We start from the raw sequence: 57,671 nt of genomic DNA, 5'->3' as shown, positions 1-57,671 counted from the left end.
GGTAGGCAATACTGCCTTTATCGGCCTCTTGGCCAGTCATTTGGCCAAACAATTGGTCGGCAAACAGCATCAGTATAGTCTGCCTCTTTCCTTTCTAATCGGTAGCATCTTGCTCATCATAGCCGACATTATCGCACGGTCCCTACTGGTTGGCACCGGTATTCCAACTGGCTTGGTCGTTACTCTTGTTGGCGCTCCTTATTTTCTCTTATTGCTTAAAAAAGAAGGCTAGATTGTTTCCAGCCTTCTTATTCTTTTGCCAAATAATGTTCAATATCCGCTTTCAATCGTAGCGGGCTAGTCGTTGGTAAATAGCGTTTGACCACGCGTCCCTGTCTATCCACCAAAAACTTAGTAAAATTCCATTCTATGCGACCACCTAATAAGGTCCTTTTCTCTTTTTTCAGATAACGATAGAGCGGACTAGCATCGGGACCGTTTACAGCAATCTTTGCAAAACGTGGAAAATTTGTCCCATAATTCAACCTGCAGGTCTGATTGATTTCCTCCGCAGAGCCTGGTGCCTGCTCTAAAAATTGATTACAGGGAAAATCCAATACGACAAACCCCTGGTCTTTATAGGTGTCATATAGGTCCTGTAATTCCTTATATTGAGGAGCCAGACCACAACCTGTTGCCGTATTGACAATCAATAAAACCTGTCCCTGAAAGTCACTCATGGCCTGGTCTGTCCCATCTTGTTTTTCCACCCTAAACTTGTAGATACTCATGATAAGCACCTCCTTAATCAAAATAGGTTAATACATGCTGGATCTCATCTGAAGTAAGCTCACGGTAAGCTCCACATTCCAAATCCCCCAATTCAAATCCGCCAAAGGCCATGCGTTTGAGATAGGTGACCTTGACACCATAGGCTAAAAACATCTTCTTGACCTGATGAAACTTGCCTTCTGCCAACTGGATGGTCGCTCTGCTATGTCCCAAAGAAACCTCTAAAATGGTCAGCTCCGCTGGCTGACACCGAGTACCATCCAAGAAGGTGACGCCCGAGGCAAAAAAGGTTTGTGCGTCTGACCCCAAGGGTCCATTGACTTCCACATAGTAGACCTTATCGACATGGTGGCTGGGGTGGAGCATACGATAACCCAATGGACCGTTGTTGGTCACGAGAACCAGTCCCTCCGTATCTCTGTCCAAGCGCCCAACTGGATAAAGACCTTCCCTTCGGTCCTGAGGAGCAATTAGATCAATGACAGTTTCATGCTCCTTGTCGGTCACAGCCGATACCACTCCTCTTGGCTTATGGAGTAGATAATAGACCGAGCCTTCTAGCTCAACCATTTTTCCCGATACCTGTATATCTTGTAAGTCAGGATCAACGATCTGACTAAGACTACGAGCCGACTGTCCATCTATCCTGATTTGCTGGGCCTTAAATAATTTCTTGACTTGCTTGCGCGAACCAATTTGGGCCTTTTCTAAACACTTATCCAATCTCATACAACTATTCTAGCATAAATCATTTGGCTTGACTTTATTGGGAAATGTTTTATAATACTAATTAGTGATATATACAAAAATCTGTTTAATGGATTTTCTATTTTTGATAAAGGAGAATAGTATGGGACTTTTACAAGATGGCAAATGGGTAGATCAATGGTATGATACCAAATCAACAGGTGGCAAGTTTGTCCGGACTGTCACGCAATTTCGCAACTGGATTACGCCAGATGGACAGGCTGGTCCAACAGGAAAAGGCGGTTTCAAGGCCGAGTCTGGTCGCTACCACCTCTATATTTCTCTAGCTTGTCCATGGGCTAGTCGGACCTTGATTATGCGAAAATTGAAGGGCTTGGAAGACCATATTTCCTTGTCTGTCGTTCATCCCCTTATGTTAGAAAATGGCTGGACATTCGAAGATGGTCCAGGTGTTATCAAGGATCCCCTCTTTAACAGCGACTATCTCTATCAGGTCTATTTGAAGGCTGACCCAACTTACTCTGGTCGGGTGACGGTGCCTGTACTTTGGGACAAAGAAACCAATACCATTGTCAGCAACGAATCCGCAGAAATTATGCGCATGTTCAATACCGCTTTCAATGACATTACAGGTAATCATGACGACTACTATCCAGAACACCTGCAAGCTGAGATTGATGCCATGAATGATTTTGTTTATCCCAACATCAACAATGGAGTCTACAAGGCTGGATTTTCAACCAATCAGAAAGTCTATGAAAAAGAAGTCAAAAACCTCTTTGCTGCCTTGGACAAACTAGAAGAGCATTTGGCTGATAAGGACTATCTGGTGGGCAACCAGCTGACAGAGGCTGACCTGCGTCTCTTTACCACCTTGGTACGTTTTGACCCTGTTTACTTTGGACATTTCAAATGCAATATCAAGGCTTTGGTTGACTATCCAAACTTGTGGAATTACACCAAGCGGATTTACAACCATGCTGGCATTGCAGAAACGGTTGACTTTGACCATATCAAGCAGCACTACTACGGCAGTCACAAGACCATCAATCCTACTGGCATCGTTCCTGTAGGACCCGACTTGGACTGGACGCTTGAAAACTAAGAACAAATGTGTTCACTAACCGAGCTTAAAAATTCAGAAAACTAAGCATAAGAAAAATACCCACGGTGGTCGCCATGGGTATTTTTTGTGCTTGCTCAAGGCACTCAGGCTAAGTGACGGTCATTTAGTTTACTTTTAGTACGAGGCAACGAGCTGAAGGTTGCTTGTACTGTCGATTGATAGTACAAGGTTGTAGATATTACTTGCGAAGCAAGTTACTTATGCAAGGTACGGCCAAGCGAGTTAACAAAGTAATAAAAGGAAAAATAAATGATTGATTGTCGCATTTGTTTTGCCACTTACAAATTAGCCACTCCGCAATTCGTTCTGCTGCTTGGCTGACTATCAAGGGTAGCAAAACAAGTTTCAGAAAACTATCTGCATAAGTTTTCACCTCCCAACTTGCGCTGTTTAGTGAATGTGACTTAGACAGTAGGCCATAGCTATTCGATCAGACTACAAAAATAGACCCACCGAAAAGGCATTAACATGAAGTTTTCAGCGGGTTCATTCATATAAAGTGGTTTTGTCTATTATGCTAATTTACTTGCTGCCGCTTCATCGATAATAAGGACAACATCTTCATGGTTTTGAAGGACGCTTGCTGGAACTTGCTCCGTCACTGGTCCTTCCACTGTCGCCTTAATGGCGTCAGCTTTTTCAGGACCATAGGCCATGAGAACAATGGTTTTGGCAGATAGGATGTTAGCAATACCCATCGAGATAGCTTGTTTTGGAACATCTTCTGGATTTTCAAAGAAGCGGGCGTTGGCTTCGATGGTTGATGGCGCCAAATCGACAACGCGGGCAATTCCGTCAAAAGAAGCACCTGGTTCGTTAAAGCCGATGTGACCATTCCGACCAATTCCAAGGATTTGGAAATCAACTGGATGGTTTTCCAAGATGGCATTGTAACGCTCCAACTCCGCATCAAGATCAGCAGCCAGACCATTTGGTAAATAGTTTTCCTTGAATGGTTTGGCATTAAAGAGATGTTCTTTCATAAAATAAACATAGGATTGGTCACTGTCTTCACCTAAGCCGACATACTCATCTAAGTTAACTGATGTCACCTCAGAAAAGTCCAAGTCACTCTCACGAATCTGTTTATAAAATTCGATTGGGCTAGAACCTGTTGCCAAGCCAAGAACTTGCGCACCAGCTGCTAATTTCTGTTTGAGAATATCAAAGGCAATAGCTGCCCCTTCCACTTGGTTCTTAACGATATGAACTTTCATTCTTATTTCTCCTTTTTTGGTATAGACCGATTTTATAATTCTATTATATGGTATAGACCGATTTTATAATTCTATTATATGGTATAGACCAATTTTTGTCAAGCCTTTCACATTATATTTTTTACCAATATTAGTATAATAAATTAGAAAATTATTGCTAACTCTTTCTCGTCCACCAAGACTTAGGAATACAACTATGGTATAATGAAAGTATGACAAATGTACTTATATACCTATTCTTTCTCGGTATTCTGAATTGCCTGGCAGGCTATCTCATCACCAATTCGAGAACACTAAAAATAATCTTTTTCTCAATTGGTCTGCCCTTGTTATTGCTTCCATTTGGCCTGCTCGTCTATTTTTTAATACTAATTTAAACAGGAGAACACATGAATACCGCAGATTTTGATTTTGAATTACCTGAAGAACTGATTGCCCAAGTCCCACTTGAGAAGCGTGACAGCTCTCGCCTACTCATCCTCGACCACCAAAAGAAAACCATGGTCGACAGCCACTTCGACCACATCATTGACCAGCTAAACCCTGGTGATGCTCTGGTCATGAACAACACGCGCGTGCTCCCTGCTCGCCTCTACGGATACAAGCCAGAAACCAATGGCCATGTGGAGCTATTACTGTTGAAAAATACCCAAGGTGACCAGTGGGAAGTCCTTGCTAAGCCAGCCAAACGCCTGAAAGTCGGTACCACGGTTGCCTTTGGTGATGGAAGATTGACAGCCACTATCATTGAAGAATTGGAACACGGTGGACGAATTGTTGAGTTCACCTATGATGGTATTTTCCTTGAAGTTTTGGAAAGCTTAGGCGAAATGCCCCTTCCGCCTTACATTCACGAGAAATTGGAAGACCGCGAGCGCTATCAAACTGTCTATGCCAAAGAAAACGGCTCTGCCGCAGCCCCAACTGCTGGACTGCATTTCACCCAAGAATTACTTGAGAAGATTGAGGCAAAGGGAGTGAAATTAGTTTATCTAACCCTTCATGTCGGTCTTGGCACCTTCCGACCTGTTTCGGTCGACAATCTTGATGAACATGAAATGCATTCGGAATTTTACACCCTATCTGCTGAAGCAGCCCAGACCCTCAATCAAGTCAAGGCTGCAGGCGGTCGGATTGTAGCAGTGGGGACAACATCTATTCGAACCTTAGAAACGATTGGGAATAAGTTTGATGGTCGCTTAGAAGCTGATGCTGGCTGGACAAATATTTTCATCAAGCCAGGCTATGAATTCCGCATCGTTGATGCCTTTTCAACCAATTTCCACCTACCCAAATCAACTCTGGTCATGCTGGTATCTGCCTTTGCTGGCCGAGAATTTGTCTTAGAAGCCTATAAACACGCTGTTGAAGAAGGCTACCGCTTCTTCAGTTTTGGAGATGCTATGTTTCTTCAATAGCGACACTTTCCTTGTCCATGGCCAATCCAGTCAAGACTTTCTGCTGAATTTTCCGTGTACAACCATATTTGTAGGAGGTTCCTATGAACAAGATTGAAAGTCGTCACCAATTGATTTTGTCCTTGGTTATGGAGAAAAAAATCCATACCCAACAAGAACTACAAGAACTCCTCAATTTGAACGGTGTAACTGTCACCCAGTCAACCCTATCCCGCGACATCAAGATGCTCAATTTGGTCAAGGTCAATGAAGACGATTCTTCTCATTATGTCATCAACCCCATTGCTCCAAGTCGCTGGGAAAAACGCCTTCGGCTCTATATGGAAGATGCCTTGGTCATGCTCAAGCCTGTTCAGCATCAGGTCATCTTGAAAGCCCTGCCTGGTCTGGCCAATTCCTTTGGCTCTATTTTGGATGCAATGGAAATCCCTGAAATCATCGCGACAGTTTGTGGCGATGATGTCTGCTTGATTATCTGTGAGGATAATGAAAGTGCCCAGTCTTGTTTTGAGTACCTCAAACAGTATGCCCCTCCTTTCTTCTTTAGCAAGGCTTGATTAAAAAGCTGTCAGATAGAAAAAGTTCTCAGACCAAACAATCTGAGAACTTTTCTTTTATTCAGCAGCCAAACGATAAATAGCTTCCGCGTAAATGTCCATTGTTTTGTACAAATCTTCCAATGGCATGCGTTCATTTTCCTGGTGTTCCGTCTGTTCTGTGTCAGGGAAACAAGCTCCAAAGGCCACACAGTTTGGCATAGTTCGAGCAAAAGTCGCTCCCCCTGATGAAATTGGCTGACTGACTATATCACCAGTCTTATCCTGATAAACCGACATCAGTGTCGATACCAACTGGCTATCCAGTGGGACATACAGTGCTGCCAAGTAGTCATATTCTTCATAGGTCAGACCACATTCCTGAGCCTTGGCTTGTAAGGTTTCCACTAATTTTTCCTTGTCAGCTGTGACTGGTATGCGAATGTCCAAACGAATTTCTGATTTCTTGGCATTGATGGTCAGACCTGCAATATTGAAACTCAAGGTACCTGACGGTTCATCAGTTACATCGCCAAACAGCTTGAAGCCTGTGGCATCTTCTCCAATAGCATTGACAATAAAGTTTAAAGTCGGATGGTCTTCAAATTTGTCCAAGGCCTTAGCCAAACGTACGATGGCATTGACACCCTCTGCCGCATCCTTGGCGTGCCGAGAAATACCCAGAACGGTCACCTGATCATCATTGCTTTCATAATCAAAGCCCAGCTGGTCCAACTCTGCCATGACCCCAGCTAATAAGTGGCCTGAATAGCTAGCCTTAGCAGGTACAACATTATAGGCAGTTCCCGCTTCGATACTCAGACAAGGGTGGCCTGGTCCATGCAATTTGGCTTGTAACAAGCCTTTTTCCGCATATGTCAAGGGGAAGGAGGAATCTGGTGCAAAGCCCATGGTCGCTACTTCTTCTAGTTGATTGTAGCGGTTCATGCAGCGCCAAAGTGTTTCTTCATCGGTACCAAAAATAAAGCGAATGCGTTTGGTAAAAGTGACACCTGCATCCATCAAAGCCTTGACCGCAAAGAGAGCTGCCATAGATGGTCCCTTATCGTCTTGGACACCGCGACCAATCAGGAAGCCATCTTTTACGACTGCTTCAAAAGGCGGTGTGTTCCATTGCTTGAGATCACCAGCTGGTACGACATCCAAATGACAGAGAACAGCCAGCAAGTCTTTCCCTTGACCAATTTCTGCATAGCCATAATAGCCTTCTGGATCCAGATAGGTAGTAAAGCCCATCTTCTCCGTCATGGCTAAGGTGTGTTCCAAGACATCCTGAATAGCCTGACCAAATGGTGTTTGGTTTTGACCTTCATGCAGGACAGATGGAAAAGCAACCAAATCTTTAATAGCCTGGACACACTCTTCCTGATGAGTAGTTTGAATAAAACTTGTTTCCATTGTTACTCCTTTCAACAGATTAAAATATAGTTCTTTCTGTTTTCATTCTATCACAAATGGAAAAACTGAGCCAGATTTCATCTGTATTTGGACAAAATCCGACCCAGAATTTCAATTAGAAGAATGTCGCAATGACAAGTATAGCAATTGATGCAAGAACGATAGCCGCAATCAATTTACCTACAAATTTATACCAAGTTCCGATTTCAACACGACCAAGTGCCAAAGCACCCATTACAATACCTGAGGTTGGTGCAACTAAGTTCAGTACACCAGAAGCAGCTTGGAAGGCTGTGATAATCAAGTGAGCTGGCACATTGACAAATTCTCCAAGAGGTGCCATGATACCCATGGATGCCCCTGCAAGACCAGATGTGGATGGAATCAAGAAGGACATTGGCAGGTAGAAGAGATAGGTCAAGATGATGAAGACTTGTGAAGACAAACCTTGCAAGCCAACTTCACCCCAGTGTAGAATAGTCGCCGTAATCATACCGTCATTCATGATGACTTGAATACCACGCGCCACCGCACAGATAAGGGCAACACTGAGCAAGTCCGCCGCACCATTCATAAAGGCCTTGACCAGACGCGCTTCGTCCATGCCATAAACAATACCGACCAAGACACCTGCTACTGCAAAGAGCATAGCTCCTTCAGGGAAATACCACCAGCCAAATGGATAGGCTGAACTACCAATCACTTGACCGATTCCTGGCAGACCAAGCAACCAGGTATTAAAATCTGCAAAGACAGAAACACCCAAGTCTTCCCAAGGAATAAAGCTACAAATCATGACAACAAAAGTCAAGACGAAGACCCAAAGAACACGTTTTTGAGCAGGCGTTAAGACAGCATTGACTTCTTCAGATGTGTTGACATTGAAGTGAGCCATATCTGCTTCACGTTGTTTGTAAACCAGGGATTTAGTTGGGTCGTTTTTCACTTTTTCAGCATAGTTGGCAACGAACCACACACCCAGGCCCAAAATAACGATAAAGAAGATAATCCGCCATATCATACCATCTGCCAAGGAAACCCCTGCTGCATCCGAAGCCACACCTGTCGCAAATGGGTTGACAGTCGAAGCCAAACAGCCGATTTGAGAACCCAGCAAGATAATGGCAACACCTGTAATACTATCAAAACCAACTGCCATCATAACAGGAACTAAGAGTGGGAAGAAGGCCATGGTTTCCTCACCCATACCATAGGTAGAACCACCCAAGGCAAACAAAGGCATGAGGATGTAAATCAACATTTTCTCGCGGCCCTTGAAGCGTTTCACAATGGAGGCAATCCCCACATCAAGCGCACCGGTTTCATTGACCACGCCTAAGAAAGAGCCAACCATCAGAATAAAGAAGGCAACGTCGATAGCCTTGCTAGTATCACCATGCCCCAACATAGCCCGAACTGGCGCCATCACAATATCCCAAATTCCCTGCGGATTTTGAGCCACTGCTTGGTAAGTGCCTGTAATATATTTTCCAGCTTCATCTTTTTCATACTGACCAGCTGGAATAACCCATGTCATAACTGCCATAAAGGCAATAATGAGCATCAAAATAGAATATGATGAAGGCATCTTAAAGCCTTTTTTCACTTTTTCGCTCATCGCAAAAACCTCCTATAATATTTTTTTAGTGAAATTATATCCACAATGACCTTATCAAATATCCACCTATCTTCAAGAGATTGCCATCTCTTTCAGAGTATCGTCTGAAAACATTGCTTATAGATAGATACTTGATAGAATGAATGGAAGGGGGAGGACCTTGAAAATCTAAAGGGATATACTTATTGGTCAGCCATTTTCTCTAACCATCCATTTCTTCCCTACTCCCCAAATCCATCAATAAAAGAACTCTTACTCTTTCACAATAATCGTACCGCTATCAGATTCAATCAAGGCTCCTAAGTTTTCAAGCGAAGTAATGACTGCTTTTGATTGCGGTTTATGGTTTACAAATGCAATGGCTGCTTCTACTTTCGGAAGCATTGAACCAGGTGCGAATTGGTTTTGTTTGATGTATTCTTCCAATTCAGCTACGGTAACAGTTTCTAATTTTTCTTGGTCCGGTTTGTTGTAGTTAACAAAGACATAGTCTACGCCTGTCAAGACAATAAATAGGTCTGCATCAACCAATTCTGCCAAACATTGGGAAGCAAAGTCCTTATCGATAACTGCTTCCACGCCGGTAAGAGTACCGTCTGCTTCTTGGACTACTGGAATACCTCCACCACCAGCAGCTACGACAACTTCACCTGCATTGAGAAGGGTACGAATGGTACCTATTTCCTTAATACCTACTGGTTTTGGCGAAGCCACGACTTTACGCCAGCCACGACCAGCATCTTCTTTAAAGGTTGCGCCAGTCTTTTCAGCTTCTGCTTTGGCTTCTTCCTCTGTGTAGAATGGTCCGATAGGTTTGGTCAAATTCTCAAAGGCTGGGTCATTTTTATCAACAATAACCTGGGTAACGACGGAAGCTACATCCTTTTCAATGCCTTCCTTGATCAATTCATTTTCCAAGGCATTTTGTAACCAGAAACCAATAGATCCTTCTGTCATAGCGACCAAGCTATCCAGTGGAAAAGCTGGGTTCTTTTCTGAATCAGCTGCCAGGTTTTGGAGCAAGAGGTTTCCGACTTGAGGACCATTACCATGCGTGATGATCAAGTCGTCACCATTTTTGATTAGTTTAACAAGGTGCTTGGCAGTTTGTACCAAGGCTTCCTTTTGGGCTTTAGCCGATGGGTCGGAAGATAAAATAGCATTGCCACCCAAGGCTACTACAATTTTACGATTGGTCATATCTTATGTTTTCGCCTCTCTTTCAGTTAGAAATCGCTTACATTTTCAACTCCATAAAAGGGGGCCGGGTACAAGCCCCCAGGAGGTGCGATGACTAGATTTTACACACGTGGAACAAATGGATCCCCCAAAGTCGCTGCCATAACCGCTTTAATTGTGTGCATACGGTTTTCAGCCTGGTCGAAGTGACGAGCATACTTGCTGCGAAATACTTCGTCTGTTACTTCCATTTCTTCTACGCCGAATTTTTCAGCAACATCTTTACCATAAACAGTATTTGTATCATGGAAGGCAGGTAAGCAGTGTAGGAAGATAAGATTGTCGTTTTCTGCTTTTTTCACCAATTCCATATTCACTTGGTATGGTTTCAAGAGGGCAACGCGTTCTGCGAATTTGTCTTCCTCACCCATGGATACCCAAACGTCTGTATAGAGAACATCTGCTCCTTTGACTGCTTCATCAGCATTGTCAGTAATGAGAACACGTGCTCCGCTTTCTTTGGCAAAGCCTTCTGCCAATGCCACTACTGTTTCATCAGGGAAGAGTTCTTTTGGTGAGAAGATATGAACATTGACACCCAGGATGGCACCTGTTACCAACAGTGAGTTGGCAACGTTGTTACGGCCATCACCACAATAAACCAAGGTCAAACCTTCCAATTTGCCAAAGTTTTCTTTGACAGTCAAGTAGTCAGCCAACATTTGAGTTGGGTGCCATGCATCTGTCAACCCATTCCATACTGGCACACCAGAGAATTCTGCCAATTCTTCTACCATTTTTTGACTGAAACCACGGAATTCAATGCCATCGAACATACGTCCCAAAACCTTAGCTGTATCTTCAGTCGATTCTTTCTTGCCAAGCTGGATGTCATTGGCACCAAGATATTCTGGATGGGCACCAAGGTCAATGGAGGCTACTGTGAAGGCGGCACGGGTACGAGTGGATGTTTTTTCAAACAAGAGAGCAATGTTTTTACCTTCCAAGTAGCGATGAGGAATGTTGCGTTTTTTCAAATCTTTCAAATGTGCTGAAAAATCAATCAACCATTCTAACTCTGCACGAGTAAAATCTTTTTCTGCAAGGAAGTGTCTGCCTTTAAAAATGTTTGTCATTGTTTTTCTCCTATGTTTCTGTTTAACTCATTCCTCTTCTTAGAGGTCTTCCCGTTCAAATGGCATAGACATACAACGTGGTCCACCACGACCGCGTACCAATTCGCTTCCGCTGACCTTAATCAAACGAAGACCCTTAGATTCCAAAATAGCATTGGTAATGGTATTGCGTTTGTATACCACAACCACACCTGGTGCAATGGTCAGGGTATTGGAGCCATCATTCCACTGCTCACGACCTGCTGCAACGATATTATCACCACCACAACGGATGAGCTCAACTTTTTCTAAACCTAAATTGCTAGCCAGAACTTCTGCCAAATCCCCATGTTCTTCTTCGATATGGAGGGTTTCATTTTCATAGGTCACAGAGAAGACACGGAGGGTTCCTTCTATTTCAGGGTGAATAGTAAACTTGTCATAATCCACCATGGTAAAGACAGTATCCAAGTGCATAAACTTGCGACTGTTTGCAAACTCAAAGGCTAAAACTTTCTTGAAGCCAACGCCCCGTTCAAAAATATTAACTAATAGTTTTTCGATAGAGGCAGCATCTGTCCGTTGGGAAATACCCACTGCCAACAAATCTTTGGAAAGAATTAACTCATCTCCACCTTCTATACGAGTCGTCTCATCACGGTTATAAACCAAAGGAACCTTTCCAGCATAGTCTGGGTGATAGGTGAAGATATACTTACCGTAGAGGGTTTCACGGTTGCGGGTTTCAGCATACATATGGTTGAGTGATACCGCATTACCAACGGTTGCAAATGGATCCCTTGTGAAGTAAAGGTTCGGCATTGGATCAATGGCAAATGGGTAGGATGATTCGACCAAATCTGTCAACCCTTTTTCATCAGCTGGAACCGGTGGCAGTTCTGCCTTTTGAACACCAGCCATGGTTTTTTCTACTAACTCCTTGTTATCCTCAATAGCTAGCAAGAGCTTACGAATAGCTTTCTTAGTAGCTCGCCCACGGATATTTGCTTCATCAAGATACTCATCGATAAATTGCTCACGAATTTCAGGTGTTACCAGTGATTCAGCGACCAATTGCTCCAGATAGAGCACCTCAACTCCTTCGTCACGAAGGGCTTGCGCAAAGGCATCGTGTTCCCTCTGAGCATCTTCTAGGAAGGGAATATCATCAAATAATAAACGCTCCAAGTGGTCAGGCATCAAGTTCTCGATTTCCTTACCTGGCCTATGTAGCATAACTTTTTTCAGTTTACCAATTTCTGAAAACACATGGATTGGATGATGTGACATGATCTGTCCTCCTAATATTTTTTTCTTTGATTGGAAATGTTAGTGGACCGTACGCTTTCCACCCTTTCCTTGACACCCACAGTCTATCAAAGAAACAAAGCCAAAACTTGAAAAGGTTCACATTTTTTTGAGAAATTCATCACATTTTTTAAAGGATTTTTAGATAAATATTTATAATATTGCCTATCTTATGCATATTATCTCTCTACATATCATTATGTGAATTTTTATTTTTTGTAAAAAAAGAACGAAAACTTCAATAAGTTTCCGTTAAATTGGCTAGAAAATATTCAATATCTAGATAGGTCAGAATTTTTCGCCTATAGATAATCTTTTTATCCTGCTTTAATTGCTTGAGAACATGGCTAACTGTTTCCCTTGTCGTTGCGGCCAGGCGGGCAATTTCTTGAATATGTATATCAAAGGGCAGACTTACCAACTGTTCCCGTTGACACATATCCCAATAAAGAAGGGCCAGAGCCTGCACAACTCGCTCCGAAGCCTTGGACCGCATACTATTACGCAGGCGCAGTTCCTGAAAGGCTAGAATTTTCGATAATTTTTGACAAATATAGACCAGCTGACAAGGATTTGTCTTGGACATACTCTCAAATAAAGCCATAGGGATGATCAAACACTCCAAGTCTGTCATGGCAATAGCCGTATAGTGATAGGGCTTATCTTGAAACATATCCCCAAAAGGAAATGCTCCACCCTGTCGGATATAGTCCAGATAGGTAAAACTATCTGTTTCATCATACTGCTCAATTCTGGCATAGCCCTTCTGCAAGACAAATAAATAATCCCTGGGATCTTGGGCATAGAAAAATATCTGCCCTTTGGGAACCTTTCGAAAGCGGATATGCTTGGCCAGCTGGTCAAAGCTATCTCGGGTAAGGTTTTCAAAGGTTGGATGCTTCCTAAGATAGCTATACTGCTCACGGCTGATCATTTTCAAGCTCCTTTATCAATCATTCTCCTATGATTATAACATATATTAACTTATAAGACGAATGATTATAAGCAAATCTACAACAGAAAAACCAGCTCAAAAGAACTGGTTCGAAAAAACTATAAATCATCCGCAATCTTATTGATTTTCCGCAGTCGATGATTAACCCCACTCTTGGTAATGGGAACTGTCAAACTATCTGCTAACTGCTGTATCGAATAATCGGGATGTTGGATACGGAGTTGGGCAATCTCTTGCAGGTCACCAGTTAGCTGATCCAAACCAATGCTATCCATAATCTTGATGATATTGTTGATAGTCTTCATGCTAGCGTTTACAGTTTTAGCAATGTTAGCCGTTTCTGCGTTGTTGGCACGGTTGAGGTCATTTCTGGCTTCTCGTAAAAGCTTGATATCCTCAAATTCTGTCTTGGCTTCCTCAGCACCAATCACCAAGAGAAAGTCCATAATATCTTCTGCCCGTTGCAGATAGGTAATGGTTCCCTTGCTTCGTTCAATAACCTTAGCATCCAAGAGAAATTTTTGTAACAAATTAGCCAAGTCATGGGCATGATCGCTATAAACAGAGGCAATTTCTAGTTGATACCGACCTTTTTCAGGATCCTTAACAGAACCTGCCGCCAAGAATGCACCGCGAAGATAAGCCTGACTCCAAGAATCATTTTCAAGAACAAGAGGCGAAATCCCAGTTTCGAGTCCAAAGAAACTATCTGCCAAATACAAATCATTCAAAATGTCGTTGACTCCATCCTCAATGACTACCGCATAAACACGGTTCTTTTTGAGATTGGGCTTCTGGTGGTGACGAATTTCAGCTTTGACTTGGTAAAAATGCAGGAGCAATTCGTAAATATGTCTGGCAATTTTGGCATTTTCCGTAGAGATAGATAAGGTCAAGCCTGTTGAAGCCAGCCCCAGACTTCCTGATAATTTGATAATGGCTGAAAGCTCACTCTTATTTTGACTGGACTGTATCAAGAGTTCTTCTTTAACTTTTATGGTAAAACTCATGACCGCACCTGCAAAATCTTAAGCAACTCTTCTACCACTAAATCACCATCGTGGAAAGCTCCGCCATTTTCCAAACGAAGAAAGTTTGAGGAAATCACACGGCGAGCTTGTTCTTGCAAACCAGCAAAATCATGCTTGACCTGAACCAAGTATTCGTCAAACTGGTGGGTGTTCATGTAGTCTTGCGGAACGGGTTCGCTGTTAACCAAAACAGTATCAATGAACTTTTCGCCCAGATGACCATTCAAGACGGTCACATGGTCAGCATCTGAGAAAAACTCGGTTTCACCACGCTGGGTCATAATATTGCAGACATAGGTCACCTCAGCCTTGGTTTCCTTCAGAGCTTTCCCAAGATCTGAAATCATGAGATTGGGCAGAATGGAAGTAAAGAGTGAACCAGGTCCCAAGACCACCATGTCACTCTCCATAATAGCCTCGACCACCTGACGACTGGCCTTAGGCTCATCATTATTGTAGGAATTGGTCACATAGACATGGCCAATCATGCCCTTATGTTTGGCAATCTTGCTCTCACCCGACACCTCAGTACCATCTGTAAATACAGCATGGAGGGTCAAGGCATGTTCACTAGAAGGGTAAATCCGACCAGTCGTATGGAAAAATCGAGTTAGCAGCCGCATAGCATTATAGGTCGAGCCCTGCATCTCCGAAATTCCAGCGATAATCAGATTACCTAAAGGATGCCCGGCCAAGGCACCATCCGTTTCTGCAAAGCGATACTGGAAGATCTGCTCATACAACTTGGGCATATCTGACATGGCTAAGAGGACATTACGCAAATCTCCTGGGGGCGTCACCTGCAGAGCTTGACGAATTTCACCTGAGGAACCCCCATCATCTGCTACCGTCACAATCGCCGTAATATCAACATCCTTGTCCCGCAAACTCTTCAAAATGACTGGAATTCCCGTTCCGCCACCAATCACTGTAATCTTTGGTTTTCTCATGAGCGGTTGACCGTTTCCTTCCTTCTGTCCTTGTCGCGATGGCTACGATTGACAATCCAGTTTTTCTCCAAATCATCTGCCAAGCGTTTGGCAAAAGCAACGCTTCTATGTTGACCGCCCGTGCAACCAACAGCAATGGTCAGTACAGACTTGCCTTCCTTCTGATAACCTGGCAGAATTGGCTCAATCAAGCCGATAAGGTGGCTGTAAAATTCTTCAGATTCCTGGTGGGCCATGACATAGTCAAAGACAGGAGCATCCAGACCAGTCAGATTGCGTAATTCTTTCTGATAATAAGGATTTGGCAAGAAACGCACATCAAAAACCAAGTCCGCATCCAGAGGCAGACCATATTTGAAACCAAAGGACATGACTTCCACACGGAAGGATGGTTGATTGTCCTGACTAGCAAATTGCTCAGAAATGGCCATCCGCAGATTACGCGGTGTCAATTCTGTCGTATCAATGACATTCTGGCTCATATTTTTCAGAGGTGCCAAGAGCTCACGCTCAAGCTGTATCCCGTCCAAAACCCGACCATCTGCTGCAAGCGGATGCGAACGTCGAGTTTCCTTATAGCGAGCAACCAATTCGCTATCTGTCGCATCCAAAAACAAGACCTTGAAATCCAAATCTTCTGCAGATTCAATCTCATCTAAGACTTCTCGAATTTCCGAAAAGAAAGACCTGCTCCGCATATCCACCACCAAGGCAATCTTATTGTTGTCTTGGCTGTAGCGAATCAATTCTAAAAATTTTGGCAAGAGGGTCGGTGGCATATTGTCAATGGTAAAATAGCCCAAATCCTCAAAGGACTGGATAGCTACTGTCTTACCAGCTCCCGACATCCCTGTCACAATAACTAAGTGGAGTTTATCTGCCATGACATTCCCTCCTTTTCTCTTTAATCAATAACTGCGATCACTTCAATCTCAACCTTAACATCACGTGGCAAGCGCGCCACTTCTACCGCTGAGCGAGCTGGGAAATCTGATGAAAAGGCTGTTTTATAAACTTCGTTAAAAGCCACGAAGTCATTCATATCCTTGAGGAAACAAGTTGTTTTCACCACATGGTCAAAATCTGTACCAGCCGCTTCCAAAATCGCAGCAATATTTTTCAAGACCTGTTCTGTCTGTTCTTGAATAGTTTCTCCCACAACTTCACCCGTTTCTGGTGACAAGGGAACCTGACCAGAAGCAAAGAGGAAATTTCCTACAACCTTACCTTGTACGTATGGGCCGATAGCTGCGGGTGCCTTATCTGTATGAATGGTTTTCATCTGTTCATCTCCTTTATTCTTTCTAAGTCTATTATAGCATACTAGAGAGCGAAAATGAGCTTGTCATCACCTCCTAGCAAAGCAAAATCTACACAACTTATCAAACAAGCACATTGACACAAGAAAACAGACCACATGTGTAGTCTGCTTATGTATCTCTATCCTAGTTTCCTAGGACCTTACTTTTTATAAATTTCTTTACGATGCCCAACTTCAAGAGCTAAAATGACCATTTTATTGTCAATGATATCACAAATCACACGGTAATTTCCTACTCGATACCGCCACAGACCCTTGTACTCTCCGACCAAGGCTTTTCCAAACTGTCTAGGATTTTCCAAACCATCCAAACGTTTTTTCAAATCCTTAGCAAGCATCAGTCCCACATGCCTGTCCATTTTTTTCAACTGCTTCAAAGCATCATCGCTGAGAACAAGTTTATAGGCCATCTTCTAACTCCACAAGCACATCATCTATCGAATGAGTTACTGGATTTTCTTGGAATTTCTTCAAAGCCTTGATGCCAATCTCATAATCCAGCTGGTCTTCAATCTGTTCCGCCAGTGCAGATTTGAATAACTCAGACAAACTTTTTCCCGTATGAATAGCATAGCTTCTAAAAAGTTCCTCTTCTGCTTCATTTAATCGCAGGGATACAATACCCATTATTCCACCTACTTTCTTAGTGTAATACATTGTAAAACAATTATTCGGAAATGTCAACTAAAAGAAAACAGACCACATCTGTAGTCTGTTTGTATATCTATTGATTTGCTTACGGATGCAAGCGGTGCAACATACGTGGGAACGGGATGGCTTCACGGATGTGTTTTGTACCAGCAACGAAGGTCACCATACGCTCAATACCGATACCGAAACCACCGTGCGGTACGGAACCGTACTTACGAAGGTCAAGGTAGAATTCATATTCTGACTTGTCCATGCCAAGCTCGTCCATCTTGGCTACCAAGGCATCGTAGTTGTCTTCACGCATAGAACCACCGATGATTTCACCGTAGCCTTCTGGCGCCAAAAGGTCCGCACAAAGCACACGCTCTGGATTGCCAGGAACTGGCTTCATGTAGAAGGCCTTGAAGCTTGCTGGATAGTTGACAACGAAAGTCGGTACACCAAAGAAGTTTGAAATCCAAGTTTCATGTGGTGAGCCAAAATCATCTCCATGCTCGATGTGTTCGTAGTCTGTATCCTCATCAGCCTCATGCTCTTGCAGAAGGGTAATGGCATCATCATAAGCCACACGTTTGAATGGTTCTGCAATGTAGCGTTTGAGAGCATCCACATCACGCTCAAGAGTTTCCAAGGCTTGTGGAGCACGGTCAATCACACCTTGGATCAAGGCTTTGACATAGGCTTCTTGCAAGTCAAGTGACTCTTCATGGCAGAGGAAGGAATACTCGGCATCCATCATCCAGAACTCCGTCAAGTGACGGCGAGTTTTTGATTTTTCCGCACGGAAAACAGGGCCGAAGTCGAAAACACGACCAAGAGCCATAGCACCAGCTTCCAGGTAAAGCTGACCTGATTGGCTAAGGTAGGCAGGTTGACCAAAGTAGTCCGTTTCGAACAATTCTGTCGAATCTTCTGCCGCATTTCCTGACAAGATTGGGCTATCAAACTTGATAAAGCCGTTCTTTTCAAAGAATTCATAAGTCGCATAGATGATGGCGTTACGGATTTGCTGGATAGCGACCTGCTTACGTGAACGCAACCAGAGGTGACGGTTGTCCATAAGGAAGTCTGTTCCGTGTTCTTTCGGTGTGATTGGATAATCTTGTGACTCACCAATCACTTCAAGGTCTGTCACATCCAACTCATAACCAAACTTAGAACGCTCATCTTCCTTGACAATCCCTGTCACATAGACAGACGTTTCTTGGCTGAGGCGTTTTGCTACATCGAACTTCTCCGCACCAACTTCTTCACCAAATTTTTCAATGAAGTTTGGCTTGAAAGCAACCGCTTGGAAGAAGGCTGTTCCGTCACGCAACTGTAAGAAAGCCAATTTGCCCTTGCCTGACTTGTTGGCAACCCAGGCACCGATGGTCACTTCTTGACCGACATAGTCTTTTACTTGGTTAATGGTAATCAATTTTCTAGACATTATTTTTCCTCTTTTTATTTTTTCATAAATGTATGTAAACGAGCGACCGCTTCTTTGAGTGTATCCATATCTGTCGCATAGCTGAGGCGGATATTTTCAGGAGCTCCAAAACCAGCACCTGTCACCATTGCAACTCCCACTTCTTCCAAAATGGCAGTGGTAAATTCAGTCACATCTGTGTAGCCCTTCATTTCCATGGCCTTTTTGACATTAGGGAAGAGATAGAAGGCACCTTCTGGCTTGATCACTTCAAAACCAGGCACTTCTGCCAGCAAGGGATAAATGGTATTAAGCCGCTCTTCAAAGGCCTGACGCATGGTTTCTACCGTATCTTGCGAACCTGTAAAGGCTTCAATGGCCGCATACTGAGCAGCAGTTGTTAAATTCGATGTTGTCTGTCCGACAATCTTGCTCATGGCCACAATGATTTCAGGATTACCAACCGCAAAGCCAACCCGCCAACCTGTCATGGCATAGGCCTTGGCCACTCCATTGACAACAATAGTCTGCTGGCGAATGCTTTCTGAAATGCTTGAAATCGGTGTGAAGCTATTTCCATTATAGACTAAACGACCGTAAATATCGTCTGCCAAGATGAGAATGTCATGCTCCACAGCCCAGTTTCCAATAGCTTCCAATTCCTCACGACTGTAAATCATACCCGTCGGATTAGAAGGACTATTGAGCAAGAGAACCTTGGTCTTATCTGTCCGAGCTGCTTCCAGCTGGTCAACTGTTACCTTGAAATTGTGCTCTTCCGTCGCAGTGACAAAGACAGGCACACCTTCGTTCATCTTGATTTGGTCAGCATAGGATACCCAGTAAGGCGTTGGAATGATCACCTCATCACCAGGATTGATGACCGCCGCAAAGAAGGCATAAAGAACAAACTTAGCACCTGTCGCAAGAACGACTTGATTGCGTTCGATGGAGTAGCCGTAGAAATTCTCAAAGTAGGTATTGACTGCGTCCTTCAATTCTGGAAGTCCTGAAGCCACCGTATAAAAACTCGCCTTGCCATTTTCGATAGACTGAATAGCAGCTTGCTGGATATTTTTCGGTGTGACGAAGTCTGGCTCACCCAAGGTCAGCTCTAATATATCACGACCTTCTGCCTTCAAGGCCTTGGCCCGTGCACCTGCTGCCAGCGTGACACTTTCTTCCATTTCTAAGACACGTCTTGATAACTTGCTCATAAGCCCTCCTTCTTGACAAAACTTCCTGTTTCAAACTCTACTAGATAATAGGCTGTCCCAGATTTGACTTCCCAAATTGGCTTGCCATCCCGCAAGCCTAGAATAGTTCGCTCTGCTTGGCCAGCACCATTTTCCTTGGCAATAGCTTGCGCTTCTTCTTGTGAAATACCCTGAGTCAAAGGATAGACATAGACTATATTAGAAGCCTCTGGAACCAGCACTGCAATCTCCTCTCCCTGACTATTGGCACCGAGTACACTAAAATAGGTTTCTGTTCCATTGTAGAAAGAAAAATCCTTGACAGTTTGTAAATCTGCATATTCTGTAGCTACTGCAACTGCGTGACTACGCGCCTTGTTGAAGGGTGCTGCAGCCATATCCCAAATAGTAAAAATTGAAAAAGTTACAACACTGAGGAGGATAAAAGAGCCAAACACCAACTGCCCAGTCTTAGAAGCCATCCACTCCAAAAGTTGAAATATCTTTTTTTCCATAGTAGTCCTATTATACTACAAGTCACAAGAGATTTCCATTCTTTCAGCAAGTGAATAAGAATTTTACAGACATAATTTGCTATTTGACTTGCATATAGGACTAATTATTGCTAAAATATTCTCATGAAAACTGTTGAACAATCTTTAAATGAAAACAAGAATGCACTCCATAGCCTTGTCGTCTTTCGCAGAGCTGCTAATACCATCTCAAAATCAGAGTTAGAAACCATCAAAAAATACGGACTGACCGTCTGTCAGTTTGGCGTGATGGAAGCACTTTACAACAAGGGTAACCTCCGCATTCAAGACTTGATTGATAAGCTACTCAGCACATCTGGAAATATGACAGTCGTCATCAAAAATATGATACGAGATGGATATGTCTATAAAACCAGTGACACAAGCGACCGTCGCGCCTCCCTGATTGCCTTGACAGACAAAGGACGCCAGACCATCGAAGCAATCCTACCAGAACACTACGATCATGTCGGACATATTTTCTCTGTATTAAGCCCAGAAGAACAAGAACAGCTGGCAAACATTTTGAAAAAATTTAAGAAAGAATGACAAATCCCAAAGCCTACACTTTGGGATTTTGATATATTTTGCTCGACACAAAACCTGATTAGAACTTGAAAATAGACAATATATGGCCATAAACTTTGTTATACAAGAAATTTGACCTACCTATGACACCATTCTAACTATCCCAAAGGTCCTACTTCATTTCTGACACACTGCAAGGCTGCTCCGATAACCTGGTGCATATCGTAGTAACGATAGTGACCTAGACGACCACCGAAAATAACATTCTCTTGTTGTTCTGCAAGGCGTTTGTAGGATGTATAGAGTTTGTTATTACGGTCATTGTTTACTGGATAGTAAGGCTCATCCCCACGTTTCCAAGTCTTCGAATACTCACGTGTAATAATGGTTTTTTCTTGTGTACCAAACTCGAAATGCTTGTGTTCGATGATACGAGTATAGGGTGTTTCGCTATCAGTGTAGTTAACAACCGCATTACCTTGGTAGTTTTCCATATCCAAGACTTCCGTTTCAAATCGGAGGCTACGGTACTCCAATTCACCTAGTTGGTAATCAAAGAATTCATCAATCATACCTGTGAAGACAACTTTTGGATAGCTTGTCAAGTATTCTTCCTTATTAGCAAAGAAGTCAACGTTTGTCTCCACTTCGATATTCTCATGAGCCAACATTTTTTCAACAATCTGCGTGTAACCACCGATTGGAATACCTTGATAGGTATCGTTGAAATAGTTATTGTCATAAGTCAAACGCACTGGCAAACGACGGATGATAAAGGCTGGCAACTCCGTACATGGTTTTTCCCACTGCTTTTCTGTGTAAGACTTGATCAATTTTTCATAGATGTCTGTACCGACCAGTGAGATGGCTTGTTCTTCCAGGTTCTCAGGTGTTTTACCACCCAAAACAGCACGCTGCTCAGCAATTTTAGCTTCAGCTTCAGCAGGAGTAACTACACCCCAAAGCTTGTTAAAGGTATTCATGTTGAATGGAAGGTTGTAAATTTCACCCTTGTAGTTGGCAACTGGTGTGTTGGTGTAGCGGTTGAATTCCGCAAATTGATTGACATAGTCCCAGATTTCCTTTTCAGAAGTATGGAAAATGTGTGCACCATACTCATGAACCTGGATGCCTTCTACTTCTTTGGTATAAATATTACCTGCGATGTGGTCACGTTTTTCAATCACCTTGACCTTTTTGCCTTTTTTAGCTGCTTCATGGGCAAATACGGCACCAAACAAACCAGCACCAACTACTAGATAGTCGTAATGTTTCATATATTTTGTATTTTTCTCCTAAACCTGATGATTTTGTGACAGTTGATCGATTTGTACAGAAGATAGACCGGTCAACTTTTCAATCATTTCATACGAAAAACCTTCACGCAACATTTGATAGGCGACATCTATACGACCTTTCTCCAAACCTTCTTCTAAACCTTCGGCTCTACCCTCTTCCTTACCTCGCCGTCTACCACGTATGTAGGAGCTTTCCAATTCGCCAAAGTGGTTGGAAGCATTACGTAACCATTGATCTACCATTTCGATTTCCTCTTAAACCTGATGATTTTGTGACAGTTGATTGATTTGATCTGAAGATAGACCGGTCAATTTTTCAATCAGTTCATACGAAAAACCTTCACGCAACATTTGATAGGCGACCTCTATACGACCTTTCTCCAAACCCTTCTCCAGGCCTTCTTCTAAACCTTCTGCTCTGCCTTCCTCCTTACCTCGCCGTCTACCACGTATGTAGGAGCTTTCCAATTCGCCAAAGTGGTTGGAAGCATTGCGTAACCATTGATTTACCATTTCAATTTCCTCCTCTGTCCATGTGTTTCTATCCAGCAGGTGTTCTGCTTTTTCAATAACATCTGATGTAGATTGACTAAATGCTCGGTTGGCGAAAAATTCTATCCATTGGCGCTGATTTTTCTCTAGCTGACCCTTGCGGAATTTTTTTAGTTCAATAATGACCATTTCAAATGGTTTTCTCAATTCTTCATGTTCGCCAAATGGCAATTCCAAGACTTGACCTCCATCTTTTTCAGTCAGTACAAAACTGTGAATCGGCTGGTCATCATCAAAATACTTACTGGCCACTAAGGCAATCGAATAAATCGGCGAGATTTTATCATACATATCGTGTGTCTGTGTGACCTTGTCACGAACATTGGGCAAGTCCTTAACCAAATGCTGGCAGGAATAGGTCCATAAGCGCTTGATAAAACTGTTTTGATAGGCAACCTGTATCTCGATAATAACTTGCGTCCCATCATCCATACGAGCCAAAATATCCACCGTAGTACTAAAGTGGCTAGTCCTTTCCTTTCTCACATCCGCAATGGTTCCATTCAAAATCAGAACAGACTTGGGGCGAAAACCTAGAAAAGTATTGATGAAATCAATGGTGATTTCATGGTCATTGAAAATCTTTTTTGCAATAATGTCAGCCATAGGACTGACTGCCTGACGGCGTTTTGTCATCTACTCTCCTCCGAATAAAGTAATCGAGAAATACTCCCTATCTATTTATTCGGAAAAGTTTCTAGTTATATTATAGCACGGTAGCCAAATTTTTCAAGTCACTTTCCTATTACAGCAACTACTAAAAAGCGTCCCAAAGCCATCTTGACTATGGAACGTTTTCTACTTTACCTGAAGAAAGAATGAAAATTCGTCCTATCCACATGCAAGTTCAAATCCCCTATATTTAATCCCTCCTAAAAATATCCCGCGTATAGACCTTGTCAAGAACATCATCCAAACTCAAGTCGTATCGGTTGGCGACAATAGCTTGACTCATTTCTTTAAATTTCTTAAGATTGTTGACGACTTTGGAGCCAAAAAATGTCGTCCCGTTCTCTAGGGTCGGCTCATAAATGATCACTCTTGCTCCCTTAGCCTTCAAGCGCTTCATAACTCCCTGGATAGAACTTTGACGGAAGTTATCAGAATTACTCTTCATGGTCAGACGATAAATTCCTATCGTGATATCCTTTTCTTGCTGTTGCGAATAGGAATCATGTTCTGAGTAAGCATAGTAGCCAGCCATCTTCAGTACCTGGTCAGCAATAAAATCTTTTCTAGTTCGATTGGCCTCGACAATAGCAGACATCATATTTTGAGGTACCTTATCATAATTAGCCAACAACTGCTTAGTATCTTTTGGTAAACAGTAGCCACCGTAGCCAAAGGAAGGGTTATTGTAATGTTCACCAATTCGAGAATCCAGACCAACACCTCTAATAATGGATAAGGTATCAAGTCCCTTTAACTCCGCATAGGTATCCAATTCATTGAAGTAAGAAACACGCAATGCCAAATAAGTATTAGCGAATAACTTAACTGCTTCTGCTTCTGTTGACCCCATATGAAGGATCTCAATATCTTCCTTCAAGGCACCTTCCTGTAGTAAGGCCGCAAACTTTTCTGCACCCGCAATAACAGTTTCACTATCATTTTTCTCATAAGAAACAATGATTCGTGAAGGATAGAGATTATCATAAAGAGCTTTGGATTCTCTTAAAAATTCCGGACTGAAAATGATATTTGGAGTACCAAATTTCTGACGAATTGCTTGGGTATATCCAACAGGAATAGTTGACTTGATAACCATCAAGGCGTCAGGATTTACTTTCAAGACAGTCTCGATCACCTTTTCAACATGGCCTGTATCAAAATAATTTTTCTCACTATCGTAGTTGGTTGGTGCAGCAATCACAACAATTTCTGCATCTTTATAGGCTGTTTCTGCATCTAGTGTTGCTACCAAATTCAGATCCTTCTCTGCTAAATACTTTTCAATATAATCGTCCTGAATAGGGGATTTTCTAGCATTGATCAAATCAACCTTTTCAGGAATCACATCCACAGCCACAACCTGATGATGCTGAGCCAAGAGAACAGCATTGGATAAACCAACATAGCCTGTACCTGCGACAGCAATTTTTGTCTTTGAAACTTTGGTCACTGAAGAGTTTTTACTACTCGAAAAGAATAAAGAAGCCAGGTCAAAATCCAAGACTTGAGCCAATCTTTCAAGCTGAGGAATGGATGGAATATAATCCCCCTTCTCAATCCTACTGATCATGGCACGATTGATACCGGTCGCGTCCGCTAGTTCCTGTTGGGAATAGCCATACTGTTTTCTATTTTCGAAGACTATTGATTTTAACTTTTCAATTGAAAATATACTGTTGCTCATCCTAACCCCTCATCAAAAAAATGATATACAGAGTATACCATTTGTTGTTTATTGTTGCAACAAATTAATCAATACTAAAGAACAAATATTTTCGTAACAGCTAACGTTGCAAATTAGTAAATTACCTATCAAATCACTTAAAGTTTTTAATATTCAACAATTTTACATTAGAATCAGGAGGTAAGAAAGTATCTCACAATACTTTTACAATTTGATTCCCAATGATTGAAAAACCAAATTTACTATAAAATGATTCCGTGATTCTTCATCTATTGGGAAATTAGAATTTGACCAAACTAAGAGATCGAACACTCTAGAGTTGCCATATTCCAACACCAAACAGGAGGCGACCAATACTCATAGAAAAGTAATAAAACGAAAAGCATTTGATTTTAGAAACTTTGATAAGAAAATAGTTTTGCCTGGACATAAAGAAGGAGAAAACGAAAATTCGGAGCCCACTACATTTGACAAAGAGTCAATAATTCAACACACAAATTAAAGTATACTTTTGACAGTTGAGTGTAATACCACCTTTGTAACCTTCTTACAATAAAAACGAAAAGCTATTTCTTCAGATTCAAAAATTCATTTATTTTCTCTAAATCCTCTAGATTATCAATTTCAAATACATCATCAGAACTTATTTCTTTTTTATAAACTTTTAATTTCTCTAGATTTTCTTTAACTAGATCATCCCAGTATAAAGTTCTGAAATTTTTTGATGTTATTGCCTCTTCAAAAAGATTATTCAAAATTTGACCAGATTCTTCATCCCAGTAGGAAACTCCAGAAAGAATTGTACCTTCACCACTATCAATAATAATTTCTTTAACCATACCATCTGCATCACATTGTAGCAACCATTCATCTTTAAATCCTCGTTTATAAGCTGAAAAATATGTAGAAACTGTCACCTTAGCATCTAAGAAGTTGGTGTGTAGATAATTATCCGCATCAATTACATAGGCGTCACTCAAAAATTCTCTCACAAGATACATAGTGTAAAAGTTATTATAAATATCATACTTATCGTTGTGAATTAACTTAACTCCATATTTCTTTTCTAAAAAGCCAAACTTTTCTGCCAAGTATCCTGTAACAACAATAATTTCTGAAATACCGATTTCGTTCAAAAATAAAATTTGTCGCTCTATTAATGTCTGCCCTCCAACTTTAATCAAAGATTTAGGGGTTGTTAATGTCAAGGGTCTCAGTCTAGTCCCCATTCCTGCTGCTAAAATAATCGCTCGCATAGATTTACCTCTTAGTTTTTTATAACAAATAATGTCCCAATAATGATGAGTATGCTACTAATGACTAACTTTATATCTAATTGTCCTCCAAAAAGAAATAGTGAAAAAATGACTGTCCAAATCGAGTACGTCACATTTAAGCCTGTCGCTTTTACAGGACCAATAGTATCAATAGCTGAATAATAAGATAGATAGGAAAGAGTACCAATAAGTGCTAGACCGATAGTAAAAAGAATCGATTGTGAAGCAATAATGGTTGATAGACTGTAGATAACATCACCTTCTGCAACCATAAATAACAGATAGACTACACTTGAAACCCACTGCCTAATCAATAAAGCTTGTTTCGGCGAAATATCATCCTTCATACCGTAAGCGGTAATAACACTTTCCGAAGCCCAACCCAATACACATAACCCTGCTGCCAAGAAGCCAATGAAATCTCCTCCTGCATTAGAACTCCCACTATAACCAAGAAAAATTACAGCTACCATCGTCAAAGAAAGTCCAAACCACCCCCGTTTGGTCAAATAATCTTTTAACAAAATCGCCCCCAATAAGGCTGCGATAGCAGGATACAGGGCAGATATTGTTGCAGTTAGCCCCGTCCCTAACTTTTCTACCGCATACAGATAAGCTCTCATCCCCAAAGGACCTGCAAACAATGCCGCTATCATTACAAAATAAGCACTTCTACTTTTTAGTTTTTGAATTGTCATTTTGAGCTGACCTCTGACAGCTAGGTCAGAAGTTAAAAAAGTTGCTGAAAAAAAATCATGAAAAAATGCTAACAGTAAAGTAGAGGACAACATCTTATCATCTCCAGAAATGAAGGGGCTCATCAATAAAATCAATCCATTCAAAGATGTATCTAAGCCCCAAAACATCCCAGACAACAGACCTTGTATTGTCCCTTTTACACGATTATTCATATATCCCCCGTTTTCTAAGTTCGGTAATCAGCCAAGAACTATATTCTCTTGCAAAGTCATATTGTTTCTTAGCATAATCTCCAAAGTCCACACCTAGCATATGCTTATACTCACACCAATTGCTCCACAACAAGCCACAGGATGCAATATAGCAGTAAATTTTCAAGCGAATCTCTTCTGAACAATTATAGTCAAAATAGATATCAATCAACCGATCAATCTCTTGCTGATTGTACAAAGAATAGATACAGAACATAGCAATATCAACATGAGGATCCTGCATACCTGCATACTCCCAGTCGATTAAACGAATTTCTTCCTGATCTTCTTTGGAATAAATCAAAAAATTGTCTGGAATTGCATCAATGTGTGTCAAAACCTTCTTCTCGATATGCTTTTCAATAAATTCAGAGAGATTAAAAACCTGTTTCTTTACCTGATCGTAGTCATCATATGTAGATTTATTACCATTACGCAATGACTCATAAAAATCTATTTGAGCAAATATATCAAACTCATGTTCAACTTTTAACTCTAAGCTATGAAAATCCCGTAATTTAGACATACATATTTTCAAGTCAGATAAATCATTTGGATCACAGCTCCTAGCACTATCCATAAATCTAGTAATTTTATAACCATTAACTGGATTCAGATAAATGATTTCATCACATATTTCTTTTCCATTCAATCTTCCATAGACCATTGCTTCTTGTTGGCGATCGATAAGCAAGTCAGTTCCCTCACCTGGTATACGCATAATATACTTCTCACCTTTACAAGAAAATAGAAAAGATCGGTTGGTCATCCCTTTTTTCAAAGCAGTTATTCCACTGATATCTTTTGTTTCCACCTGCAAAGTTTGACAGATAATATCAACAACCTCTGACTGTAGATGTTCTGAATGACTATCTAACTCTCTTAAATCCTCAAAAGTATTGATTTGCCTAATACTATCCAAGGGGACAATTTTGGGGCGAATCCACAATGACTGACTGTCATAAAGCGCTTCTTCCCAAAATGCTGTTTTCGCCAACTCACTATCTGCTATTGCATGCAGTGATTGTCTAAGTTTTACCCCATCTTTATGATCAATATAAGCAATACCAGTCATAGCACCCCAGTATTCCTTCTTACGGCTTTCCCAATCCTCATAGATCATATAGTAAGAGTCCGTTTCATCCGATAGAAACGGATTTGTTCTACACCAAATATCGCTAGGTAGAATAAAAGTATTAGAAATTTTCTCTGAGACCAAGAAAAGAGAGTACAAATTATTACTCTCACAATAATCTGCATTTTCTACCAAAATGATATCATACTTCTCCTTTAAGTAGGTTAACTCATCCTTCATATAGCCTACAACAACTGTTATAGACTCCACCCCAGCTTCTCGTAATTGTCTGATGAGGCGTTCAATAACCCTTTCACCATTGATGGACAATAAGGCTTTTGGTCTATCAATATTTATCGGAATCATTCGTAGACCGAACCCTGCAGCAAGGATAATGGCAGAACGCGGCACCTGTCCTTCTGGTTTATTATCGATTGTCAAATCATCTATACACTTCTCTTTAATCAATATTTCGACCTCCTACTCTATAGCCCTATCACCATAATCCAATGCCCCTGTCATAAGGTGTATCAATATTCAACAACTTATAACTGCTATTTTTATGTTATAAGTTTTTTAATTAAAAACTATAAAATAGATTATGAACTCCTGACCAAAATTTTATCAATAACGACCGCCAAATAAAAGAAGGGCTCTAAGCATCCATCTTTACCCATTTTTCGATATTTCCAAGACAGCAAGTAACCTAGAAATTCTCTCAGAAGCAGAAAATTTATGTTTTGTATGCACTAGCCTCTCTTTCCATTCTTCAACCTGATTTTGATGTTCAATGACGTACTTCATGCCCTCATATAGGTCGTCATCACTCATTCCAACTAACATGCCACTTTTTGCAGCATCAATAATCTCTTTTCCGCCACTCACGGAGGTCGTCAAGACAGGAGTCCCTAACATTATAGCCTCTGAACAAGCGGTGCTAAAACCTTCTGCATATGAGGAACATACAAATAAATCTGCTTTTGATGTAAATTTATGTGGGTTTTTCTGCGCTCCTATAAATACTACCACCTTCTCCAGTCCATGCTCTTGCGAATATTTCACTAATTCACCATGTTGTGGTCCATCTCCAATAAGCCATAGTTTAAATGTGTAACCTTCATTCATTAAACGTTCTACAATCTTCAACAATCGTAAGTAACCCTTTTCCTCAGAATGTCTTCCAACAGAGACAAAAAGTAATTCCTTCGGAATTGCCAAGTCTATTTTTTCTTCTCCAAGTTTACACACCACATTATTATCGATAGGATTGTAGCAATACTCCACAGGCACTGCACATTGCAATTCCTTAAAGAGTCTATCTGCATTTTGCTTTGATACACAAACTACTCTATCGGCTTTTTTATAATATTCTTTAAGATGTAGTCCCTCATCATAACCATGCATCCATACATAGTGTTTTGACTTCACACTACTTGATGATACAACCGCACATGTAGCCAAACCATATTGAAAGCCAATCTCTATTTGATACCTATCACGCCCGAAAATCCAATCATGTAATAGAAATGCTGGAACTAGATTTAAAATTGTCGACAAGCCTCTAAAGTAAAAACCCAAAATCGGTTTTACTTTAACCTTTTTGTTTATATCTTTTAAAATACTCTTGTCAAAATTAAAAATAGGTCTCAGTGTTACTTCAACCATTCTAGTATCAGCTAAATAGTTTGCCATTGCAATAGCTGATTGAGCTACACCGTCTGAATAAGTCAAATGATTAAATGAAAAACAGATTGTTTTCATATTTATTACGTATTCCTTCTAACTTTATGGAAGGGACATTAAAAGTTATATCCCTTATTTAAATTTAGGGCACCTCTATAAACTCCCAAAATTGCGAATTTGGAGTTACGAAAACCTTGTTAAATCAACATTTTAAATTTTAGAAAATTAGTTTTTAGAGATTCCCTTTATTCTATGCAAAACCAGAAATGGCTTCTTCTAGATCTTTTAAAGACATTTAGCCATAGCTATCAGAATATTTTCCCATCTTCTTGTTTTACTCCTGGAACGGCATCACTGTTCACTTCATCAAAGGGATATAAATATTCAGCTAACCTTTCTTCAATAACTTTAATCTCTACTTCAATGTTATGTTTTTTCCAAATCTGAGTATTATTAACTGATTGTTGTGGATTAAATTTTTTGAATTGCATACTGTGTAGTGAATTATCCAGACCAGTTAGCATCTCAATCTTCGCAACTGTTTCATCATATTTATAAATCATATCTTCAAAACGTAATTTAATGACCTGATTAGTATTATAACTTTCTACTTTCCCACTTTTACGCGTGTATAGAAACCAGTCGCAGAAAGTATTTACATCATCCGTTGGACAAATATTCTCTTTCCAGTAGAAGCGGTTACTTGTGTAAACATCTCTTGGATCGCGGTCAACAATAAAAACGGTGATATCATCAGAAAAGTAACGAAGAATTCGATTGAGATTCTGAGATGGAACCAACTGATCAACCTCTAAGAATGGCAGTCCTTCTGGATTAGCCGCCTGCATTAACGAAGCAACATAGTTCTGAACAGATTCAATGAACTTTTCCTGCGAAGGGTGCGAACAAAATATTCGTTCTCGGGATAGAATACTCTTTTTCCCATTTGTTAATTTTCGTAATATCTTATCCCATTGAATCAATATATAATACAGTACTTTTCCTTTGTCATATACATCATAGAACCACCAGCCAGGATATGAAAAATCAATTATAGAATCAATGAACTTTCTAGTCAACTTCATGTATTGATTGTTGAAAAAAGGCTCGTACCTTGCATTGAAAAAGGTACCGGCATTGAATTCCGATAATCTCTTAAAGCGCTTTAGAGCATGACCTGCATTGTGCCTGTCATGGCATTCACATAAATAATGTTCTAAATCAGAAACACCATCAATATCATATAAAAAGCGAAACTCATAATTCGTCAAATCCTTCACACAGGAGTACTCCGCAACCAAGTCTGTCAATGCACTTGAGCCGCTACCATAAAAACTTGCGCAAGTTATTATTTTCATTCTACTATATCCTAACTAAAGCATAATTAAAATCTACAAATAAACATTATTTACGAGCTAATTGCCTTCTTACTGTATTGAATAGCGATAGTAACTCTATTCTTGTATTGTTAAATATCATCAAAACTCCAAAATAGACTATAATACAGGTAAGAACCCCAACAATGTTAAAGAAAATATTTTTTTCAATTATATTTTGAAAAAGTAGTCCTAAACATCCCATTATACTTGCTGCACCAACATATACATTTAATTCTTTTGGATAATCTTTGAGCCTAAAATTTGCAACTTTTGACGCTATCCAATAATGCGTAACTGTCAACTGCCATCTTATTACAAAAGAAACATAGGTTATAACCATAAAACTACTATGCTCAAAATATAACAAACCCGTTGCAAGTAGCAGGGCTTGCAATATATTAGATAAAAATACATAGCCTGGTTTCCCCTTGGAAAGAATTGCATAGGCTCCTATATCCGCAAATATGACGCTCTCGCACATGACAAATCCCCATAAGCCGACAAAGAGTGAGGCTTCCTCCCATTGTGGTCCAAGTAGTGTTAGCGTAATAAACTTACGAAAAATAAAGATACCTACCCCTAAAGGAATAGTAAATAAACCAATAGACTTTTGAAAATTATTTACTGTTCGGTTAAAAGAGTCCGAGTCATTTTGTACTTTAGATAGTGTCGCAAATAACACATTCATAGTTGAAGCAGTAATAATCGAAATGATTTGATTTACAGTCGTAATTGAAATCTTATACAAACCTAGATAATACGTGCCTAATGATTGGCTAATAATAAAAACTGCAACATTCGAAACTAACCATGATGAAAGAGTCTCCAACATTGACCCTCCGCAAAACATAAACATGCTCTTCAGTTGCTCATAATCATAGTGAAGTTTTATGCGTTGCGTGGACCATATTATTAGAATAACGGTAATCACTAACTCCCCCACCAGGTTTCCAATGACCAACGACCAGTAAGATTGGGTGTATAGTGCTAAAGGTATCGTCACAAGTACAGGGATGAGCTTAGCAATAACTCTAATAATCCCGAGCTTTTTATAGTGAAAATTTTTTCTATATACTGCATATTGAATACTAGAATAGGACATCAGAGGCAATACTAAGGAATAGACTCTAATCACCGTCTCATAACCAGATACACCACTGAGGTTAGCAAGTGTTTCTGCATTTAGAAATATTAAAAGATAAAAAAATATCGAGACACCCAGATTTGTCCAAAAGGCTACACTGATATACTCATCTTGTTCTGAGGAAGAAACAAATTGATGCTGTACAATATATTTTTGGAAACCCGCATCTGTAAACATCTCAGCAAACGTAGTAATCATCATAATTGACGCGACAAGGCCAAATATTTCTGGTGTTAGAAGTCTCGCCAGAATCATATTGGTGATTGGCGAAATAAACTTAACAATAATTTCTGTCACTAACGACCACTTAACTGCCGATGTAACTTGATTTGACTCTACACTCACTTTCTTAATTCCACCTTACTACCTGTTTTACCTAAAAATGCAGTTCTGCGACATGTGGTTTGTATATATATTCTAATAAAAATCAAAGAATAAGATATTGCCTTCCAAATATAGTATGAATCTCTACGTGGTAATGTAAACCATAAAAACAACAAGATACTTATCCTGTACAGTTCCCATGAGCTAGTATGTTCTTTCAAATTTTTGACTCGTAAAAACGAAAAAATTATAAGACAAACGATAAAAATAGCAATTAAACCAAACCAACCAAAATTGATATAGGCCTCTGCGTTAAGGGAAAAACCTAAACCGAATGAATATTGCCAAAAATATTGAGAGTGCCAAGTTTCAAATATCCTAGATTGCTGATTTATTACATTTACAATACCTGTAATATCTAAAAAAGAAGGTATCGAACCGCCAATAGCAGACAAAATATATCCTTGCCCCCATAAAAAAACTTCTTGCCCTGGAACAATATACATCATCGTAAATAGTGGAAAAACACTAATTCCTAACTCAGATAAAAAGCCTACCAAGAAGTTTCCGCCTGATAAGGCAAATAGGATATCTTCTCCTGTTCTATATGCATATACTACTCGGATAAAGATAATCAGCAATAGACCAATGAAGCTAATCTTAGATATATCTTTCCAATTATATTTAATATTCCCACTATTTTTGTTGTATGAAACAAGAGCTAAGATAAGCAATCCTGAAATACCTGTTGTCCTATCGCCACAAAGAGCAGTGAGAACTAACCAGATAAATACACCGAAGCGTGCTACTTGTGAACTCTTATCGCTTCTGAAGATAATTGTTAAGAGGGAAAATGGCATGAACATAAACTCTAAAAAGGTTACTAGCGTTGGAATGTTCTCTTCAAAAGCCCTAACAGCATAATACCCCCCTTCTAAACTTGTAAGAAATTTCATTGCAACAAGAGGTAGAGCTAAAATTGAAGTTCCCAAAAAACCCAACCATGCTACCCTACCAACTTCTAGAGGATTGTACTGATCAATAACATAGTGTTTCTCTTTTTGTAGTATGGAAACACAAATAATCCCAGCATAGCCTGCCACTACATTGCTAAGGGACGAAAAAATAGACACATCTTTCAAAAAATTTTTTAACGTACTAATATAGAAATCATAGAATGGGATATCTAGAGCTACCAGAAGTAATTGTCCATTTTGAAAAACATAAAATGCCATTAAAAACAGAGTGATAGGATTTATAACTCCCCCATTTAATTTGTTTATATAGACGATTTCAAGAATAAAAATTATTAAACTACTGAGAATGCTAAATTTTATTGTAAAATCTTCCTCAAAAGAGGAGCTTGTAAAAAATAGGAAAAATGCATATAACATGACGACTATAGCTCCAAATGCCACTGTCATAAAGTTTTTTTTAGAAATAACTAACATTCTAATACTCTTTCTGTTGATTATTTTTCTATTGAATCCTGTCACTAGAAAATTTATTGAAATTTACAAAGTCTACATACGGTTCCCTAACTTAGGAAATAACGATTTGAGATTAGTAACATTGTTTGTTGTTAACTTTACTTTACACCTACTGAATATATCACCTGTCCTGATTCTCCAACAAGGGATTCTATAATTTTTCAGGAAAACTCAAATGGTTCACTATAAAGTAGCAACCTGCCTAAAAGGAGTTGCTGTAAATTTCCTTCATTTTTACTTCAACTCGCTCTAAAGAATATTTTTCACTAGATATAAGTGAACATTGAGAAAATTGCTTATATAAAACTGCATCGTCAAGGATTCTTGTTATAGCTACAATAAACTCATCTACTGCTGAGTTTTCTACAGTATACCCATTTTTTCCATCCTCTACTAAATCTCTATTTCCACGACAATTCGATACTATTAAAGGTAGTCCAGTTGCCATTGCTTCAAGTAAATTTACAGGAAGGCCTTCACGTTTAGAACTAGATAGGGCAATATCAGAAACTCTCATCAAATCAGGAATATCTTTTCTATAACCTAACAGAAGCACTGATTCTTCTAAACCTTTATCCTTTATGAGTTGGCGATAAGTATTCAATAATACTCCTTTACCAACCAGCAATAGAACAATATCCTTTCTTGTTTTTGAAAGTTGTTCCATCATTTCAATTAAAATAGATTGATTTTTATTGGCATTCAATTCTCCGACAAAAATTAGGTACTTTTTATTCTGGTCTAAACCCAGTACTAACTTTAGTTGAGCCTTTGTATTATCTGATATTGGTGAGAACTTCTCTAAATTTACTCCTACACCATTCACCAAGTGCAACCCCTTCATTTTGAAACGCTTCTTAGCAATAGCATAGTCCTCTTCATTGATAGTAATAATAGTATCTGTAAAGTAAGATAATATTTTTTCTACAGGGTAAAAAAGAAGCCACCCTACTCTACTTCCGCCTTTATAAAAATGAAAACCATGAGCGGTATACATATTATTGTCCACTTTGTGACAGTAACCTAAGATACGCCCTATTAGCCCTCCGATTGGGGTATGACTATGAACTAAATCATAGGTATTATCAGACATCACTCTATTCAACATTCTAAATGCGAGCCAATTACCAGGGTGAAACGGATTTCTTTGAAAGGGAATATCATATACGTTGACTTTATTTGCCTCTAAAAATTCTTTTAATTCTTGTACACTCTCAATAGAAATTGTACCTGAATGAGAAAAATTGGCTGCTACATCAACCTCAAAACCAAGTAACTGTAATATTTTTATATTGGAAATATTAAATTGTCCAATCATTGAAGCAACAGAGGCTACAATAAGAGCTTTTTTCATACTAAATACTTCTTTCTTTAATCGAATGACTTTTTTTAAAATTATCTATCTGATAATTAAAATCATACATGTGTTGAGACGAGAAACAGACCAAATCAATCCTATCGGATAACTTAAGTTTTGACACCTACTAACAATTTAGATCTTATTCAATACATATCCATACTAACACTCATTTTTCTAAAACGGAAAAAAATTATCTCCCAAAGGTACGCAGGAATATCACTAAATCAATACTGCGTTCTAAAATATACTTAACTACTTAATTTACTTCTATAGTTATTAAAGAAACTTATTCTCGCACTCCCTACAAAATGAAACAATAGTTCGGGTTAACTCCGAATCCATTTTGATTATTTAGTAAGTGTCGGCAGGCCTTCAACACTAAATTTCGGTACATGAAGGTTACAGCATCACAAACCATTAATTCTACCGTTATCCCTTTAAAAGTTTTATTATATCATTGTAAATAGAGACGTGGTATTACAACGAGAAATATTTAAAATCGCAAATAGAACTTAATATCTGAGTCAACAGTAGTAGATTTTTTCGCTTGCATTATAACCAATCTTAGCCACTTCTGATATGTTTTCTCTTAAAAGAGAATATTCGGGTATTTCTTATACTCTTGGGAACCAAACACTTATTAAGATATTCGTTTCTAATTTCATAGTTACTTTGAGTTTACGCCATACATTTTTTATAGAAATAAACCAGCAATAGGAACAAGTATGTTTTTTATGGTACACATTTATTATTTTTTCATTGATACAAGTATCCTTCTTAAATATTTTAATTCATCAAAAATAGTGATTGCAATATAAAAGGGTAAACTTATTTTTTTCTGCTTTAATAATTCCATGAAATTCAATCTGTTCCCTTCTTGCATACCTTTTAAGTTACCTGATAGACCTCGCTCCCCAAAACCTCGCTTTCCACGATCATAGTGAACATTCTGTTCGGGTAAATAATAATATCCATATGCATGACAAATTCTTAAAAAGTATTGTCTATCCTCAGAATAATGGCGTTTCTCATCATATCCACCAATTTCATCAAAGATTGATTTTTTAAAAAGCACTGTTGAAGTCTGTGGAAACATCTTGATACAAATTTCTTGAATATTTGCTCTATGAAGCGTATCTATTTTTCGTCCTAGTATGCTTATAGGCGACGACGTATGATTCCCACCAATAAAATCAATATCGTCATTCTTTAAAATTTCTTCGACTTGCCTTTCGACTTTATTCTCAAACCACTCATCATCAGAATCAAGTAAAGCAATCCAAGTTCCTGTAGCATTAAACATTCCTATATTTCTTGCTCTAGATACTCCTGTATTTTCTTGATTTATTAGGCGAATGTTAAGATATGGATATTTTTTTGCATAATGTTCAACCTCGAATGCTGTCGAATCTGTAGAACCATCGTTAACTACAATAATTTCGTTAATATACTCCAAACAAGTTTGTAGCCTAACTGATTCTAAAGCTCTTACTATAACATTCTCAGAATTGTAGGCTGGAATAACCACTGAGATAGATGATTTTTCTATATTTTTTCCCAAAACTCTGTCTCCTTATTGTATCTTTTTAATCAGTTCTGTGAGAATACCCGATATCATTCAATAATCTTTATAAACAGTACTTAAACCAAATTTATACTACTACAGTTAAAGTGTCTGCGTGATGCAAAACATTAAATGCAATAAAACAATTTACTTACAACTTGAGTCCGTTTAATTCTTTTATCCTTTAATTTTTGTTCTATCATAATTCTGTATTTTTTATTGATTCCTCAAAATCGATTACCTGATATTCAAAGTCATAACGACTCATCTCTTTTTCATAAACAAGATTTCCAAATACTTTCTTCACTGTATCAAAATGGAACAATAACTTTATGACTGGATTAAATATTTTTGTAAAATATATTTTCTTTCCATGTACTTCAGCTATTACTTTAACCAATTCAGAAGTATTGACATATTCTGAATTTTGTGGACAAAACAGCCCACGCAACTCTAACTCTATAACTTTCCTGATAAATTCACAGAGGTTATCAATATGCAACATACTTCTAGAATTTAAAATTTTTGGAAAAATTGGTGTTAACTGAGTTAACTTTGATAAATTCGAATAATTTCCCTTAGAAGCTTTCCCATAAACTATAGGTGGTCTCACAATAACCAATTTAAACTGGCAGTCACGTAACTTGAGTAATTCCTCCTCAGCCTGGTACTTAGATTGACCATATTTCGTCGTTGGAATTGCCAGGGTTGAACTTGCTATTTTACCAGTATTGAGACCATACACACTCATGGTACTTAAGAAAATAAATTGAGAAACTCCTGCTTTTTTTGCTTTTTTTGCAATCAAAACTGGTAAATCAGTATTTACTTTCTTATACTCCTCATATGAAATTTTTTTCTCACGCTTGTGTACAATTGCGGCAACATGAAAAATAGAGTCATAGCCTGAAAAATCAAACTCTTCCCAATTGGGATCTAATAAATCAAGGGTATCAATTTCAAAATTACTATCCTTATTTTTCACGTATTCTTCAAACGAAGTTCCAATATATGAGTTTGCTCCTGTTATCAATACTCTTTTCATGACTTCCCTTTCTGCCCCGTTCCGCCTTCAACAACACCTTCACTTTTGACTACACTGAGAAATGTTCCAAAGAAACACTTTACATCTAATGTAAAGCTCATATGTTGTACATAATAGCCATCTAATTTTGATTTCTCATCTATTTCCAATTCATCCCGACCATTAATTTGAGCCCAACCAGTCAGACCTGGACGAATGTCATTTGCCCCGTACTTATCACGTTCTTCAATAAGGTCATATTGATTCCATAAGGCTGGTCGTGGACCTACAATTGCCATCTCACCTTTTAAAATATTAAATAGCTGTGGCAATTCATCTAAACTCGTTTTTCGAAGAAATTCTCCTACTTTAGTAATCATAGCATTCGGATCTTTTAATAAATGAGTGGGCATATCACTTGGAGCATCTACATACATGGAACGGAATTTATAAATCATGAAATGTGACTTGTTTTTTCCTACCCGTTTTTGTTTAAATAAAACAGGTCCTTTTGAATCCAGTTTTATAGCAACTGCAATCAACAAAAACACAGGACTTAATACAACAATTGCAAGTCCTGAAATGACAATATCAATAACTCTTTTTAAAATTGGATACATATAATCTCCTTAATATTCAATCCTAAAATATTCCAAATAGTTTTTGAATCTATCTTGAGCGGATAGACAAGTATCTAGAAAGAAACCATTTTGGTCCCCCCATTTCGAAAGACCGCGATAGTAAAAGTACTTCATATCATCGCTGATAATAAACGGAACGTAGTTGTGTTTCAAACATTCCTTGAACATAATTAGTCGTCCAACCCTGCCATTACCATCTTGAAAAGGGTGGATACGTTCGAAACGAAAATGAAAATGAAGAATATCCTCAAAACCAATCGTATTGGTCTCATAGATATACCGTGTCTGGTCATGCGTCAGCTGACTACTTCTATATAGTTGGAATTGAAAACCAGCTCTATTTGATTCTTATGATATAGACCACTTTTCAAACCTTAATTCTTTTCATCTAATAATCTATGATCTAACATATCTTACCTTAGGAAAGTATTCCAACCTTCCTAGAATCTAAATATTATTTAAACTCTAGGAAAGTAAAAATAACTTTTACTTTCTTCTATTCTTGCTTAGCAAATTCAAGCAAGACGTTTCTTAATTCAATCTTATCTTTTGATAATAGACTATCAATAAAAGTTTGAACCACCTCATCTGCTTTATTGGTTACACGACCTACGAAAATCTTTTCATGGATTTGTTCGCTGACACGCTCTTCTGTTGATAACAATTCCTCATAAAGCTTCTCACCTGGACGAATCCCTGTTTCAATAATTCCGATTTCTTCCTCTGTATGCCCACTCAATAGGATGACCTTCCGAGCCAGTTCTAAAATTTGCACAGGTTCACCCATATCCAGGACAAAGATTTCACCACCTTTTGCCAAATGTCCAGCTTGGATAACCAAACGACTGGCTTCTGGAATCGTCATGAAATAGCGTGTCATCCTAAAGTCTGTAACTGTAACCGGACCACCTTTTTTGATTTGTTCCTTAAACAGAGGCACAACACTTCCACGACTACCTAGGACATTTCCAAAACGTACTGCAGCAAATTGTGTTTGTCCAGGTTCATTCAGGCTAGTAACAATCATTTCTGCTACCCGCTTAGTCGCCCCCATAACATTTGGTGGATTGACTGCCTTATCGGTCGAAACCATGACAAATTTTTCAACCCTAGCTGCTTTGGCTGCCTCAGCCACATTCTTTGTCCCAAAAATATTATTCTTTACTGCTTCATGTGGGTTATATTCCATCAATGGAACATGCTTATGAGCTGCAGCATGATAAACAAGATCCGGTTTATATTCAGCCATGATTTCAAATAATAAATCTCTGTCTTGAATATCCGCTATAAGAGGGATGAGTTCGAGCTTGTCTTGGTATTTTCCAGATAACTCACGATGAATGAGATAAATAGAATTTTCTCCATGTCCCAGCAAAAGCAATCTCTTAGGTGAAAACTTGACAATCTGACGACACAATTCTGAACCAATAGAGCCTCCAGCCCCTGTAACAAGAATCGTTTTCCCCTCAAAGTAGTGATTCAGTTCTTCTTGGTCCAACTCAACTTCTGGACGGCCTAGAAGGTCTGCCACATCAATTTCCTGAAAAGCACTGACGGACATATTACCTGCCAGTATATCCTCAATACTTGGCATATTATTGACTTTTACACCTATGCTATTGCAGATCTCAACAACTTTTTCTCTTTCCTTACCATTTAAAGACGGAATAGCTATTGTTACTTGATCAACAGCCAACTCTTCAACCAATCGAGGTATGTCATTTCGATTTCCTAAAACCTTGACATTGCGAATAAAAGTCCCCAGTTTATTTGGATCTCGATCAACAATACCCACAATTTCAAAGTTCAACTTTCTATCTTTAACGGTATTGATAAAGATATTTCCTCCGTCTCCTGCACCCACAACAAGAATTCGCAAAGAACTATCCGCCTTATGAAGCGCGTTTTTCTTCGTGTCATGCATCACCTTCCAAATGATACGTGGAGTGATCAGCATGACAAATGATAGAACGATTGATACTAAAATAAATCGATAGCTAAAGGTTTGCCAGATGATTATTGAAAGTATCAAAAAAATAACGTGGGCTGAAAATAAGCTCAGGCCAATTTTAATAAAACTTTGATAACCAGTGTATCTTGTTATTAGTGAAAACACTTTTAATCTAACGGATATTATTAGATAGAAGATAAGAATAAATAAAACTGCTAAGTAAAATCTATCGTCCGAAATATCTACAATAATATCTAAAAATAATCTACTTATGATCATGGATAGGATGATTAAGCAGCTATCCATAAACATTAGTATTAATCTTTTACTGTTTCTCTCCAAAAGTTTGTCAGTAACAGTTCCTAAATCCATTTTCTTCTCCACAATCTAGTACAAACAGCCTACAAGACCTGATTTTTTAATAACATTAGCGGATTTTTCTTAAACAAGGCTTTTGCTTTATCTTGGCCATATTCTTCGGCAACCAGCTGATAAGCATCTTTCATAAATGGTGGACGTGTTGTAGTATTGTGCATATCACTTGCAACGCAGTGAACAAGGTCTCTTTCTAAGAAGTACTGAACACGTTTCTTAAACTCTTTAGACTTATCACCAATTAATCCTGGTTTCAAAACATGGCTACTATTAACTTGCATGTAACATCCTTTGTCGATCAGCTCCTCTACACGCTCAGCCTTGTAAGCCAGAGCATCGTAGCGTTCAATATGGGCGAGTAAGGGTGTTACTCCTAATAACATCACCTCATGAACGGCCTCTTGAATGTCCTTCCAAGGAGTTTTCATACTAAATTCTAGTAAGACGTAGCGTGAACCATTGATAGTTGGTAGTTTTTTCTTTTCCAATTTCTCCAAAATATCATGGCTAAAGTAGATTTCTGCCCCGTAAAACAGACGAACTTCCGGGTAGGATTCCTTCACCGCCTCTTTTAGTTGAAGAAAATTGGCCATGATCACTTTTTCAGGTGTTTCAAACATGCCTTTGCGTCTATGGGAGGTTGCTACGATAAAGCGCGCTCCTTGACGGTGAGCATGACCAATCAAGGCCAAGCTCTCCTCTATACTATTTGGACCATCATCCACACCAAAGATTACATGCGAATGAATATCAATCATCTCTCAAGTCCCTCTCTTATTGATGATATATCTTTACTACCTTAGGCTTTCTTCCCGTAATTACCATAATTTCCGTAATTACCATAATCACCATATTTTTCGGTTGTCACATCATATTTGTTCAAAATGACACCAAGGAAGGCTGTCCCGGTTTGTTCCAACTGCTCTTTTACCTTTTTGACAGCTGAACGCTTGATATTACCAGATTCCACGACAACCGCCATAGCATCACAGCGTTGGGCAATAATAGCCGCGTCGATAACCATTCCTAAAGGTGGGCAGTCTACGATAACGTAGTCGTAATAGCGACGGAGGGTCGCAACCAAGTTTTCAAAATGCTTACTCTGCAAGAGGGCAGTAGGGTTTGGAGAAATTTTTCCAGACTCAATAACAGTCAAATTTTGGATATCAGTATCACACAAGCCCTGTGATAAATCTGTCGTTCCAGCCAGATAGTCTGTCAAGCCTGTAATTTTTGTTGTTGGCTTGAAGAAACCAGACATAACTGAATTTCGAATATCTGCGTCAAGAAGAACCGTTTTATAACCTGAGCGAGCATAGGCAATTGCCAAACTAGCTGCTGTCGTACTTTTTCCTTCATTGGATTGTACTGAAGTAATACCAACTACCTTGATGTCTGAACCGCTCAATTGGATATTTGTCCGAATAGCATTGAAATATTCTTCTGTTTTTTTAACAAGTTCTTTTTTCGTACGCGCAATTTCTAAAGTTGCCATATTGTTCTCCTATTTCAATTTCTTAGAATCTGGTACCACACCCAGGAGTGGCATACCTAATACTTCTTCAACATCTTGTGGTCTCTTCACACGATCATCTAAAATTTCTACGACAAGGACCAGGGCAATGGCAAGAAAGGCACCTGCTACCAAGCCAATCGCAATATTTCTCTCAGTAAGTGGCGTTGAGGGCTCTTCTGCTGGTACAGCTTCTTCCAAAGTTGTGACATCATTAACCTTGGTAACATCTATAATCTTCTGCGCTGCAACAGCCCGCAAACTATTAGCAATACGCGACGCTTTATTCGGATCAGCATCTCGAACAGTAATCGAAACAATACGAGTATCAACTGGGATAGAGACAGTTACCTTTTCCTTCAAATTTTCCGAAAGATTCAAATCAGATGACACGAGTGCTAAAACATCTTGTGAAAGAATAATTTCTTTATAGTCTTTTACCAGGTAGGTACCTGCTTGGAGGTCTTGGTTGGTTAATCCAACACCAGCCTCCACATTTTTGCTAACTACATAGATTCGTGTTGTGGAATCATATTGAGGAGTAACCAAAAATGCACTATAGACGAAGGCAGCTCCTGCCCCAATCATTGCGGTTAGGAAGATGAGGATTTTCTTTCTCCAAATTGTTTTTAACAAAAACAGCACATCAATTTCAATTGCATTTACTTCTTGATTATTCATAACTTCTCCTATTGTTTTTTATTGCCCATCCAAAACAGTTTGAATAGCTGATTTCACTTGGTTCAAACTATCTTGGTTAATTTCCATCATATAGAGTTGGGAACCTGGCATAGCATAAGATGGCAAATCCATACGTCCTGAACCAGTCAAGGCTTGAGACTCGACTGTAAACTGTGTCCCAGATTCCAATTGTCTATTGACCAAATCCATAATTGTTTCTAAGCTGAGGTCTGTCTGAATAGAACCTTCCAAACCTTTCAGAATAGCCTGATAGTTACCTAAATTCTCTGGCGAACTAAGTTTCTTGATCAAAGCAGCGATAACCTTCTCCTGGTTCTTACCGCGGTCGTTATCTCCATTGGCTAAAGAATAGCGTTCACGAACAAAAATTAAGGCGCGCTCGGCATCCAAATGAACCGTTCCTAGAGGAAAGTGATGTCCACCACTTGTAAATTCTTGTTCATTTTGGACATCTACCCCACCAACCAAGTCTATCAGTTGGAGGAAGGAGGTGAAGTTTAGTCGAATATAGTTGCTAATATCAATGCCATAGAGATTTTCTAAGGTGTGGACAGAAGCATTTACCCCGTAAATTCCCGCATGGGTCAATTTATCATACTGGTTTTGACCACCATCCGCAATAGCAACATAGGAATCCCTTGGTGTCGTTGTTAATAATATCTTATGGGTCGCACGATTGATGGTCATGATAATATTGACATCTGAACGAGATACCGATGAGATGGAACCATAGGTGTCAATACCGCTTATATAGATGTTGAAGCTATCTCCGCTAGCCTGTTCTACAGCCTTTTCCACTGGCTTAGTCATTTTAAAACTGTAGATTTTCTTCACTTTGGAAGAAAAATCTGGGTCTTCGCTTTCCAGAATATTTGTGAAAACTCCGTTTAAGACCATAGCCTGACTTTCGCCATTCATCATAGCTTGATAGGCAGACAAGTAAGAACTGGTCGGCATAGTTGCCAACTGAACCGATTTGGTCGTAGATACATCCTGCAATAGGGCTGAAACATTGTCCTGATCATATTCAGACGGAGCCAGCAAACTGGTTAGCTGACTAATATCACTGATATCACTACTTGCCGGGACCACAATACTCATTTCATATTCTGAAAAGGAAGCATTTGAATTCAGCTTGCTAGAAAAATCAACTACCTCTCGCATACCATAGACACCAGCTGAGGTGACAAGTAGCGAAAGGAGGAGAACAACTGTTGTGAAAATTGGCAATTTCTTGCACCATATCAACCAAACAGTGAAAAGTGCTAGTCCAATACTTACACCTGTAACGATATGGTTCAAATACCTAAAATTTAAGATTTGGTATCGATACATACTAAATAAAAACAGGCACAGGAACATTAGATAGGCAACCCACAAGCCCCAATTGACCATTCGGAGTATTGTGGGCTTCTTTCGACCACTTCTCTTCTTCATAACTAACCTTTCTTCCAATAGTATTCTTCTCATTATAACACATACTTCCAAGAATATCTACCTAGTTACTACCAAAGAAAACGCTCTACTGCATGGAGAAAGCGTTATTTTACATCTATCTTATTAAGGTCGTTTGAAGACGATGGTCTGGTACGTAGATTGTTCTGGACAGTAGTGAAAACCATCGACATCAAATCCTTTTATTTCTTCTGGATTTTGAATATTGTGTTTAGCCAACCACGAAAGCATCCGGCCACGACCTTTTTTGGAAATGGTGGAATGGACTTTTAGCTGACCATTTTTCTCTTCCTTGAAAATAACCTTGACCAATTTTTCCTGAACTTTTGGTGAAAAGACTTGTTCAAACTCTGACGAAGCAAGTGAGAGCAGGACATCTTCATCAATCACCTCTGCATCATAATAGGGACGCCAGTATTGTTTTAAAGATTGTTTACCAATCTTTAAATTTCCCTGAAAGTCAAGACGATGGGGTGAAATTAGTTCAAATGGAGAAATGAGACCATATAAGGCGGTTGCCACCCGTACATGCTTCTTGTGATAGTTCTCCTCTTCTGCTGTCAGGTCCCTTCTAGTCATGTAACGATACATAAGGCCATCATATAGTTGCCAGGCCGGGTAAGACTTGGCTTGACCTTGCCTAATCCTCTGCCATCGATCCAGTTCTAACTGGGCCTTGTCCTCGGATAATTTATATAAACTAGCCAGCTCCTCCAGGCTATATTGACCAATAACCTCTAGGACCGATGTGCTAGTATCAGACAGGGTTTGAAAGGCCTGATTATCCAGATTGGTATTTAGTTCTTTGGCGTTAGGAATAATGATTTTCATTCCCTCATTATACCATATAACTACTTGACTTCTCAAAGTAAATCATCTGGCTCGACCTTGTTTTTCCAAAAAAATTACCTTATACTAGTCTTAATTATTTCTGTAGGGGGACAGTTACAATGGATAAGTACCAGCGAATTATCCAGGATATCTTAGAGGGGATTGAAAACAATCAGTTTAAACGTGGTGAAAAACTGCCCTCTATTCGACAGCTCAGTCAGAACTACCAGTGCAGTAAGGACACTGTTCAGAAGGCCATGTTGGAACTAAAATACAAAAATAAAATATATGCCGTAGAAAAAAGTGGCTATTATGTGTTAGAAGATCAAGATTCTAAAAATCGAGTGCTTGAACTTGACCCTGCGGATTTTCAGGAGCTGCCTTATGAGGATTTTCGAGTATGCCTACATGAAAGTCTGATTGGGCGGGAGAACTATCTGTTTAACTACTACCATCAGCAAGAAGGGCTGGCAGAGTTAATCTCCTCTGTCCAACAACTCTTGATGAACTATCATGTCTACACAAAAAAAGACCAACTGGTTATTACAGCTGGTAGTCAACAGGCCCTCTATATCTTAACCCAGATGGATTTCGGGCCTGAGAAAACTGAAATATTGCTAGAAAATCCAACTTATTCCAGGATGGTTGAGTTGATGCAACACCAAGCTATCCCCTATCAGACAATTGAACGGGATTTTGATGGCATTGACCTGGTCAAGCTGGAAAAAATCTTTCAAACTGGAAAAATTAAATTCTTCTACACCATTCCCCGTCTGCACAATCCTCTGGGAAGTACCTATGATACAGCAAGTAAGACTGCTATTCTGAAGCTAGCTAAGAAATACGGGGTCTACATTATCGAAGATGATTATCTGGCAGATTTTGATTCTAGCAGAAGCCTGCCCCTCCACTATCTAGACACCGATAATCTGGTCATCTATATCAAATCCTTTACCCCTACACTCTTTCCAGCCCTTCGGATTGGTGCCATCAGTCTGCCCCAGCAGTTGAAGCCTGCTTTTATTAAACATAAGAGTTTGATTGACTACGATACCAACCTCATCATGCAGAAGGCCCTTTCCCTCTATATCGACAATGGAATGTTTGCCCGTAATACCCAAAATCTCCATCAGGTTCATCATGCCCAAAAATTAGATATAAAGACCAATATGGACGAAACTTCACTAAATATTCCCTATCGCATTTCCAAAGGAAGCGTGACCTTCCAGCTGAAAAAAGGTCAGGTCAGTCCATTTATAGAGAAACAACTTGAAGGAGCCGCCTTCTTTTCTGGAGAGGACCTTGATTTTCTACAAATCCAGTACACTAGTGATTTTAAGACAAGACTGGAAACATTCTTAAAGAAAATGACAATGTGAGGACAACATTTGAAATAGATCCCCTACTAGCTATACTGTATTGCGAAACAAAGGTCCTCAAACCTGTAGCTTGAGGACCTTTCTTGTATCTAAGTCATTTTCAAAATGAACTCTTATTTTGAATTTATTTCATAGCCCATCAAAAGACCGCCTTCTTCTGCATAAAAAGAGCAAAGGCCTGATGTCGGTACCTCTTCGATGATTGCACTAGCAAATTCAGCCTTGACCAAGTCTGAAAACTGTTGGAAGAATTTAGCATTGTTACGGTGGGCCATGACAATACGACCGCCCTTATAGCCAGCCTTCTTCATCTCATCAAAGGCAGCTGTGACAGATTTCTTATGACCACGCGCTTTCTGGAGCAATTCTAGCTTCCCTTCGCTACTTGCTTCCCCAACCATACGGATATTGAGAAGGCCAACGACTGTTCCAAGCAATTTGCTGAGACGACCATTTTTCACCAAATTATCAACCTTGGCAAGGACAAAGAGCAATTTACTATTTTCTTGGTAGGCGGTGATGGCTTGTACAAGCTCATCAAACTCCAATCCAGTAGCAATCAGACGGTTGATTTCGTCAACAATGAGATCCATTTCTCCACCAGCTGAAAGGCTATCAATGAGATGGATATTGACTTCAGGATGTTCCTCGACAAACATATCACGCGCCACACGAGCAGCATTGAAACTACCTGACAAACCACCTGTCAAGGTTATAACAACAACATTTTCCGCTCCCTCAAATGCTGTCTGATAGGCCTGTGGACTTGGACAGGCAGAACTAGCAGCTTCAGAAGAGGCGTACATCACCTCCATCATCTTATCAATGTCCAAGTCAGCCTGGTCAACAAAGGTGTCTGCACCAATCTGAATGGTCAAGGGCACACTGACAAATTCTGTATCAGGGGCAAGGTTATTTAACTGACGATAATCACAGCCTGAATCTGCAACGATTTTCCATTTTTTCATGTTCTACTCATTTCTAGTATTACTTTTTTATTTGACAATAGCAGACTATTTCCTTACAATTATATCATTAAACTAGTCCTTCTGAAAGCATTTTCTTTCAGATGTAACAGTCAGGAAAGGAAAGCTATGGCAGAACGTAAGATTTCACCAACTTCTTTAAAAAATCTCTATCAATCCAATAAAGAAACCAATCAACTGACCAAAGAATCCATCGAAATAGCTCTGCTATTTCTCCTAGAAAAAAAGGACATCAAACAGATTTCGGTATCCGAGTTGGTCAGAAAGGCTGGTGTGTCACGCAATGCCTTCTACCGCAATTACAAGTCCAAAGAAGAGATTTTGGAAACCTACTACGAGCGGACTTCTAGCAACCTTAAGAAGAAATGGCAAGACTTGCAGGACAAGGTTCAAAAGGATGGCGTCAAGCAGAGTTTTGCAGAGTTTGTCCAGGAGCAAAAACGCAAGGCAGAGCAAAGCAAAACCTTTTCCAATGTCAGTCAATGGATCAAAGACAAGACCAAACGAGATTAATGTCTCGTTTTTTTCTTACTCTCAAGCGCAAAAAAACTTGACCAATTAGCCAAGTTTTTTAAGGAGATGTTGAAAATATTTAGGATTGACTATAGTATATCGTAACCGCCAACCGTTTCCATCGGTCTTATCGTCATTTAGTTTTTCTTTTATTACGTCGTTAACTCGCTTTGCCGTACTTCAGTACAGCCTACAGCTCGTTGCCTAGTACTAAAAGACTATAAGACTGAAAAATACGTTGCAACCAAAAATTTTCTATATCAAATCTATTTTTTACCTAATTTCCTCGTCTTTTTGAGGGCGGCGGCGACTGCCTTGATAATGGCGTAACGGAAGCCTTCTTTTTCAAGAGCTACCACGCCTGCGATGGTCGATCCACCTGGCGAGGTCACTTCTTGCCTCAACTGGGCTGGATGCTTGTCGCTGGATAATACCATTTGAGCAGTTCCAGCCAAGGTTTGTGCAGCCAAAATTTTCGCATCCTCCGCTGTAAGACCATTCTGCACACCCGCATCTGTCAGGGCCTCAATCATCTGATAGACGAAGGCAGGTCCACAGCCCGCGATAGCCGTCGCAGCATCTATCAACTTCTCTGGCACCTGCTGTACCTTGCCAGATTTTTCTAAAATTTGTTCCAATAGCTGAGCGAGTTCTTGATTGACCACGCTATAGGTTGTCATACCTTGGCCGATAGCGACAGGTGTATTGGGCATGATACGAATGAGGTTGTTTGCCGACACATATTCTGCCAGGCTGTCAATGGTCACTCCCGCTGCCATGGAAATCCAGATAGCTGATGGATTCTGGCTGATCTGGTCCTGTAAGCCTGACAAGACTGACTGAATCAGGTGAGGCTTGACCCCAAGGAAAATAAGCTCTGCCTGCTCTGCTATTTGACCATTAGAATAAAGCTGACCGCCCAGCTGTTCTTGAAGTGCCTGAGCTTTTGCTGGGTTGTGGTTGCTGAGGAGGAGCTGGGTATCTGGCTGCTGACTGACTGCATGAGCCAATGCTGCTCCCATGTTGCCCAGTCCGATAAATCCAATCTTCATCTTGACCTCCTAACGAATGTGGCCGTCGCCTGTGATGATGTACTTGTAGGTGGTCATCTCACGCAGTCCCATTGGACCACGGGCGTGCATCTTCTGGGTGGAAATGCCCAACTCGCAGCCCAGACCGAACTCGCCACCGTCAGTAAAACGGGTCGAGGCATTGACATAAACTGCCGCCGAGTCTACGTAGAGCGTAAAGAGGTCTGCCGTCTGGCTGTTTTCCGTCACAATGGCCTCGCTGTGCCCTGTTGAATGCTGAGCGATGTGGCTGATAGCTTCTTCCACACTTGAAACGACTTTAACTGCCAAGACATAATCCAGAAACTCTGTGTCAAAATCTTGGTCGCCTGCTGGTGTAGATTGGTTGAACAAAGCCTGAGCCTTCTCGTCAGCCCGCAATTCTACCTGACCAGAAAGAGCTTCTTCCAAACGAGGTAGGAATTGGCTGGCAATTTCTTCGTGGACTAGCAAGACCTCTGCCGCATTGCAGACAGATGGACGGCTGGTTTTGGCATTGACCACAATCTGCAAGGCCTTGTCCAAGTCTGCATCCTTATCTACATAGACATGGCAGATGCCTGTACCTGTTTCGATAACAGGCACTGTCGCATTTTCCACAACAGCTTGAATGAGCCCTGCGCCACCACGAGGCACCAAGAGGTCAATCTTGCCTTTGGCAGTCATCAATTCCGTCGCAGAGGCACGGCTGGTATCTTGGACTAATTCGATGACCTTAGGTGACACCCCAACTTCTTCCAAACCAGCTTTGAGGGCTGTGACAATAGCTTGAGCTGAATGAAAGGCTTCCTTTCCTCCACGCAAGATAACTGCGTTGCCACTTTTGATGGCCAAGCCAGCGGCATCTGAAGTCACATTGGGACGACTTTCGTAAATCATTCCTACCAATCCAAAGGGTATTGATTTCTTGCGAATCTGTAAACCGTCTGCCCGAGTGTATTCTTCCAAGGTCAAACCAACTGGATCTGGCAAGCCAATCAAGGCACGAATACCATCAGCCATAGCTTCAATCCGCTCTGTTGTCAGGAGTAATCTGTCCTGCATAACTTGGCTAATTTTGCCTTGGGCATGTTCCATGTCGATAGCATTGCCTGCTAGGATCGCCTCAGTTTGGGCAACCAACTGGTCTGCCATGGCTGATAGGGCTTGGTTTTTTTGTTCGGTTGTAGCAAGGTTGATAGAGGCCTTATGGGCCAATAAACTGTCTAATAATGCTTGTGTTGTTGTCATATCTTTCTCCTATTTAGTCTTTCAGTTTGCTTTTAGTACTTGCTCCAACAGTCTAGGAATAGACTGTTGAAGGTCAGAAATAAAGCGAATGATGTTCGCACCAAAAGCTGCAGGCAGCTTGTACAGTCAAGTGACTGTACAAGGTTGGAGATTGCACTTGCGAAGCAAGTTACTTCTACCAAGTACGGCAAAGCGAGTTCAAACAATCCGGTGGATTGTTTGAAGTTGGAAACAAGGAAACGAAGTTTCCTCATGCGTCGAAGTAATAAAAGATAAACTGAACGACTATAAGCTAACCCAATCGTTGCGGTGAATCAACACGCCTTCCGCTCTGCCATTTGCCAACTGGTCCTGCAAGTCCTTGGAGGACAATTTGACGCGGCCCTTACCAATCAAACGGTGGTCTGCTTGACTGTAAACTTCCACGACCTGTCCCACTTCAAAGTCGCCTTCCAGGGCTTTGACACCAGCAGCTAACAAACTGCGGCCTTGGTGCAACATGGCCTCAACCGCACCAGCATCCACCTCAACTGCTGCATCTGTCCGAGCGTAGAAAGCCATCCACTGCTTGCGTTGGTTCATGGCATGGTCATCTGCTAAAAAGAGGGTGCCACGATTGGCTTGAGTGACGGCTTGTAAAAGGGCCGTATCCTCCTTGGACGAGCAGATAAAGACAGGTACACCCGATTTGGTCGCAATCTGTGCCGCCTGCAATTTGGTGGTCATGCCTCCTGTTCCGTTGGACGAGCCAGCTCCTGCTGCCATGGCAAACAAGTCTTCCGTAATTTCCTTAATCTCTGGCAAATGTTTGGCGTTGGGATCGCTGTTAGGATTGGCCGTGTAAAGCCCATCCACATCTGTCAAGAGCACCAAGAGGTCTGCTTTCAAAAGGGAAGCCACCTGAGCAGACAGGGTATCATTGTCCCCTACCTTAATCTCCTCAATGGCAATGGTATCATTTTCGTTGATAATAGGAATAGCACGTTGTTTCAGTAAGACCTGCAAGGCTTGAGAGGCATTCTGATAACGTCTGGCATCCGCAAAATCATCCTGGGTCAACAAGATCTGAGCTGACACAATCCCATCTTTCATCAGGTTCTGCGTATATTCCTCAATCAACAAGCCCTGACCAACGGCCGCAGAAGCCTGCTTCTCCGCAATCTTGGTCGGTCGCTTGTCAAAGCCCAATCTCCGAAAACCAGCAGCAATCGAACCAGATGTTACTAGCACAATCTGGTAACCCTTCTGGTGCAACTGAGCTAGCTGATTGGTAATCCGAGCAATCTTAATGCGGTCCAAGCTGCCATTTTCTTGGGTCAGGGAGCTGGTTCCTACCTTAAAAACAATCGTTTTTTCTGTCATAATCTCTTCTCACAAAAACTAATATTTGGAAAATTATACCATATTTTAATCATAAAGAAAATCGCTGATATAAAGTATGGAGCGGAGGAAAGCATTCTTAATGATAAGGAGCTTGACAAAATGTAATATTTTCAAACACTAAAAGAAAAGGAAGCCTTGTTGCTCCCTTATACTTCTTCAAAAAAATCCTGAACAAGCCCTTCTATTTCCTTCTCATTCATACTTAAAACTTGATACTCTTTCTCAAAGAAGGAAAGAATTTGTTGTCCATAACGTTTGGTATGCACACGTGGATCCAAGACCAGAACCACTGAATCTTGTTTGTCATGTCGATTGGTACGTCCGATGGCTTGTTTTAACTTAATCATCATCATGGGCAGGCTGTAATCATAAAATGGATTCTTGCCTTGCTCACGCAGATGGTGATTGATTTTCTGGACAAAACGGTCCTTAGGATTGTCGAATGGCAGTCTTGTAATGACCTGAATCAATTGGTCCTGACTGGCAAAGTCTACTCCCTCCCAGAATACACCTGTGCCCAGTAAAATCTGACATTCACCCCGTTCAAATTTGCGTTTGAGGGGCATTTCTTGTCCATGCTTGTGTTGGGCTAGGTGGGGAATGTTATTGTCTTCTAGTAAATCCGACACTTGTAAGAGCAGGGAAATAGAGGTAAATAAGACCAAAATCGGTCGGCCCAGCTCTGCTATTTTCCCTAAGGAATGCACCAAATAGGTTGCGTGCTCTTCCTTGGAACCAGCCAGGATATCAGGGAGATTGGTCGGAAAGAGTAGCTGCTGGTTGGGCACTGCCTGTGTGGGAAGCAAGTCCATGGTGACCTGCTCAAAACCCAGTAGGTCGGCCAGACTGACCTTTTTGCTGATGGTCAAGGTGGCGCTGATACAGAAAATCTTAGTATCTGGCAGGTAAGTAGCCACATTCAAGAGGCTGTCCTTGGAGCCTCGCAAATAAGCAATTCGCTTGTCCTCAAGATACTTTTCTTCCAGCCAAAAACTGTCATAATAGTCTAGGAGTTGAGCCAGGTCCTGCAGGTCAATGTCCTGTAATTCAGCTAAATTCTGCTTGAGTTGACCTAAGTCTTCTTTTGCTATTTCCCTTTGACCATACTGGCGAAAACGATTCAAGAGGTGGTTGAGCTCAAATTGACAGGACTCATAGAGACGTTGGTCTAAAACCCTATCCGCCCTATCTTTTTTACTCTGCAATATTTGTAATAGCGCTGTAAGTTCCTGAGAATCTGTCGCTAGATTTTCGGCAGCCAAGAGGAATTTCTGAGCCTCATCAATGACCACCAAACGATTGTCCATCAGGGGATCTTGGTCCTTGAGGTGACTGAGGAAATAGGCATGATTGGTAATGAGCACCCTGCTGGATAGGGCTTGCTGATTCAAATGCTGCCAAAAATCCCAACCCCAGAAAAGACTGGTAGGCTCCAAGTTTCCATCATGGGCAATCTCATCAAAGTAGGCTTGGTAGCGTTGTTTCTGCTTGAGCTCATCCAAATCACCTGTTGTAGTTTCTGTCAGCCAGACAAGGACCTGCATCTTAAATTGATTGACTAGACGGTTGTCATCTTGTCGCTGCAAGGTTTTCCAAAAACTATCCAATTTGATAAAATGCTTGGGCGACTTGAGGGAAGCCATGGAAATATGGAAAATCTCTCTCAGCTTGTCCCCCTCGTTTTCCATAATCTGCTCTTGAAGGAGCTTGGTCGGCACCGTCACCAAGAGAGGCTTTTCTGACCTGGCAAGCAAGGGCAGCAGATAACCGTAGGTCTTGCCCAAGCCTGCCTGAGCCTGTATAAAATGCACTTGTTCTACATCTGCCAATCGTTTTTCAACCACTTGAGCAAAGGCCGTTTGTTTTTTACGTTCATGTAGACCTAGAAGGGCAATATTGGTCGCAAAATCTTCTGACAGATGATAGGCTGGCTGGGCTTTGACTGGCTTTCTCAAAACCAAGCCGTGAACACTTTCTAAACTGGTCGAAATCGTTTCTTCTAGGTAAGGCACCAGTTCATCAATAACCAGACGGGATTCAAAGAGCAGATTATCCGCCAAATCAAGAATTTTTTCAACTACAGTTCGAGGCAAACTCTTGATCTTCTCTTGAATTTTGATAAGAAGTCGAGCCGTTGCCAGAGCATCTGAAATAGCCGTGTGTGCCTGGTCTAGACCCAAGTCCAAATGCTCTGCTAGATTGCCCAGACTGTATTTATCAAAAGTCGGGAAAAATAATTGTGCCAATTCCACCGTATCCACGCGCGGTGTCATCAGTTCATAACCTTCAAAGAAAAGAGCTTCTGCCAAGAGATTGGCATCAAATTTGACATTATGGGCTACAAAAATAGCATCTCCAATCATGTCATAAATTGTTCCAGCTACCTGACCAAAATCCGGAGCCTGTCTTAGCTGTTGGTCTGTGATACCTGTCAGACTTTTAATATGGTCATCAAGCGGCTCATAGGGGTTGATGTCCGTCGCATAGCTGTCAATGATTTCTCCGTTTTCAACAAGAACAATTCCGATTTGAATAATTTTTGCATCGGCACCTGTACCTGTTGCTTCCAAATCGACAACGGCATACCGATTGCTTGTTCGCGTATCTTTCATACTGTTCATTATAGCACAATCGACCGTCAGGAAAAAGCCTCAAACAAAATCCATGAAGTCACTGGATTTTTTTGTTAGACTACTTATATAAAAACCGTTTCTATGAGGAGAACTACCATGATTATCCACAAAACTGTCAATCCTGTTGCCTTTCAAAATACCTACTATATTGAAAATGATAGCCACCTGCTTGTCGTTGACCCAGGAAGCGACTGGTCTAAAATCCAAGCCACTATTGAAAAAATTGGTAAACCGATTGCGGCCATTCTCTTGACCCACACCCACTACGACCATATTATGAGCTTGGACATCCTACGTGAAACCTACGATTTTCCACCTGTCTATGTGGCCGAAAGCGAGGCTAGCTGGCTCTATACACCAGAGATGAACCTGTCTGGCCTAGCTCGTCACGATGATATGGAAAATGTGGTCTGCCGACCTGCTGAAAACATCTTCCAATACCAAGAAGACTATCAGTTTGACGGTTTCCATTTCAAGGTTGTGCCAACACCAGGTCACTCCATCGGTGGCGTATCCTTTATCTTTCCAGAAGCTGAAGCTGTTGTCACTGGAGATGCTCTATTCCGTGAAACGATTGGACGTACAGACCTACCAACCAGCAACTTTGATGACTTGATTGCGGGTATCCGAGAACACATTTTCACCCTGCCAAACCACTACACTGTCCATCCTGGACATGGTCAAAATACCAGCGTTGGACACGAAAAAAACTTCAATCCATTTTTTAGATGACAAGAAAACCTGCCTAGTTCAGATTAAACCAGGCAGGTTTTATCTTTCATCCAATGCGTATTCAGCTAGGACAATTGTTTTTCCAGCCAGTTCTTTAACCTCGCCAGTTGGACAAAATCCAACTTTGGACCAAAAATGACTGGACTGGGGATTGCTTTCTACATAGCCTAGACGCACCTTTTTGAAGTGAGTTGCTAATTGGGGCAGAAGCTCTGCTATGATCTTTGAGCCAAGACCCTGACCAGCCAATCTTGAATCCATCATAAACAGTCCGATGTAGGCAATCTCTGCAGTCGGATAGCCGTCAATTAGGTCTAGGATGGCAACTAATCGCTCTTTGTCCCAGAATCCTAAAAAATATTTATCTGATAACTCCTTACCTGGTGGACACTCTACAAGATCATTTGCTAAACTTTCCAGACTTGGTAAAGGCGGAAAATGTTCAAAGTAGAGAGGATTGGTCTGGTAGAGGGCCAAAACCTGCTCCAAATCAGCATCTGTCAGCTTTCGGACTTGATATTGGGTAGAAAATTGACTAATCTTCATCCTCTTCACTCCGACGTGGTTGCCCTATACTTTCAAAACTTGCACGGCCATCCGCAGCCAGCGCCTCCTGCTCGTAGGCATTGATAATCTGGGCAACGACTGGATGGCGGACCACATCCTTGGCTGAAAAATGCACGAAATCAATCTGCGGTATTTTGCTCAACTTCTCCGTCGCATCAATCAAGCCCGACTTGACCTTGCGCGGCAGGTCAATCTGGCTAATGTCCCCATTGACAATCATCTTGGAATTAAAGCCCAGACGGGTCAGGAACATCTTCATCTGCATAATGGTGGTATTTTGCGCCTCATCCAAGATGACAAAGGCATCTTCCAAGGTCCGACCACGCATATAGGCCAGCGGTGCAATCTCGATAATTTCCCGCTCCATGAGCCGTGTCGTCTGCTCCTTACCCAAAATCTGGTAGAGGGCATCATAGACAGGACGCAAATAGGGGTCTACTTTTTCTTTTAAATCCCCTGGCAAAAAACCTAAACTTTCGCCCGCCTCAACCGCAGGACGAGTTAGGACAATCCGCTTGACCTGACCACGCTTGAGGGCTGTAACTGCCAGAGTGACCGCTAAGAAGGTCTTACCTGTACCAGCAGGTCCAATCCCAAACACGATATCATGACGCTTTACGCTGTCCACATAGAGTTTTTGACCAAGGGTCTTTACGCGAATGGGCTTGCCGTAGTTATCCTTGATGATCTCTTCTTCGTAGAGGGCAACGAATTTTTCAATCTCATCATTCTTGACCATGGAAATAGCCGTGACCACATCTGGCGTATTGATGACCAGGCCTCGATTAACCAAGACAAGAAGGGACTGGATAACAAGACGGGCCTGTTCTACATAGTCTTCTTGCCCAATCACTTGGACTTTTTCTGTTCGTGCATGGATGATCACGCCCAATTCCTGTTCCATCAATCGCAGGTGACGCTCATTAGACCCGAAAAGACTGAATAGATCATCTGGATGGTTTAAGTGAATATCAATTGAATGTTCTTGCAAGAAACTTCTCCTTTGGTAGCTTTTCTATTATTATACCAAAATTTTCCACCAACTGAATTTTCGAGGTAAAAAGAAAAACAGTGAACATGGCGATATTCACTGTTTGAGAAAGACCAAACTTAAAATTTCTATCTGGGGTGTAGAATAATAAAGAAAGGAAGGAAAGTTTGGTTTCCAGTTGTTTAACTGCCTCTTTTGTATATAAGTAACGACATTATACCCTACAAAATATTAGCAGCTATACCAGGACGAAGTTCATCCTGAATATTTATTTTACCCCCCCCCCCCCCC

General features: G+C 40.5%; 54 protein-coding genes and 2 pseudogenes (1 of these 56 running past the window's edge). 9 read left to right on the top strand and 47 right to left on the bottom strand.

The window, feature by feature from the left end:
* Nucleotides 1–232, top strand: partial view of a FecCD family ABC transporter permease gene (locus C1G53_RS08445; protein WP_105118372.1) — the final stretch only. Its footprint begins 746 nt before the window's first position; 232 of the gene's 978 nt are visible here — the last part of the coding sequence; the start codon falls outside the window, past its left edge; its stop codon occupies nucleotides 230–232.
* Nucleotides 233–248: 16 nt separating this feature from the next.
* Here C1G53_RS08445 and C1G53_RS08440 read toward each other — a convergent pair whose 3' ends face one another.
* The gene (locus tag C1G53_RS08440; protein WP_105118371.1) at nucleotides 249–731 is read right to left on the bottom strand and encodes a glutathione peroxidase; all 483 of its coding nucleotides are present in this window, start codon (nucleotides 729–731) and stop codon (nucleotides 249–251) included.
* 13 nt (nucleotides 732–744) lie between these two features.
* Complete coding sequence (locus C1G53_RS08435; protein ID WP_105118370.1) at nucleotides 745–1,461, bottom strand: pseudouridine synthase; 717 nt, start codon at nucleotides 1,459–1,461, stop codon at nucleotides 745–747.
* A 121-nt stretch (nucleotides 1,462–1,582) separates the two neighbouring features.
* Between C1G53_RS08435 and C1G53_RS08430 the strand changes: the two genes are divergently transcribed.
* Nucleotides 1,583–2,545, top strand: a complete 963-nt coding sequence (locus tag C1G53_RS08430) for a glutathione S-transferase family protein (RefSeq protein ID WP_105118369.1) — start codon at nucleotides 1,583–1,585, stop codon at nucleotides 2,543–2,545.
* Nucleotides 2,546–3,078: 533 nt separating this feature from the next.
* Here the strand turns inward: C1G53_RS08430 and C1G53_RS08425 are convergent.
* Nucleotides 3,079–3,783 (bottom strand): glucosamine-6-phosphate deaminase, encoded by a 705-nt coding sequence (locus C1G53_RS08425; RefSeq protein WP_105118368.1) that lies wholly within the window; start codon nucleotides 3,781–3,783, stop codon nucleotides 3,079–3,081.
* 389 nt (nucleotides 3,784–4,172) lie between these two features.
* Here C1G53_RS08425 and queA point away from each other — a divergent pair, with 389 nt between their 5' ends.
* Together queA and C1G53_RS08415 are read left to right on the top strand one after the other, a co-directional pair.
* On the top strand, nucleotides 4,173–5,201 hold the full coding sequence (queA, locus tag C1G53_RS08420) for a tRNA preQ1(34) S-adenosylmethionine ribosyltransferase-isomerase QueA (protein ID WP_105118367.1): 1,029 nt from the start codon (nucleotides 4,173–4,175) through the stop codon (nucleotides 5,199–5,201).
* An 83-nt stretch (nucleotides 5,202–5,284) separates the two neighbouring features.
* Nucleotides 5,285–5,758, top strand: a complete 474-nt coding sequence (locus C1G53_RS08415; RefSeq protein WP_105118366.1) for an arginine repressor — start codon at nucleotides 5,285–5,287, stop codon at nucleotides 5,756–5,758.
* A 57-nt stretch (nucleotides 5,759–5,815) separates the two neighbouring features.
* On the opposite strand, the gene C1G53_RS08410 is transcribed toward C1G53_RS08415, so the two are convergent.
* From C1G53_RS08410 to C1G53_RS08340, 15 genes are all read right to left on the bottom strand, one after another.
* Complete coding sequence (locus tag C1G53_RS08410; protein ID WP_105118365.1) at nucleotides 5,816–7,156, bottom strand: dipeptidase; 1,341 nt, start codon at nucleotides 7,154–7,156, stop codon at nucleotides 5,816–5,818.
* 115 nt (nucleotides 7,157–7,271) lie between these two features.
* Nucleotides 7,272–8,774: a YfcC family protein gene (locus tag C1G53_RS08405; protein ID WP_105118364.1), complete on the bottom strand. Its 1,503-nt coding sequence runs from the start codon at nucleotides 8,772–8,774 to the stop codon at nucleotides 7,272–7,274.
* Nucleotides 8,775–9,026: 252 nt separating this feature from the next.
* A complete protein-coding gene (gene arcC / locus C1G53_RS08400) occupies nucleotides 9,027–9,974 on the bottom strand; it encodes a carbamate kinase (RefSeq protein WP_105118363.1) in 948 nt (315 codons plus the stop codon).
* 101 nt (nucleotides 9,975–10,075) lie between these two features.
* Nucleotides 10,076–11,089: an ornithine carbamoyltransferase gene (gene argF / locus C1G53_RS08395; protein ID WP_105118362.1), complete on the bottom strand. Its 1,014-nt coding sequence runs from the start codon at nucleotides 11,087–11,089 to the stop codon at nucleotides 10,076–10,078.
* 39 nt (nucleotides 11,090–11,128) lie between these two features.
* Nucleotides 11,129–12,361 (bottom strand): arginine deiminase, encoded by a 1,233-nt coding sequence (gene arcA, locus C1G53_RS08390; RefSeq protein WP_192873118.1) that lies wholly within the window; start codon nucleotides 12,359–12,361, stop codon nucleotides 11,129–11,131.
* 253 nt (nucleotides 12,362–12,614) lie between these two features.
* A complete protein-coding gene (locus tag C1G53_RS08385; RefSeq protein WP_105118360.1) occupies nucleotides 12,615–13,310 on the bottom strand; it encodes a Crp/Fnr family transcriptional regulator in 696 nt (231 codons plus the stop codon).
* 119 nt (nucleotides 13,311–13,429) lie between these two features.
* Nucleotides 13,430–14,341 carry a DNA-binding protein WhiA gene (gene whiA / locus C1G53_RS08380; RefSeq protein ID WP_105118359.1) on the bottom strand — a complete coding sequence of 304 codons (912 nt, stop codon included), beginning with the start codon at nucleotides 14,339–14,341 and terminating at the stop codon, nucleotides 13,430–13,432.
* Entirely contained in the window at nucleotides 14,338–15,312 is a 975-nt protein-coding gene (locus C1G53_RS08375; protein WP_105118358.1) for a YvcK family protein, read from the bottom strand. The genes whiA and C1G53_RS08375 overlap by 4 nt, the downstream gene beginning before the upstream one ends.
* Entirely contained in the window at nucleotides 15,309–16,196 is an 888-nt protein-coding gene (rapZ, locus tag C1G53_RS08370; protein ID WP_105118357.1) for an RNase adapter RapZ, read from the bottom strand. Before rapZ ends, C1G53_RS08375 begins: the two co-directional genes overlap by 4 nt.
* Before the next feature lie 20 nt (nucleotides 16,197–16,216).
* Entirely contained in the window at nucleotides 16,217–16,594 is a 378-nt protein-coding gene (locus C1G53_RS08365) for a RidA family protein (RefSeq protein ID WP_105118356.1), read from the bottom strand.
* Nucleotides 16,595–16,773: 179 nt separating this feature from the next.
* Complete coding sequence (locus C1G53_RS08360; protein WP_105118355.1) at nucleotides 16,774–17,043, bottom strand: type II toxin-antitoxin system RelE family toxin; 270 nt, start codon at nucleotides 17,041–17,043, stop codon at nucleotides 16,774–16,776.
* Nucleotides 17,033–17,260 (bottom strand): type II toxin-antitoxin system RelB family antitoxin, encoded by a 228-nt coding sequence (gene relB / locus C1G53_RS08355; RefSeq protein WP_105118354.1) that lies wholly within the window; start codon nucleotides 17,258–17,260, stop codon nucleotides 17,033–17,035. Before relB ends, C1G53_RS08360 begins: the two co-directional genes overlap by 11 nt.
* A 109-nt stretch (nucleotides 17,261–17,369) precedes the next feature.
* Entirely contained in the window at nucleotides 17,370–18,716 is a 1,347-nt protein-coding gene (asnS, locus tag C1G53_RS08350; protein ID WP_105118353.1) for an asparagine--tRNA ligase, read from the bottom strand.
* A 14-nt stretch (nucleotides 18,717–18,730) separates the two neighbouring features.
* Nucleotides 18,731–19,912 carry a pyridoxal phosphate-dependent aminotransferase gene (locus tag C1G53_RS08345; RefSeq protein WP_105118352.1) on the bottom strand — a complete coding sequence of 394 codons (1,182 nt, stop codon included), beginning with the start codon at nucleotides 19,910–19,912 and terminating at the stop codon, nucleotides 18,731–18,733.
* Nucleotides 19,909–20,406 carry a DUF5590 domain-containing protein gene (locus tag C1G53_RS08340; protein WP_105118351.1) on the bottom strand — a complete coding sequence of 166 codons (498 nt, stop codon included), beginning with the start codon at nucleotides 20,404–20,406 and terminating at the stop codon, nucleotides 19,909–19,911. The genes C1G53_RS08345 and C1G53_RS08340 overlap by 4 nt, the downstream gene beginning before the upstream one ends.
* A gap of 123 nt (nucleotides 20,407–20,529) precedes the next feature.
* Between C1G53_RS08340 and C1G53_RS08335 the strand changes: the two genes are divergently transcribed.
* Nucleotides 20,530–20,973 carry a MarR family winged helix-turn-helix transcriptional regulator gene (locus C1G53_RS08335; protein WP_105118350.1) on the top strand — a complete coding sequence of 148 codons (444 nt, stop codon included), beginning with the start codon at nucleotides 20,530–20,532 and terminating at the stop codon, nucleotides 20,971–20,973.
* A 137-nt stretch (nucleotides 20,974–21,110) separates the two neighbouring features.
* Here the strand turns inward: C1G53_RS08335 and glf are convergent, their stop codons facing one another.
* The 4 genes from glf to C1G53_RS08315 all read right to left on the bottom strand — a co-directional run bounded on the left by glf (nucleotide 21,111) and on the right by C1G53_RS08315 (nucleotide 25,158).
* Entirely contained in the window at nucleotides 21,111–22,229 is a 1,119-nt protein-coding gene (glf, locus tag C1G53_RS08330; protein ID WP_105118349.1) for a UDP-galactopyranose mutase, read from the bottom strand.
* Between the two features lie 18 nt (nucleotides 22,230–22,247).
* Nucleotides 22,248–22,493, bottom strand: coding sequence for a hypothetical protein (locus C1G53_RS08325; protein ID WP_105118348.1), 246 nt, complete (start codon nucleotides 22,491–22,493; stop codon nucleotides 22,248–22,250).
* Nucleotides 22,494–22,505: 12 nt separating this feature from the next.
* Nucleotides 22,506–23,438 (bottom strand): Rpn family recombination-promoting nuclease/putative transposase, encoded by a 933-nt coding sequence (locus C1G53_RS08320; protein ID WP_105118347.1) that lies wholly within the window; start codon nucleotides 23,436–23,438, stop codon nucleotides 22,506–22,508.
* 226 nt (nucleotides 23,439–23,664) lie between these two features.
* On the bottom strand, nucleotides 23,665–25,158 hold the full coding sequence (locus C1G53_RS08315) for a nucleotide sugar dehydrogenase (RefSeq protein ID WP_192873116.1): 1,494 nt from the start codon (nucleotides 25,156–25,158) through the stop codon (nucleotides 23,665–23,667).
* A gap of 289 nt (nucleotides 25,159–25,447) precedes the next feature.
* On the opposite strand from C1G53_RS08315, the pseudogene C1G53_RS13365 reads away from it, so the two are divergent.
* Nucleotides 25,448–25,643, top strand: a pseudogene (locus C1G53_RS13365) (hypothetical protein); the annotation flags it as partial.
* An 81-nt stretch (nucleotides 25,644–25,724) separates the two neighbouring features.
* Here C1G53_RS13365 and C1G53_RS08310 read toward each other — a convergent pair.
* From C1G53_RS08310 to yaaA, 18 genes are all read right to left on the bottom strand, one after another.
* Nucleotides 25,725–26,414 carry a sugar phosphate nucleotidyltransferase gene (locus C1G53_RS08310; RefSeq protein WP_105118346.1) on the bottom strand — a complete coding sequence of 230 codons (690 nt, stop codon included), beginning with the start codon at nucleotides 26,412–26,414 and terminating at the stop codon, nucleotides 25,725–25,727.
* An 11-nt stretch (nucleotides 26,415–26,425) separates the two neighbouring features.
* The gene (locus C1G53_RS08305; RefSeq protein WP_105118345.1) at nucleotides 26,426–27,346 is read right to left on the bottom strand and encodes a DMT family transporter; all 921 of its coding nucleotides are present in this window, start codon (nucleotides 27,344–27,346) and stop codon (nucleotides 26,426–26,428) included.
* Nucleotides 27,339–28,928 carry an NTP transferase domain-containing protein gene (locus C1G53_RS08300; RefSeq protein WP_105118344.1) on the bottom strand — a complete coding sequence of 530 codons (1,590 nt, stop codon included), beginning with the start codon at nucleotides 28,926–28,928 and terminating at the stop codon, nucleotides 27,339–27,341. Before C1G53_RS08300 ends, C1G53_RS08305 begins: the two co-directional genes overlap by 8 nt.
* Nucleotides 28,929–29,129: 201 nt before the next feature.
* Nucleotides 29,130–30,221, bottom strand: a complete 1,092-nt coding sequence (locus C1G53_RS08295) for a glycosyltransferase (protein ID WP_105118343.1) — start codon at nucleotides 30,219–30,221, stop codon at nucleotides 29,130–29,132.
* Nucleotides 30,222–30,451: 230 nt separating this feature from the next.
* Nucleotides 30,452–31,501 carry a hypothetical protein gene (locus C1G53_RS08290; protein WP_004194951.1) on the bottom strand — a complete coding sequence of 350 codons (1,050 nt, stop codon included), beginning with the start codon at nucleotides 31,499–31,501 and terminating at the stop codon, nucleotides 30,452–30,454.
* Between the two features lie 46 nt (nucleotides 31,502–31,547).
* Nucleotides 31,548–32,963, bottom strand: a complete 1,416-nt coding sequence (locus tag C1G53_RS08285) for a lipopolysaccharide biosynthesis protein (protein ID WP_161941392.1) — start codon at nucleotides 32,961–32,963, stop codon at nucleotides 31,548–31,550.
* A gap of 44 nt (nucleotides 32,964–33,007) precedes the next feature.
* Complete coding sequence (wzy, locus tag C1G53_RS08280) at nucleotides 33,008–34,441, bottom strand: O-antigen polysaccharide polymerase Wzy (protein ID WP_105118341.1); 1,434 nt, start codon at nucleotides 34,439–34,441, stop codon at nucleotides 33,008–33,010.
* Nucleotides 34,442–34,682: 241 nt separating this feature from the next.
* The gene (locus tag C1G53_RS08275; RefSeq protein WP_105118340.1) at nucleotides 34,683–35,834 is read right to left on the bottom strand and encodes a glycosyltransferase family 4 protein; all 1,152 of its coding nucleotides are present in this window, start codon (nucleotides 35,832–35,834) and stop codon (nucleotides 34,683–34,685) included.
* A 754-nt stretch (nucleotides 35,835–36,588) separates the two neighbouring features.
* The gene (locus C1G53_RS08270; RefSeq protein ID WP_105118339.1) at nucleotides 36,589–37,401 is read right to left on the bottom strand and encodes a glycosyltransferase family 2 protein; all 813 of its coding nucleotides are present in this window, start codon (nucleotides 37,399–37,401) and stop codon (nucleotides 36,589–36,591) included.
* A gap of 202 nt (nucleotides 37,402–37,603) precedes the next feature.
* On the bottom strand, nucleotides 37,604–38,449 hold the full coding sequence (locus C1G53_RS08265) for an NAD-dependent epimerase/dehydratase family protein (protein WP_105118338.1): 846 nt from the start codon (nucleotides 38,447–38,449) through the stop codon (nucleotides 37,604–37,606).
* Complete coding sequence (locus C1G53_RS08260; protein WP_105118337.1) at nucleotides 38,446–39,048, bottom strand: sugar transferase; 603 nt, start codon at nucleotides 39,046–39,048, stop codon at nucleotides 38,446–38,448. Before C1G53_RS08260 ends, C1G53_RS08265 begins: the two co-directional genes overlap by 4 nt.
* Before the next feature lie 9 nt (nucleotides 39,049–39,057).
* Nucleotides 39,058–39,345, bottom strand: coding sequence for a Fic family protein (locus tag C1G53_RS08255; RefSeq protein ID WP_238139125.1), 288 nt, complete (start codon nucleotides 39,343–39,345; stop codon nucleotides 39,058–39,060).
* A 220-nt stretch (nucleotides 39,346–39,565) separates the two neighbouring features.
* On the bottom strand, nucleotides 39,566–41,392 hold the full coding sequence (locus C1G53_RS08250) for a polysaccharide biosynthesis protein (protein ID WP_105118336.1): 1,827 nt from the start codon (nucleotides 41,390–41,392) through the stop codon (nucleotides 39,566–39,568).
* Between the two features lie 29 nt (nucleotides 41,393–41,421).
* Nucleotides 41,422–42,153: a capsular polysaccharide biosynthesis protein Cps4B gene (gene cps4B / locus C1G53_RS08245; protein WP_105118335.1), complete on the bottom strand. Its 732-nt coding sequence runs from the start codon at nucleotides 42,151–42,153 to the stop codon at nucleotides 41,422–41,424.
* A 41-nt stretch (nucleotides 42,154–42,194) separates the two neighbouring features.
* Nucleotides 42,195–42,890 (bottom strand): tyrosine-protein kinase, encoded by a 696-nt coding sequence (locus tag C1G53_RS08240; RefSeq protein WP_105118334.1) that lies wholly within the window; start codon nucleotides 42,888–42,890, stop codon nucleotides 42,195–42,197.
* A gap of 9 nt (nucleotides 42,891–42,899) precedes the next feature.
* On the bottom strand, nucleotides 42,900–43,589 hold the full coding sequence (locus C1G53_RS08235) for a Wzz/FepE/Etk N-terminal domain-containing protein (protein ID WP_105118333.1): 690 nt from the start codon (nucleotides 43,587–43,589) through the stop codon (nucleotides 42,900–42,902).
* 18 nt (nucleotides 43,590–43,607) lie between these two features.
* Complete coding sequence (locus C1G53_RS08230; RefSeq protein ID WP_105118332.1) at nucleotides 43,608–45,047, bottom strand: LCP family protein; 1,440 nt, start codon at nucleotides 45,045–45,047, stop codon at nucleotides 43,608–43,610.
* A 123-nt stretch (nucleotides 45,048–45,170) separates the two neighbouring features.
* Complete coding sequence (gene yaaA, locus C1G53_RS08225; protein WP_105118331.1) at nucleotides 45,171–45,896, bottom strand: peroxide stress protein YaaA; 726 nt, start codon at nucleotides 45,894–45,896, stop codon at nucleotides 45,171–45,173.
* Between the two features lie 119 nt (nucleotides 45,897–46,015).
* Between yaaA and C1G53_RS08220 the strand changes: the two genes are divergently transcribed.
* Nucleotides 46,016–47,275: a PLP-dependent aminotransferase family protein gene (locus C1G53_RS08220; RefSeq protein WP_105118330.1), complete on the top strand. Its 1,260-nt coding sequence runs from the start codon at nucleotides 46,016–46,018 to the stop codon at nucleotides 47,273–47,275.
* Between the two features lie 113 nt (nucleotides 47,276–47,388).
* On the opposite strand, the gene C1G53_RS08215 is transcribed toward C1G53_RS08220, so the two are convergent.
* Entirely contained in the window at nucleotides 47,389–48,243 is an 855-nt protein-coding gene (locus tag C1G53_RS08215; protein ID WP_105113427.1) for a DegV family protein, read from the bottom strand.
* 126 nt (nucleotides 48,244–48,369) lie between these two features.
* Here C1G53_RS08215 and C1G53_RS13360 point away from each other — a divergent pair.
* Nucleotides 48,370–48,627 (top strand): annotated as a pseudogene (locus tag C1G53_RS13360) (TetR/AcrR family transcriptional regulator); the annotation flags it as partial.
* Nucleotides 48,628–49,040: 413 nt separating this feature from the next.
* Here the strand turns inward: C1G53_RS13360 and proC are convergent.
* The 4 genes from proC to C1G53_RS08190 form a co-directional block, all read right to left on the bottom strand.
* A complete protein-coding gene (gene proC / locus C1G53_RS08205) occupies nucleotides 49,041–49,826 on the bottom strand; it encodes a pyrroline-5-carboxylate reductase (RefSeq protein WP_105118328.1) in 786 nt (261 codons plus the stop codon).
* Between the two features lie 9 nt (nucleotides 49,827–49,835).
* A complete protein-coding gene (locus C1G53_RS08200) occupies nucleotides 49,836–51,074 on the bottom strand; it encodes a glutamate-5-semialdehyde dehydrogenase (RefSeq protein ID WP_105118327.1) in 1,239 nt (412 codons plus the stop codon).
* 285 nt (nucleotides 51,075–51,359) lie between these two features.
* Nucleotides 51,360–52,436, bottom strand: coding sequence for a glutamate 5-kinase (proB, locus tag C1G53_RS08195; protein ID WP_044673267.1), 1,077 nt, complete (start codon nucleotides 52,434–52,436; stop codon nucleotides 51,360–51,362).
* Nucleotides 52,437–52,603: 167 nt separating this feature from the next.
* Nucleotides 52,604–55,078 carry a bifunctional DnaQ family exonuclease/ATP-dependent helicase gene (locus tag C1G53_RS08190; RefSeq protein ID WP_105118326.1) on the bottom strand — a complete coding sequence of 825 codons (2,475 nt, stop codon included), beginning with the start codon at nucleotides 55,076–55,078 and terminating at the stop codon, nucleotides 52,604–52,606.
* Nucleotides 55,079–55,186: 108 nt separating this feature from the next.
* Here C1G53_RS08190 and C1G53_RS08185 point away from each other — a divergent pair, with 108 nt between their 5' ends.
* Nucleotides 55,187–55,822 (top strand): MBL fold metallo-hydrolase, encoded by a 636-nt coding sequence (locus C1G53_RS08185; protein ID WP_105118325.1) that lies wholly within the window; start codon nucleotides 55,187–55,189, stop codon nucleotides 55,820–55,822.
* 39 nt (nucleotides 55,823–55,861) lie between these two features.
* Here C1G53_RS08185 and C1G53_RS08180 read toward each other — a convergent pair whose 3' ends face one another.
* Both C1G53_RS08180 and C1G53_RS08175 read right to left on the bottom strand, forming a co-directional pair.
* Nucleotides 55,862–56,368, bottom strand: a complete 507-nt coding sequence (locus C1G53_RS08180; RefSeq protein ID WP_105118324.1) for a GNAT family N-acetyltransferase — start codon at nucleotides 56,366–56,368, stop codon at nucleotides 55,862–55,864.
* A complete protein-coding gene (locus C1G53_RS08175) occupies nucleotides 56,358–57,380 on the bottom strand; it encodes a PhoH family protein (RefSeq protein WP_105118323.1) in 1,023 nt (340 codons plus the stop codon). Before C1G53_RS08175 ends, C1G53_RS08180 begins: the two co-directional genes overlap by 11 nt.
* Nucleotides 57,381–57,671: the final 291 nt, after the last annotated feature.

Source organism: Streptococcus suis, assembly GCF_002960445.1.
Lineage (GTDB): Bacteria > Bacillota > Bacilli > Lactobacillales > Streptococcaceae > Streptococcus > Streptococcus hyiners.
This window is presented reverse-complemented; position numbering and strand designations above follow the sequence as displayed.

What these genes read in the sequence shown, in the direction of transcription:
- rapZ (WP_105118357.1), bottom strand. Translation starts at nt 16,196, where the DNA reads ATGGCAGATAAACTCCACTTAGTTATTGTGACAGGGATGTCGGGAGCT.
- arcC (WP_105118363.1), bottom strand. Translation starts at nt 9,974, where the DNA reads ATGACCAATCGTAAAATTGTAGTAGCCTTGGGTGGCAATGCTATTTTA.
- C1G53_RS08240 (WP_105118334.1), bottom strand. Translation starts at nt 42,890, where the DNA reads ATGGCAACTTTAGAAATTGCGCGTACGAAAAAAGAACTTGTTAAAAAA.
- C1G53_RS08375 (WP_105118358.1), bottom strand. Translation starts at nt 15,312, where the DNA reads ATGAGAAAACCAAAGATTACAGTGATTGGTGGCGGAACGGGAATTCCA.
- C1G53_RS08315 (WP_192873116.1), bottom strand. Translation starts at nt 25,158, where the DNA reads ATGAGCAACAGTATATTTTCAATTGAAAAGTTAAAATCAATAGTCTTC.
- C1G53_RS08435 (WP_105118370.1), bottom strand. Translation starts at nt 1,461, where the DNA reads ATGAGATTGGATAAGTGTTTAGAAAAGGCCCAAATTGGTTCGCGCAAG.
- C1G53_RS08295 (WP_105118343.1), bottom strand. Translation starts at nt 30,221, where the DNA reads ATGAAAACAATCTGTTTTTCATTTAATCATTTGACTTATTCAGACGGT.
- C1G53_RS08265 (WP_105118338.1), bottom strand. Translation starts at nt 38,449, where the DNA reads ATGAAAAGAGTATTGATAACAGGAGCAAACTCATATATTGGAACTTCG.
- C1G53_RS08190 (WP_105118326.1), bottom strand. Translation starts at nt 55,078, where the DNA reads ATGAACAGTATGAAAGATACGCGAACAAGCAATCGGTATGCCGTTGTC.
- whiA (WP_105118359.1), bottom strand. Translation starts at nt 14,341, where the DNA reads ATGAGTTTTACCATAAAAGTTAAAGAAGAACTCTTGATACAGTCCAGT.
- C1G53_RS08405 (WP_105118364.1), bottom strand. Translation starts at nt 8,774, where the DNA reads ATGAGCGAAAAAGTGAAAAAAGGCTTTAAGATGCCTTCATCATATTCT.
- proC (WP_105118328.1), bottom strand. Translation starts at nt 49,826, where the DNA reads ATGAAGATTGGATTTATCGGACTGGGCAACATGGGAGCAGCATTGGCT.
- C1G53_RS08335 (WP_105118350.1), top strand. Translation starts at nt 20,530, where the DNA reads ATGAAAACTGTTGAACAATCTTTAAATGAAAACAAGAATGCACTCCAT.
- C1G53_RS08325 (WP_105118348.1), bottom strand. Translation starts at nt 22,493, where the DNA reads ATGGTAGATCAATGGTTACGTAATGCTTCCAACCACTTTGGCGAATTG.
- C1G53_RS08365 (WP_105118356.1), bottom strand. Translation starts at nt 16,594, where the DNA reads ATGAAAACCATTCATACAGATAAGGCACCCGCAGCTATCGGCCCATAC.
- C1G53_RS08345 (WP_105118352.1), bottom strand. Translation starts at nt 19,912, where the DNA reads ATGAGCAAGTTATCAAGACGTGTCTTAGAAATGGAAGAAAGTGTCACG.
- queA (WP_105118367.1), top strand. Translation starts at nt 4,173, where the DNA reads ATGAATACCGCAGATTTTGATTTTGAATTACCTGAAGAACTGATTGCC.
- C1G53_RS08305 (WP_105118345.1), bottom strand. Translation starts at nt 27,346, where the DNA reads ATGAATAATCGTGTAAAAGGGACAATACAAGGTCTGTTGTCTGGGATG.
- yaaA (WP_105118331.1), bottom strand. Translation starts at nt 45,896, where the DNA reads ATGAAAATCATTATTCCTAACGCCAAAGAACTAAATACCAATCTGGAT.
- asnS (WP_105118353.1), bottom strand. Translation starts at nt 18,716, where the DNA reads ATGTCTAGAAAATTGATTACCATTAACCAAGTAAAAGACTATGTCGGT.
- argF (WP_105118362.1), bottom strand. Translation starts at nt 11,089, where the DNA reads ATGACAAACATTTTTAAAGGCAGACACTTCCTTGCAGAAAAAGATTTT.
- C1G53_RS08430 (WP_105118369.1), top strand. Translation starts at nt 1,583, where the DNA reads ATGGGACTTTTACAAGATGGCAAATGGGTAGATCAATGGTATGATACC.
- C1G53_RS08185 (WP_105118325.1), top strand. Translation starts at nt 55,187, where the DNA reads ATGATTATCCACAAAACTGTCAATCCTGTTGCCTTTCAAAATACCTAC.
- C1G53_RS08415 (WP_105118366.1), top strand. Translation starts at nt 5,285, where the DNA reads ATGAACAAGATTGAAAGTCGTCACCAATTGATTTTGTCCTTGGTTATG.
- C1G53_RS08440 (WP_105118371.1), bottom strand. Translation starts at nt 731, where the DNA reads ATGAGTATCTACAAGTTTAGGGTGGAAAAACAAGATGGGACAGACCAG.
- C1G53_RS08215 (WP_105113427.1), bottom strand. Translation starts at nt 48,243, where the DNA reads ATGAAAAAATGGAAAATCGTTGCAGATTCAGGCTGTGATTATCGTCAG.
- C1G53_RS08385 (WP_105118360.1), bottom strand. Translation starts at nt 13,310, where the DNA reads ATGATCAGCCGTGAGCAGTATAGCTATCTTAGGAAGCATCCAACCTTT.
- glf (WP_105118349.1), bottom strand. Translation starts at nt 22,229, where the DNA reads ATGAAACATTACGACTATCTAGTAGTTGGTGCTGGTTTGTTTGGTGCC.
- C1G53_RS08360 (WP_105118355.1), bottom strand. Translation starts at nt 17,043, where the DNA reads ATGGCCTATAAACTTGTTCTCAGCGATGATGCTTTGAAGCAGTTGAAA.
- C1G53_RS08220 (WP_105118330.1), top strand. Translation starts at nt 46,016, where the DNA reads ATGGATAAGTACCAGCGAATTATCCAGGATATCTTAGAGGGGATTGAA.
- C1G53_RS08235 (WP_105118333.1), bottom strand. Translation starts at nt 43,589, where the DNA reads ATGAATAATCAAGAAGTAAATGCAATTGAAATTGATGTGCTGTTTTTG.
- C1G53_RS08290 (WP_004194951.1), bottom strand. Translation starts at nt 31,501, where the DNA reads ATGAAAATAATAACTTGCGCAAGTTTTTATGGTAGCGGCTCAAGTGCA.
- C1G53_RS08425 (WP_105118368.1), bottom strand. Translation starts at nt 3,783, where the DNA reads ATGAAAGTTCATATCGTTAAGAACCAAGTGGAAGGGGCAGCTATTGCC.
- C1G53_RS08340 (WP_105118351.1), bottom strand. Translation starts at nt 20,406, where the DNA reads ATGGAAAAAAAGATATTTCAACTTTTGGAGTGGATGGCTTCTAAGACT.
- C1G53_RS08260 (WP_105118337.1), bottom strand. Translation starts at nt 39,048, where the DNA reads ATGTATCCAATTTTAAAAAGAGTTATTGATATTGTCATTTCAGGACTT.
- C1G53_RS08275 (WP_105118340.1), bottom strand. Translation starts at nt 35,834, where the DNA reads ATGAAAAAAGCTCTTATTGTAGCCTCTGTTGCTTCAATGATTGGACAA.
- C1G53_RS08230 (WP_105118332.1), bottom strand. Translation starts at nt 45,047, where the DNA reads ATGAAGAAGAGAAGTGGTCGAAAGAAGCCCACAATACTCCGAATGGTC.
- C1G53_RS08320 (WP_105118347.1), bottom strand. Translation starts at nt 23,438, where the DNA reads ATGACAAAACGCCGTCAGGCAGTCAGTCCTATGGCTGACATTATTGCA.
- proB (WP_044673267.1), bottom strand. Translation starts at nt 52,436, where the DNA reads ATGACAGAAAAAACGATTGTTTTTAAGGTAGGAACCAGCTCCCTGACC.
- C1G53_RS08310 (WP_105118346.1), bottom strand. Translation starts at nt 26,414, where the DNA reads ATGCGAGCGATTATTTTAGCAGCAGGAATGGGGACTAGACTGAGACCC.
- C1G53_RS08180 (WP_105118324.1), bottom strand. Translation starts at nt 56,368, where the DNA reads ATGAAGATTAGTCAATTTTCTACCCAATATCAAGTCCGAAAGCTGACA.
- C1G53_RS08410 (WP_105118365.1), bottom strand. Translation starts at nt 7,156, where the DNA reads ATGGAAACAAGTTTTATTCAAACTACTCATCAGGAAGAGTGTGTCCAG.
- relB (WP_105118354.1), bottom strand. Translation starts at nt 17,260, where the DNA reads ATGGGTATTGTATCCCTGCGATTAAATGAAGCAGAAGAGGAACTTTTT.
- wzy (WP_105118341.1), bottom strand. Translation starts at nt 34,441, where the DNA reads ATGTTAGTTATTTCTAAAAAAAACTTTATGACAGTGGCATTTGGAGCT.
- cps4B (WP_105118335.1), bottom strand. Translation starts at nt 42,153, where the DNA reads ATGATTGATATTCATTCGCATGTAATCTTTGGTGTGGATGATGGTCCA.
- C1G53_RS08200 (WP_105118327.1), bottom strand. Translation starts at nt 51,074, where the DNA reads ATGACAACAACACAAGCATTATTAGACAGTTTATTGGCCCATAAGGCC.
- C1G53_RS08250 (WP_105118336.1), bottom strand. Translation starts at nt 41,392, where the DNA reads ATGGATTTAGGAACTGTTACTGACAAACTTTTGGAGAGAAACAGTAAA.